Origin of the sequence: Nitrosopumilus sp. b1, from assembly GCF_014078545.1 — an archaeon.
In the GTDB taxonomy this organism is placed as follows: domain Archaea; phylum Thermoproteota; class Nitrososphaeria; order Nitrososphaerales; family Nitrosopumilaceae; genus PXYB01.
On the sequence record NZ_MU078737.1, the window covers coordinates 1 to 57671 of the forward strand.

47 protein-coding genes, 3 tRNA genes, 1 other RNA gene and 1 pseudogene (1 of these 52 running past the window's edge) are annotated in these 57671 nt (G+C 34.9%); 28 read left to right on the forward strand and 24 right to left on the reverse strand.

Going from position 1 to position 57671, the window contains the following annotated elements:
• Nucleotides 1-3920 (forward strand): annotated as a pseudogene (locus C6988_RS09405) (hypothetical protein); the annotation flags it as partial.
• Nucleotides 3921-4155: 235 nt separating this feature from the next.
• Nucleotides 4156-9900 (forward strand): fibro-slime domain-containing protein, encoded by a 5745-nt coding sequence (locus tag C6988_RS09410; protein WP_182134946.1) that lies wholly within the window; start codon nucleotides 4156-4158, stop codon nucleotides 9898-9900.
• A gap of 18 nt (nucleotides 9901-9918) precedes the next feature.
• On the opposite strand, the gene glyS is transcribed toward C6988_RS09410, so the two are convergent.
• Both glyS and C6988_RS09420 read right to left on the reverse strand, forming a co-directional pair.
• Nucleotides 9919-11376, reverse strand: a complete 1458-nt coding sequence (glyS, locus tag C6988_RS09415) for a glycine--tRNA ligase (protein ID WP_182134948.1) — start codon at nucleotides 11374-11376, stop codon at nucleotides 9919-9921.
• A 30-nt stretch (nucleotides 11377-11406) separates the two neighbouring features.
• Nucleotides 11407-12246 (reverse strand): deoxyribonuclease IV, encoded by an 840-nt coding sequence (locus C6988_RS09420; RefSeq protein ID WP_182134950.1) that lies wholly within the window; start codon nucleotides 12244-12246, stop codon nucleotides 11407-11409.
• Between the two features lie 97 nt (nucleotides 12247-12343).
• Between C6988_RS09420 and C6988_RS09425 the strand changes: the two genes are divergently transcribed.
• The 5 genes from C6988_RS09425 (at nucleotide 12344) to C6988_RS09445 (ending at nucleotide 19006) form a co-directional block, all read left to right on the forward strand.
• Nucleotides 12344-13375: a DNA primase gene (locus tag C6988_RS09425; protein ID WP_182134952.1), complete on the forward strand. Its 1032-nt coding sequence runs from the start codon at nucleotides 12344-12346 to the stop codon at nucleotides 13373-13375.
• Entirely contained in the window at nucleotides 13368-14495 is a 1128-nt protein-coding gene (locus C6988_RS09430) for a DNA primase small subunit domain-containing protein (RefSeq protein ID WP_182134954.1), read from the forward strand. Before C6988_RS09425 ends, C6988_RS09430 begins: the two co-directional genes overlap by 8 nt.
• Before the next feature lie 125 nt (nucleotides 14496-14620).
• A complete protein-coding gene (locus C6988_RS09435; protein ID WP_182134956.1) occupies nucleotides 14621-17470 on the forward strand; it encodes a UPF0182 family protein in 2850 nt (949 codons plus the stop codon).
• On the forward strand, nucleotides 17471-18013 hold the full coding sequence (locus C6988_RS09440; RefSeq protein ID WP_182134958.1) for a type 1 glutamine amidotransferase: 543 nt from the start codon (nucleotides 17471-17473) through the stop codon (nucleotides 18011-18013).
• Between the two features lie 33 nt (nucleotides 18014-18046).
• Nucleotides 18047-19006 carry a tetratricopeptide repeat protein gene (locus C6988_RS09445; RefSeq protein WP_182134960.1) on the forward strand — a complete coding sequence of 320 codons (960 nt, stop codon included), beginning with the start codon at nucleotides 18047-18049 and terminating at the stop codon, nucleotides 19004-19006.
• A gap of 2 nt (nucleotides 19007-19008) precedes the next feature.
• On the opposite strand, the gene C6988_RS09450 is transcribed toward C6988_RS09445, so the two are convergent.
• Nucleotides 19009-19082, reverse strand: a tRNA-Gly gene (locus C6988_RS09450).
• 52 nt (nucleotides 19083-19134) lie between these two features.
• Here C6988_RS09450 and C6988_RS09455 point away from each other — a divergent pair.
• From C6988_RS09455 to C6988_RS09480, 6 genes are all read left to right on the forward strand, one after another.
• The gene (locus tag C6988_RS09455) at nucleotides 19135-19308 is read left to right on the forward strand and encodes a zinc ribbon domain-containing protein (protein WP_182134962.1); all 174 of its coding nucleotides are present in this window, start codon (nucleotides 19135-19137) and stop codon (nucleotides 19306-19308) included.
• Nucleotides 19309-19503: 195 nt separating this feature from the next.
• On the forward strand, nucleotides 19504-19908 hold the full coding sequence (locus C6988_RS09460; protein ID WP_182134964.1) for a S6e family ribosomal protein: 405 nt from the start codon (nucleotides 19504-19506) through the stop codon (nucleotides 19906-19908).
• Between the two features lie 31 nt (nucleotides 19909-19939).
• A complete protein-coding gene (locus tag C6988_RS09465) occupies nucleotides 19940-21202 on the forward strand; it encodes a translation initiation factor IF-2 subunit gamma (protein WP_182134966.1) in 1263 nt (420 codons plus the stop codon).
• Nucleotides 21195-21563 carry a PIN domain-containing protein gene (locus C6988_RS09470; RefSeq protein WP_182134968.1) on the forward strand — a complete coding sequence of 123 codons (369 nt, stop codon included), beginning with the start codon at nucleotides 21195-21197 and terminating at the stop codon, nucleotides 21561-21563. Before C6988_RS09465 ends, C6988_RS09470 begins: the two co-directional genes overlap by 8 nt.
• A 35-nt stretch (nucleotides 21564-21598) precedes the next feature.
• The gene (locus tag C6988_RS09475) at nucleotides 21599-22054 is read left to right on the forward strand and encodes a YbhB/YbcL family Raf kinase inhibitor-like protein (RefSeq protein WP_182134970.1); all 456 of its coding nucleotides are present in this window, start codon (nucleotides 21599-21601) and stop codon (nucleotides 22052-22054) included.
• 57 nt (nucleotides 22055-22111) lie between these two features.
• Nucleotides 22112-24772: a peptidylprolyl isomerase gene (locus C6988_RS09480; protein ID WP_255464462.1), complete on the forward strand. Its 2661-nt coding sequence runs from the start codon at nucleotides 22112-22114 to the stop codon at nucleotides 24770-24772.
• Here C6988_RS09480 and C6988_RS09490 read toward each other — a convergent pair whose 3' ends face one another.
• From C6988_RS09490 to cobO, 3 genes are read right to left on the reverse strand one after another with little or no spacing between them, the layout of a single operon-like run.
• Nucleotides 24773-24928 (reverse strand): RNA-protein complex protein Nop10, encoded by a 156-nt coding sequence (locus tag C6988_RS09490; protein ID WP_182134972.1) that lies wholly within the window; start codon nucleotides 24926-24928, stop codon nucleotides 24773-24775. It lies immediately after the preceding gene.
• Nucleotide 24929: 1 nt separating this feature from the next.
• A complete protein-coding gene (locus C6988_RS09495; RefSeq protein ID WP_182134974.1) occupies nucleotides 24930-25733 on the reverse strand; it encodes a translation initiation factor IF-2 subunit alpha in 804 nt (267 codons plus the stop codon).
• Nucleotides 25734-25772: 39 nt separating this feature from the next.
• A complete protein-coding gene (gene cobO, locus C6988_RS09500) occupies nucleotides 25773-26306 on the reverse strand; it encodes a cob(I)yrinic acid a,c-diamide adenosyltransferase (RefSeq protein WP_182134976.1) in 534 nt (177 codons plus the stop codon).
• Between the two features lie 87 nt (nucleotides 26307-26393).
• On the opposite strand from cobO, the gene C6988_RS09505 reads away from it, so the two are divergent.
• Entirely contained in the window at nucleotides 26394-27749 is a 1356-nt protein-coding gene (locus tag C6988_RS09505; RefSeq protein WP_182134978.1) for a cobyrinate a,c-diamide synthase, read from the forward strand.
• Here the strand turns inward: C6988_RS09505 and C6988_RS09510 are convergent.
• From C6988_RS09510 to C6988_RS09525, 4 genes are read right to left on the reverse strand one after another with little or no spacing between them, the layout of a single operon-like run.
• The gene (locus tag C6988_RS09510; RefSeq protein WP_182134980.1) at nucleotides 27738-28376 is read right to left on the reverse strand and encodes a precorrin-8X methylmutase; all 639 of its coding nucleotides are present in this window, start codon (nucleotides 28374-28376) and stop codon (nucleotides 27738-27740) included. The two genes, C6988_RS09505 and C6988_RS09510, sit on opposite strands and share 12 nt — an antisense overlap.
• A complete protein-coding gene (locus C6988_RS09515) occupies nucleotides 28366-29118 on the reverse strand; it encodes a sirohydrochlorin chelatase (RefSeq protein ID WP_182134982.1) in 753 nt (250 codons plus the stop codon). The genes C6988_RS09510 and C6988_RS09515 overlap by 11 nt, the downstream gene beginning before the upstream one ends.
• Nucleotides 29115-30170, reverse strand: coding sequence for a cobalt-precorrin 5A hydrolase (locus C6988_RS09520; RefSeq protein ID WP_182134984.1), 1056 nt, complete (start codon nucleotides 30168-30170; stop codon nucleotides 29115-29117). Before C6988_RS09520 ends, C6988_RS09515 begins: the two co-directional genes overlap by 4 nt.
• A gap of 32 nt (nucleotides 30171-30202) precedes the next feature.
• Nucleotides 30203-31291, reverse strand: coding sequence for a cobalt-precorrin-5B (C(1))-methyltransferase (locus C6988_RS09525; protein ID WP_255464464.1), 1089 nt, complete (start codon nucleotides 31289-31291; stop codon nucleotides 30203-30205).
• A gap of 111 nt (nucleotides 31292-31402) precedes the next feature.
• Here C6988_RS09525 and C6988_RS09530 point away from each other — a divergent pair, with 111 nt between their 5' ends.
• Nucleotides 31403-32257 (forward strand): SDR family oxidoreductase, encoded by an 855-nt coding sequence (locus C6988_RS09530; RefSeq protein ID WP_182134986.1) that lies wholly within the window; start codon nucleotides 31403-31405, stop codon nucleotides 32255-32257.
• On the opposite strand, the gene metK is transcribed toward C6988_RS09530, so the two are convergent.
• Complete coding sequence (metK, locus tag C6988_RS09535; protein ID WP_182134988.1) at nucleotides 32234-33400, reverse strand: methionine adenosyltransferase; 1167 nt, start codon at nucleotides 33398-33400, stop codon at nucleotides 32234-32236. The genes C6988_RS09530 and metK overlap by 24 nt on opposite strands.
• 13 nt (nucleotides 33401-33413) lie before the next feature.
• On the reverse strand, nucleotides 33414-33665 hold the full coding sequence (locus C6988_RS09540) for a U6 snRNA-associated Sm-like protein LSm6 (RefSeq protein ID WP_255464465.1): 252 nt from the start codon (nucleotides 33663-33665) through the stop codon (nucleotides 33414-33416).
• Nucleotides 33666-33764: 99 nt separating this feature from the next.
• Here C6988_RS09540 and C6988_RS09545 point away from each other — a divergent pair, with 99 nt between their 5' ends.
• Nucleotides 33765-34424, forward strand: coding sequence for an ATPase domain-containing protein (locus C6988_RS09545; RefSeq protein ID WP_182134990.1), 660 nt, complete (start codon nucleotides 33765-33767; stop codon nucleotides 34422-34424).
• A gap of 98 nt (nucleotides 34425-34522) precedes the next feature.
• A complete protein-coding gene (locus tag C6988_RS09550; RefSeq protein WP_182134992.1) occupies nucleotides 34523-37276 on the forward strand; it encodes a DEAD/DEAH box helicase in 2754 nt (917 codons plus the stop codon).
• Here C6988_RS09550 and C6988_RS09555 read toward each other — a convergent pair.
• Nucleotides 37273-38670: a single-stranded DNA-binding protein gene (locus tag C6988_RS09555; RefSeq protein WP_182134994.1), complete on the reverse strand. Its 1398-nt coding sequence runs from the start codon at nucleotides 38668-38670 to the stop codon at nucleotides 37273-37275. The genes C6988_RS09550 and C6988_RS09555 overlap by 4 nt on opposite strands.
• 71 nt (nucleotides 38671-38741) lie before the next feature.
• Here C6988_RS09555 and C6988_RS09560 point away from each other — a divergent pair, with 71 nt between their 5' ends.
• On the forward strand, nucleotides 38742-39683 hold the full coding sequence (locus tag C6988_RS09560) for an ABC transporter ATP-binding protein (protein WP_182134996.1): 942 nt from the start codon (nucleotides 38742-38744) through the stop codon (nucleotides 39681-39683).
• The gene (locus C6988_RS09565) at nucleotides 39664-40428 is read left to right on the forward strand and encodes an ABC transporter permease (protein WP_182134998.1); all 765 of its coding nucleotides are present in this window, start codon (nucleotides 39664-39666) and stop codon (nucleotides 40426-40428) included. Before C6988_RS09560 ends, C6988_RS09565 begins: the two co-directional genes overlap by 20 nt.
• A 7-nt stretch (nucleotides 40429-40435) precedes the next feature.
• On the opposite strand, the gene C6988_RS09570 is transcribed toward C6988_RS09565, so the two are convergent.
• Together C6988_RS09570 and C6988_RS09575 are read right to left on the reverse strand one after the other, a co-directional pair.
• Nucleotides 40436-40508, reverse strand: a tRNA-Gln gene (locus tag C6988_RS09570).
• 25 nt (nucleotides 40509-40533) lie between these two features.
• Nucleotides 40534-41607: a DUF354 domain-containing protein gene (locus tag C6988_RS09575; protein WP_182135000.1), complete on the reverse strand. Its 1074-nt coding sequence runs from the start codon at nucleotides 41605-41607 to the stop codon at nucleotides 40534-40536.
• 64 nt (nucleotides 41608-41671) lie between these two features.
• Here C6988_RS09575 and C6988_RS09580 point away from each other — a divergent pair, with 64 nt between their 5' ends.
• Genes C6988_RS09580 through dnaJ form a run of 4 tightly spaced genes read left to right on the forward strand, consistent with a single transcriptional unit; the run spans nucleotide 41672 to nucleotide 46405 of the window.
• On the forward strand, nucleotides 41672-42811 hold the full coding sequence (locus tag C6988_RS09580; RefSeq protein WP_182135002.1) for a hypothetical protein: 1140 nt from the start codon (nucleotides 41672-41674) through the stop codon (nucleotides 42809-42811).
• A 31-nt stretch (nucleotides 42812-42842) separates the two neighbouring features.
• Nucleotides 42843-43412 carry a nucleotide exchange factor GrpE gene (locus tag C6988_RS09585; RefSeq protein WP_182135004.1) on the forward strand — a complete coding sequence of 190 codons (570 nt, stop codon included), beginning with the start codon at nucleotides 42843-42845 and terminating at the stop codon, nucleotides 43410-43412.
• Nucleotides 43413-43425: 13 nt separating this feature from the next.
• Nucleotides 43426-45276, forward strand: a complete 1851-nt coding sequence (gene dnaK / locus C6988_RS09590; RefSeq protein ID WP_182135006.1) for a molecular chaperone DnaK — start codon at nucleotides 43426-43428, stop codon at nucleotides 45274-45276.
• Nucleotides 45277-45310: 34 nt separating this feature from the next.
• On the forward strand, nucleotides 45311-46405 hold the full coding sequence (gene dnaJ / locus C6988_RS09595; RefSeq protein WP_182135008.1) for a molecular chaperone DnaJ: 1095 nt from the start codon (nucleotides 45311-45313) through the stop codon (nucleotides 46403-46405).
• 5 nt (nucleotides 46406-46410) lie between these two features.
• Here the strand turns inward: dnaJ and C6988_RS11105 are convergent, their stop codons facing one another.
• Nucleotides 46411-46572, reverse strand: coding sequence for a hypothetical protein (locus C6988_RS11105; protein ID WP_220463431.1), 162 nt, complete (start codon nucleotides 46570-46572; stop codon nucleotides 46411-46413).
• Between the two features lie 91 nt (nucleotides 46573-46663).
• Here C6988_RS11105 and C6988_RS09600 point away from each other — a divergent pair.
• Both C6988_RS09600 and C6988_RS09605 read left to right on the forward strand, forming a co-directional pair.
• Nucleotides 46664-46751: transfer RNA gene (locus C6988_RS09600), tRNA-Leu, on the forward strand.
• 60 nt (nucleotides 46752-46811) lie between these two features.
• Nucleotides 46812-47066: a hypothetical protein gene (locus C6988_RS09605; RefSeq protein ID WP_182135010.1), complete on the forward strand. Its 255-nt coding sequence runs from the start codon at nucleotides 46812-46814 to the stop codon at nucleotides 47064-47066.
• Between the two features lie 36 nt (nucleotides 47067-47102).
• Here C6988_RS09605 and gatE read toward each other — a convergent pair whose 3' ends face one another.
• The 3 genes from gatE to C6988_RS09620 are packed head-to-tail and all read right to left on the reverse strand — an operon-like array spanning nucleotide 47103 to nucleotide 52535.
• Nucleotides 47103-48995, reverse strand: coding sequence for a Glu-tRNA(Gln) amidotransferase subunit GatE (gene gatE, locus C6988_RS09610; protein ID WP_182135012.1), 1893 nt, complete (start codon nucleotides 48993-48995; stop codon nucleotides 47103-47105).
• 31 nt (nucleotides 48996-49026) lie between these two features.
• Complete coding sequence (gene gatD / locus C6988_RS09615) at nucleotides 49027-50316, reverse strand: Glu-tRNA(Gln) amidotransferase subunit GatD (RefSeq protein ID WP_182135014.1); 1290 nt, start codon at nucleotides 50314-50316, stop codon at nucleotides 49027-49029.
• A 32-nt stretch (nucleotides 50317-50348) separates the two neighbouring features.
• The gene (locus C6988_RS09620) at nucleotides 50349-52535 is read right to left on the reverse strand and encodes a CDC48 family AAA ATPase (RefSeq protein ID WP_182135016.1); all 2187 of its coding nucleotides are present in this window, start codon (nucleotides 52533-52535) and stop codon (nucleotides 50349-50351) included.
• Nucleotides 52536-52641: 106 nt separating this feature from the next.
• Between C6988_RS09620 and C6988_RS09625 the strand changes: the two genes are divergently transcribed.
• Nucleotides 52642-53373 carry a 50S ribosomal protein L2 gene (locus tag C6988_RS09625; protein WP_182135018.1) on the forward strand — a complete coding sequence of 244 codons (732 nt, stop codon included), beginning with the start codon at nucleotides 52642-52644 and terminating at the stop codon, nucleotides 53371-53373.
• A gap of 47 nt (nucleotides 53374-53420) precedes the next feature.
• Nucleotides 53421-53699: an acylphosphatase gene (locus C6988_RS09630; RefSeq protein ID WP_182135020.1), complete on the forward strand. Its 279-nt coding sequence runs from the start codon at nucleotides 53421-53423 to the stop codon at nucleotides 53697-53699.
• Here C6988_RS09630 and C6988_RS09635 read toward each other — a convergent pair.
• The 4 genes from C6988_RS09635 to C6988_RS09650 all read right to left on the reverse strand — a co-directional run bounded on the left by C6988_RS09635 (nucleotide 53696) and on the right by C6988_RS09650 (nucleotide 56555).
• Nucleotides 53696-54028: a DUF5655 domain-containing protein gene (locus tag C6988_RS09635; RefSeq protein WP_182135022.1), complete on the reverse strand. Its 333-nt coding sequence runs from the start codon at nucleotides 54026-54028 to the stop codon at nucleotides 53696-53698. The two genes, C6988_RS09630 and C6988_RS09635, sit on opposite strands and share 4 nt — an antisense overlap.
• A 29-nt stretch (nucleotides 54029-54057) precedes the next feature.
• Nucleotides 54058-54369: signal recognition particle sRNA (gene ffs, locus C6988_RS09640), an RNA gene on the reverse strand.
• A gap of 34 nt (nucleotides 54370-54403) precedes the next feature.
• The gene (locus tag C6988_RS09645; protein WP_182135024.1) at nucleotides 54404-55318 is read right to left on the reverse strand and encodes a TIGR00269 family protein; all 915 of its coding nucleotides are present in this window, start codon (nucleotides 55316-55318) and stop codon (nucleotides 54404-54406) included.
• Between the two features lie 34 nt (nucleotides 55319-55352).
• Nucleotides 55353-56555, reverse strand: coding sequence for a site-2 protease family protein (locus C6988_RS09650; protein ID WP_255464466.1), 1203 nt, complete (start codon nucleotides 56553-56555; stop codon nucleotides 55353-55355).
• 109 nt (nucleotides 56556-56664) lie between these two features.
• Between C6988_RS09650 and cutA the strand changes: the two genes are divergently transcribed.
• A complete protein-coding gene (gene cutA / locus C6988_RS09655; protein WP_255464467.1) occupies nucleotides 56665-56910 on the forward strand; it encodes a divalent-cation tolerance protein CutA in 246 nt (81 codons plus the stop codon).
• Here cutA and C6988_RS09660 read toward each other — a convergent pair.
• Nucleotides 56900-57671, reverse strand: the 3' portion of a protein-coding gene (locus C6988_RS09660) for an mRNA surveillance protein pelota (protein ID WP_182135030.1). 284 nt of this gene lie beyond the right edge of the window; the window shows 772 of its 1056 coding nt (coding positions 285-1056); the start codon falls outside the window, past its right edge; it ends in the stop codon at nucleotides 56900-56902. The two genes, cutA and C6988_RS09660, sit on opposite strands and share 11 nt — an antisense overlap.

A 57671-nucleotide genomic window follows, 5' to 3' on the forward strand; every position in this document is an offset into this window, starting at 1 on the left:
TCTCACTAACAGAGAACTTAGGCTTCAATGACAATGTCAACGCTCAGCTTACCACAATCAAACTATCTGAGAACCTCGGTCTCAATGATGTAGCAAACGCTCAGCTTACCACAATCAAACTATCTGAGAACCTCGGTCTCAATGATGTAGCAAACGCTCAGCTTACCACAATCAAACTATCTGAGAACCTCGGTCTACAAGACAACTTCAGACAAAATGCTATTTCATTATTTGAAAAGCTTGGAATTTCAGATATCACAAATGCAAGAAAGACAGTAGTATCTCTCTCTGAAAAATTAGGTATATCTTCACCAACAAACGGATTTAGAGGTGGTATAATTATTGAGGCCCGAGATGAAAACAACGGATTAATTCCTGGTGCAACATATGTTATTTCGCCCAATCCAGACGGAACATCTTCATTAACTGTGGTCGATAATGGATTAAATGATCTTGATTCAACTACCAGTGGACGAGTAAGGGTAAATAGCGCACCATTTGGTACCTACAACTTTACAATGACAGTGATTCCATCAACATACAATGTGTTAGGAAACTCAACCCAATACGAAGTACATCAAACCCAGTTAAACGGCACAACCATATTCCGAGTCGTTTTACAGAACACTGATCTAACCCAAATTAATCCAGTTGTGATAACAGATGCTCCATCATTGAATTCAACTTCATATGACAAGTGGACACAATCATTCTCTGCTTTAATTGTCAATGAAACAAACGGCGGATTAATTAACGCAGTTGACAAATTACCCCCAATTGTATCTGTTGGAAAATCAAACACCGGTAAACTAAATGAAGCGATAACAAAACAAGCATCAATACAACTTACTACTACATTCCCATCCAAAGTACTTGGCAAGACCGTTATGAACACATTAGGAATGCCAAACTACACAATGCCAAAGACTTCTGATGTTATTGCAGTTATACCTTCAATGGTAACAAAAGACTCTACTGGTTCGCCACAAATTATTGCAACCCCGCCACTTAACAAGATAATAAAAGGTCAAAAAGTGATAATGCCAATAGAAAGCAGTTTAATACCTGCTAAAGGAGGCATCTCTAAACTAACTTTTGGTGCACATGCTACTAATTCAGAAGCAAATCCTGTAGGAAATCCTAAAAACGAATGGTTAGTAATCGAAACTTCAACCACCTTACCGTCTGGAATACCTGCTATACCTCAACCTAATGCCAATATTCTTGAATTATTTATTGACATCAAGTATTCATTAGAAGAAGAAGGATTTGGAACAGACTGGAGTAAACCAGCAGCATTTGAGAGTAAACCCACGTTAACCGTTAGAACACCAAAAGCTTCCTCTGGTGATGTAATTCTCTCTGGAACTACAGCTTGTCCAGATGTGGATGTGTTCTTCCTAGATGAAACAGCAAACACATGGAAAGAGACTGTCGTTACCCATATTTCAACCACAGAACACTCAACATACTGTGAACAAGAGTTACAATTAGATCACTTCTCTTCCTATCATATCTCAAAGAAAAGAACTACCAGTCCAGGTACAAGTACTGGTGGAGGAGTAGGACCTTCCCCAGGAAGCAAAACTGGTGGTGTAGGTGGAGCAGGAGGCGCAGGAGGTGCTGGAGCTGGTGCAGGCCCAGGATTTGGTGGTGTTATAGGTCCACTAACTGGAGGTAAGTCACCAGCTACATTCAATGATGTTAGAGTAAGTCTTGGAGGTGGAGCACCAATTGATGCTGCAAATCCAGGCGGTAGCTGTGCAGACAACTTCCAGACAATGTTTGTCACATCTATAGTTCAAAGTCCTATCAGTATCAAACGAGCAGAATTAAGATTTGTCCAATACGGTCAATCAACTGATGAATATACAGCAATAAAGATGAAGATTACAAACTCTACTGTACCTCAACAGTATGAGATCTCTGCATCAATCCCATGGGAATTCATGTATGGTTCACCTGCTCTCAAGTACTGGATACACGTTCTTGATGACAACCTAGCAACAGCTGACTCTGAAGAATACATCATGAGTACCAAGACTGATTACACAGCACAAGGAAATCTTGAATTTGATGTAGTATCTGTCAAGGCTGAAGGCACAAATGTAAAGCCAATTGCATACTTTACAAATCTAATTACTCAACCAATTGCTGGAGCAATATCTCTACTAGTAGATGGCAAGGTTGTTTATACATCAAAGCCATATGTCTTTGAATCAGGTCAGTCTTCAGTTCCATTATCATGGAATGTACCCAAAGTAAATCACATTGAGGATTACCAATTCCAAGTAATCGGTGAATTCTGTGGCCAGTTGTTTGAAACTGAAGATCTCACATTCAACTCATTCCCAAGGACTGTTATTACTACTGCTTCAGAGGAACTTGATGTAGAAGTTCTAATGGATAACCAAGGAGAACCAATTGCAAGAGCTGCAAGCATCTATGCCTCTAACACTGAAGATGATTCACAGTTTAAGGTGGTATCCCCAGATGGAGTCTGTGTAATTGGTTCTGCAAATGAATGCCTAGTCAAAGAATCAACATTTGGAAAGCCAGGAAATCTACAAAGTGTCACACTTGGTGAGCAAGTAATCCGAGTAAGATACTCTGGACCAGATAATGTACTTGAGAGATTCACCATAACATCAATTGATCCAATTTCAGGAAACTGGAGAGTGTATCTTGAGTCAAATACAGGATTAATTCCTGAGGCTCATGCTACAGATAATGTAAAACTCAAGATCCAATATAGAGCACAACAAAGTATAGTTAGCACAGCATTTGACCAATCCCCAATTCAAAGATCAGAAAACATTGTAGAATTTGGTGGTACATTAGCTCCAAAAGAGGCATCTCCTGGCATCAAAATACTAAACACTACTACCCAGCTACTAAACAATCCATTAGAGGTAGTTAACCAGGTGTATGTCGACATTCGCTCAAAGACAGTAAGCGCATCACAAACTCCGGTGTATTCACTTTCAAACGAATCATTAGATGTCTATGGTCTAGTCTTGAATCCAGTACAATTTGATAGAGCAGAGCTAAGATTTGTAACATCCAATCTTAATCTTGATGAATACTCTGCAGTTAGAATGAATGTTGAGCCACTACCAGGAAACCCAGCTTATTCTGTAATCTCAGCGTCTGTTCCATGGGCAATGATATCTGAAGGCCCCGAAGTCTTTTATTGGATCCATCTAATGGGTGATGAAATCCTAGAATCAAAGAGATTCATGATTAGAGTTTCAGAACAACAAGAACAAGAATCACTGTTACCAAACAATCAAGAGACTTCAACAGATCTAGGTGATGAGACAACTTCAGAAGATGAAGGTATAACTCCTCCATCAACAAGTGATTCTATTTCAGAAAAGAGTCCATCAATCTTAGAATCAGAAACGACTGAATTTGGAGGAAAAATTTCTGAACCTGGCCCCGGAGAAATTCAATTTGATGAACCCATCGAATATACATCAACATCAAATGAATCAATTGATACTCAAACATCATGGATAATTACTATTGTAATCACTGTTGCAATTATTGGAATGATGTATTTCCAATTTAGCAAAATCAAGTCTCCTGTAGTAATAATCAGATACGATCGTCAGTTGATGGTAGAAAAATTTGTTCAGGGAACTACTGTTTCAATAAGTGTAAGAAACTATAGCAATAATACGATTAAAGAATGTCAGATATTATGTAATGGAAAATCTTGTAAATGGAATGATGATTCCATGCAACCAAAAGATATCTTGTCTGGACAAGTAGAACTAGTTAAAATAGAAAACCCTTCTCCAAAAAGTCTTATTGTAATTTCTAGTGAAAACATTCCATACTCAAAATTCTATCTGGAGAACATGAATGGAGTTTCAATAGTGGATTTCTCAAAACCTAGAAACATTTACCACTAGTTTTTGTCCTTCCAATATGGAATCTACTGTGGCAATATAGTACCGTTAAGGTAGATAAATCGATTAAAAACTTCCTTATTTCATAATTATCTCTTTTTTATAGAGTAATCGTGCATAGTCGTGGAATTGATCAATCATTTGAAAGATTAATGAATTCATTTAGATTTCCAATTTTGGAAATGTATTTTTCCAAAAATATAAGTGCCAAGACTATCAAGGCTGAGGTAGAATATAATTGAAAATTTCAATTCTACAAAAAAAATCGTTTACTATTTTTCTCTCAGTAATTCTAATTGCTTTTACTGCATCACTTGCCTTTAATCCAATTACTGCAAAAGCAGATCTAATCTATAATGAAACTCCGATTCCCAACCCAAATACATCTGGTACTGACTTTGGATTTTCAATTACTGATGTAAATGGAAACTTTGCAGTAGGGGCCCCCGGAAACAACGGCGGTGCTGGCCAAGCATATCTCTTTGATGGTTCTGATGGTTCACTGATCTGTACAATATCTCCAACAGGATTATCTCCAGGTGATAGATTTGGAGAAAAAGTTGGAAGAGTTGGAACAAGTGGATTATTTGCAGTAGGAGTTCCAGGTGCTAATGGCGGACTGGGACAAATCAGAATTTATGATAGTAGTTGTAATCCAGCAGGAGTTCAAACAATTTCTAATCCTGATACAACTGGTAAAATTGGCGCAACAAAGATTACATCATTTAGTAATAATGAAATTCTAGTTGGTAATCCAACTACAACAGCACAAGGATTCAGTCAGGCTGGAAAATTATATCGCTTTAATGTTAACACTGGAGCTACAACAACTTATGATGCAGGAACATCAGCTCAAGCGGGAGGGCAATTTGGATTTCACTCTTCTGTACTAGGTCCTATCAGAACTTTAGTTGGTTCCCCTGGAGTTGATAAGGCATTCATAATTAGTCATGCCACTGGAGGAAATATTTTGGCTACAATAAATGATCCAGAGGGCACCACCTCAACTGACAAATTTGGTTGGTCAACTACAAAAATTTCTGGTTCCATTGCAATCTCTGCTCCATTTGGAGGTTTGAATGATGGTGGAGCGTTCTACCTGTATAATGATCAACCCCCTTATACTTTTCAAGCAACAATCAATAGTGAATCACCTGATAGCGGTGATCAATTTGGATTTTGGGTAGCCTCTGATGTTTCTGGTGCAGAAAACTCTGTACTTGTAGGTGCTCCATTTGATGATACAACAGGAACTGACTCTGGAACTTCTTATCTTTACAAAGGAGTGCCTTCAATTGCTATTGAAAATCCTCCAATTGATAATTTTGGAGTATCTCCCGCTGGAGATAATTTTGGCTATGCTGTTGACTTTGTAGAAAATTCCGGCATTCAATATCTTTTGATTGGTGCTCCTAAAGTTGATGCTGGAGTAGTGTATTATATTCTGCCTGAAGACGCATTTGCTGCATCAACAAGCATTACCGCAAATGGTCAGTCCTTTGAACTATTCGTAGATCCAAATGATCCTAATGACATTGATATGCGATACTTTGTTGAAAACACTGGAGTAGCTGATATTTCCATAGACCTCATTTCTGCTGCAGAGTGTAGTCCACTCTTATTTGTTGGTGGAGACACCAATTCTGATACATTAGTAAATTCAGGCGAAATCTGGGAGTATCAATGTGATCTTCCAGTTCCATCATCTAACACACAAGAATCCCTAATCTTAGAGATCTCCGATCCTGGAGCGTTTCCTCCAGTAACTTTGACCTGTTTTGACCAAGATTTGTCCTGTGCTACGATTGATATAACTTTAGGTAACCCATCACTACAAATAATCTCCAGTACTCAGAATCCAAATCCAACCACTCCAGGTACCATTACTGATGTAACATTTACAGTAAAAAACACTGGAAATGTTGATCTTACTGATGTCATAGTAACTAATAATGATCCTAAAATTCTGGCTCCAAACTGTGATGTTACTACTGTAGTAGCCCCAGGTGATGGTGACATTGCACCTGATGAGACTGAAACATTTGCATGTCAAACTAGTTCACTTTTACCGGTAACGTTTACGACAACTGCATCAGGTACAGTTCCATATGGTGGTTCAACTACAACAAATTCCCCATTTACATTGAATGTAGGGTTATTTTCGATGGATATATCCAGTAGTTTCTCACCCGCTAATCCTATATCTCCAAATGACTTAGTCACAGTTACCTTTTCAATAAAAAATGAAGGTACTCTTCCAATTACAAATGTAGCAGTTGCTACTAATGACCCAAATACAGGTTCACCCAACTGTGATAACCCAACTGTTGTAGCTCCTGGTGATGGAATACTTTTACTCGGAGAAACAGAGACTTACCAGTGTACCACTAGTTATGCTACCGCCCAAACAGTGGAGTTAACTGCAACTGTATCATCTACAGAATTATCAGACCAAATACATCAAGTAAATGAAATTATAATTGGAGAATCATCATTATTGCTTACCGGTTCATTTTTGCCACCAAATCCAATTACCGCAAATGATCCTGTTACTGTAACGTTTACTGTAACTAATAATGGTGACTTTGACCTAGCTAATACGATTATTACCACTAATGACCAAAATACCGGTTCACCCAACTGTGATAACCCAACTGTTGTAGCTCCAGGCGATGGAAATCTAATAGTAGGAGAATCAGAAACTTACCAGTGTACAACAAGTTCACCTTCATCAGTATCTCTTATTGGTAGTGTAACTGCAACAGATTCATTTTCAAATCCAGTAGGACCTGAAACTGTACAACTTGACCTTGTAATTGGTGGAGCTTCAATGTCTCTTAATGGCGTTGCTGACAATAACCCCTCACTACCATCAGGAACTAATGTTACATTCACCGTATCAAACAATGGTACTCTTAACTTAGTAAATGTAGTAGTTACTACAGATTATCCAGGAGATTGTTCCGCCCCAACTATAGTTGCTCCAGGCACTGGAAGCATTCCAGCAGGCCAATCCCAGGATTATACCTGCAACACTGGTCCAATAACTGGTGATATCTCAATTATATCAACAGTCAATGCAGAAGATGAATTTTCAAATCCATTAACTCCTGTTAACTCGCAACTAGATATTGAAATTAGTGCACCATCAATCTTAATTGTTGGAAATAACGTTCCCCCATCTCCAGTTTTGCAAGGAACTACTGCAACCTTTGACTGGACTGTGTCTAATGATGGAAATGTACCAATAGCAGATCTTACATTTACCTCTTCTCCAGTTTGTGAAAATGGAGTTCAGGGACCACTTGATGAAGAAGATCCTAACAATAATGGATTATTGGATTTAACAGAAGTTTGGACATTCTTTGATTGTCAAATCACACTAAATGATCCACCTGGAAGTACCTCTCCAGTTACTGCAACATTTACAGGAACCGATGAATCCGGAGAGATCCCAATTAACATTCCACTTACAACTCAAATGCTCATTGCAAATCCAATGGTCGGTCTAACAATCTCCTCAGATCCTACCAGCCCTATAGTGGGTGAAGACACTACGCTAACCTTTACTGTTGAAAACACTGGAAATGTTGATCTGGATCAACCTCTCTTAACCATGTTGACTCCATTCCCCTCAACAAATCCTATCATAACTAGTTGTAACCAAGCAAATCCTGTATTGTTAACGCCAGGCCAAACCTTTGATTTTACATGTGATGTACAGTTTACCGCATCTGGGACCAATAATGTCAATGCCCAAATTGAAATTAGTATTTCACCAACCCACCTACCAGGAAATCCAATCTTCAATACTGATTCATTAGCACTTGAAGTCTCAGAACCAGTATCAGATGTAACTCTAGTCAGCATAATTCGAGACTTTAAGCAATCCCACCCTGACATGGAGCAAGGCTGTAGCGGAGGTATCTGTACAGGAGTAAAGACAGGACTAGTTCAAAATACACTAGGCCTTGATGGAAACCCAGTATTCAATGAAGATATCGATTCAACACATGGGCCTGTAAACTTTAACCAGTGGTACAATCCAGTTACCGGAATTAACGAATGTACAGACTATAACATGGTACTAACATTTGATGAAACCTCCGGAAAATACACATTTACTAATGGAGGCATTTCGGGAGGATTCTTCCCAATTGATAATCAACTATTTGGAAATGAAGGCAAACCTCACAACTATCACTTTACCATGGAATCAAAGGCAACATTTACCTATCAATCAGGATTGTACTTTAAGGTAAACGGCGCAGATGATGACACATTTGTCTTTATCAATGGTAAATTAGCAATTGACCTAGGTGGAACACACCCACAAAACCAAGCAACAGCAACAATCAATCTTGATGATCCAATGCTGAAAACAAAACTTGGTCTAGTTGATGGACAACAAGCAACATTTAGCTTATTCTTTGCAGAAAGACAGCAAACCGGATCATACCTACAAATTGAGACAAACATTCCATTTACTGGTGTAAACCAAGGAGAATGTGATGCACCAGCAAATTCAGCCGAATTATCCATAACAAAGACTGGCGAACTAGTAAGTGCTGGCCCATCCGCTCAGATGTTGGAGAGAACAATAATGCAAGGCTCAGATGATGCAGAGCAAGACAAAAATGACATGGATCTAGATTCTAGTGATTTAGATCTTAACGAAAAGGACTTTGTTGGATTAAGATTCCAAAATATTAACATTCCAAACGGTGCTACCATAACCAATGCATATGTCACATTTACCGTAGAAGATCCTGAAGGTGATACTGGTAAAGCCGAAGTAAAGATCTATGCAGAAGATACTGACAATGCTTCGACCTTTACAAACTCTAAAAAAGATATCTCTAATAGAAAGACAACATCAGCAAAAGTAGATTGGGATATTCCAAATTGGCATAGTGCCGGTCAAAACGGTGCAGCCCAAACAACACCAAACATTTCAGCATTGATTCAAGAGGTTATAGATAGAAACGGATGGCAAGATGGAAATTCTATTGCATTAATCTTTGATTCATACAAAGGAAACAACGATCGAGATGCAAAAGCACATGACAGCTATCCTTCAATGTCTGCAAAACTTGTAGTGGAATTTGAATCAGATTCTGTAGTGGATTCTAATCTCAAATACACAGTAACTATAACAAATAACGGTCCAGATAGTGCCAACAACGTCAGTGTTATTGATGATCTTCCAGAGGAAGTAACTGCAATCAGCGTTTTGCCTTCAGAGTGTGAAATTGTTGATGATCATACCGTATCATGTGACTTTACAACATTGCCTGTTGGACAAGACAAAACTATCACTATACTCACTGAAGTAGAATCAGGATTCACTGGAACTGTTACAAACAATGCATCAGTGGAATCATCAAAACTTGATCCATACTTGGGCAACAACCAAGTTTCACTTGAAACCACTATTGGTGGTACAGCAGAGCTATTCTGTGGACAACCCAAATCCTTCTATGATAATGTGATTTACGGAACCGAGAGTGCAGACAAACTAAAAGGTACTAACGGAAATGATCTAATCTTTGGATATGGTGGACCTGACAAGATTCACGGATACCAAGGAAACGACTGTATCTATGGCGGCTCTGGAAATGACAAGATTTACGGACACAACGGAATGGATACAATCTTTGGTGAAGAAGGAAACGACAGAATTTACGGAAACAATGATGATGATGTGTTATCCGGTGGAGAAGGCCGTGACTATCTAAGAGGTGGTTATGGAGTAGACCAAATCAGTGGAGGTTCTGATAGTGACAACATTAGAGGCGGACAGGGCGATGACTCGCTAAGTGGAGACTCTGGTGATGATAATATTCACGGCGGTTCTGGCGATGACTTTATCGATGGTGGAGCAGACACTGATCTATGTAAGGGTGGTTCTGGCAGCAACACCGTAATTAACTGTGAACAGGACGATAAGAAGAAAGACAAAGATGAAGATGATGACGACTAGTCTAATCTTTTAAAATTTTTACGGAAAAGAAACCCTAACTGATAACTTTGAGCCAAGCTCTGAAATCTTGATTCTCTCCTGACTCATTGAATCCCTTTCTCTAATGGTAACTGAATCATCCTCTAATGTCTGATGATCCACCGTTAATGCAAAGGGAGCTCCAATCTCATCTAGTCTTCTGTATCTTCTACCGATAGCACCAGAGTGATCCAAAAATGCATCATATTTTGTCTTTAGTTTCAAAAATATCTCATCTGTCTTTTCTTTTAGACCGTCTTTTTTGACCAAAGACAAAACCCCTACATGAACAGGTGCCAAGTATGGTTTGATTGATAGCACTATTCTCTCATTTTCCTTATCATCCTTTAGTGAATGCTCCAAAATGGTATACAGGCTGCGGTCAATTCCCATTGATATCTCAAAAACATGGGGCAATACCTTGACATCATCATCCATTACCTCAAATTTCTCCTTGCTCTTTTTTGCATGGCTACCCAAGTCATAGTCTGAACGATAGTTACATGCTACTAGCTCAAGCCAACCAATTGTAGTCTCTACCTCAAAGTCAAAAGCAACTTCTGCATAGAATGCCTTTTCTTTGTCACCCAGTTTTCTAAATCTTGATCTAGATACATCAATTCCAGTCTTTTCATAAAACGACATTAACAACCCAAGATAGTATGCAACAAACTTGTTTGGAATCATTCCGGATTCCACTGCCTCCTTGCATGTCACTGATTTTATCTCAGAATCAATCTGCACATGAATTACCACATCTTGTATCTCTGTAAATTTCTCCAAGCCATCTAGTTTCCCAGGATTGCAAAATACCTCAATCTCTGCCTGGTAAAATTCCCGTAATCTCAATAAACTCTGCCTGGGGGAAATCTCGTTTCTAAAACTCTTTCCAACTTGGGCAATTCCCAAAGGAAGCTTTCCTCTCATTGTCTTGAATAATCTTGGAAAATCAACAAAGATTGATTGGCATGTCTCTGGTCGAAGATATGCATCAACACCATCAGGACCAATGCCTACTCGAAACATCATGTTGAATCGTCGTGTCTTATCAAAACCTCCTTTACACTTTGTACATTTAATGCCATTTTCAGAAATTGCCTTGTCAAAATCCTCCAAATCTGCACTCTCTGGAATCTCAACTTTGGAAACCTCTGCAATTAATCGATCTGCCCTAAATGTAGAACCACACTTTGTACATTTTATTATCGGGTCTGCAAAACTTGCAAGATGCCCTGATGCCTCAAAGACTGACTTTGACATTATCTGCGAGCCATCAATCTCTAGCATCTGATCACGACGAATTAACTCCCTTCTCCATAACTCCAAGAATTTATTCTTCAAGCTGACACCAGATGGTCCATACTCCCAAAATCCTGCATGTGCATCACCATACACCTCACAGCTAGGAAAGTAAAATCCCCGCTCCAATGCTAGCTTCATGACTTCATCGTAGTTCATGTTTAGTCGAAAGTTTAATGAAATAAAATCCTATGCAAGTTTTTTTGCCTTTTTGATATTCTCAAAATCATCTCGTACATCATCAATTGGTGTCTCCAAAATGATTGGTATCTCTTTCTTGTTTGCCATTTTAATCACAGAACTCATACCTTTCTCACCAATCTGTCCCAACCCAATATGATAATGTCTGTCCAGTCTTGAACCGATTTCCCCCTTTGCATCATTTAGATGAAGAATCTTCAAGTGCTCAAATCCAATTGCTTTCTCAAATTTAGAGAATGTGTCATTTACTGCCTTTTCTGTACGTAGATCATATCCTGCGACAAAAGCATGGCATGTATCAATACAGATGCCAAATCTCTTTGCAGGTTTTAGTTCAAAAAATATTTCTGCAAGCTGCTCAAACTCAGAACCTACCGAATTTTTCTGCCCAGCCGTATTCTCTAATAGAATCATAACATCATTGTCTACTTTGGCAACTTCCTTTAGTGAGGCAACTAGTCGCTTTATTCCCTCTTTCTCGCCAGTTCCCAAATGACTACCAAGATGTGTTACTAGATAGGGGACTCCCAATTTACCGCATCGTTTCACCTCATTAATCATTGCATCAACTGATTTTTTGAGTGAGTCCTTCTTTGGAGAGGATAGATTAGGTAGATATGGCATGTGTGCACATGTTGCCAATCTTTCAATATCGCTTGCTTTAAGCTTCTTTTTAAAATCAGAGATCTCCTTTTCAGGAAGCTCCTTTGCATGCCAACCCCTTGGGTTTCGCGTAAAAATTTGAAATGCACTGCAACTTCTCTCTACTGCATTATCGACTGCATTGTTAACACCACCAGCGATAGAAACATGACAGCCAATCTGCATGAAATTTTTTTGCATTACGCATAATTTAAACCCGCTTTTAAAATTATCAAGTTATCCATAAACCAGATTTTTATGTAAAGATGGTAAAGACAAACCAATGATAAATCTAGGACAGGATGAGATGGCAAAGTATCCATTCTTAGCTGATGCAGGTCAGTACCTAAAAGACAAGGGATTCACATTGGAGCAGTTTAGCAAAGATCCAGATCTTAAACTAATTGTAGATAAGGCATTTCATAGAATTGAAGTGGCTGCAAATGGCCAAATTTACAAGTCAGATCTTCAAGGAGAGCAGGTATCAAGTGATTCAGTTTTACCAATGGAGGTATTTTCATTTCTAATTGCGGTTGTTTTGCTAAAACAGAGTGGAATGTACACACTCATCAAAAGATTTGCACTTGCCGAGGCAAGGCGTGCAGAAAAATTTCTGGAAAAGGATCTTGCAAGCATCTCAAACAAATCAAAGGAAGAACTCTCAATTAAGATTCTAAGCGATCTCTTTTCTGTAAATGTAAAAAAGATAAACGATAACTATGTGATTCCAGTATCTGATTACCTTACACATTCTGTGCATTTTCATGAAAGAGAGTGGAAGCTTGTAAACCGTAAGGTAGATGACGGATACGTCTATCTTAGTCCACATGAGACAGTCAGGCTGGTACGAAAGGAGCTAGGAAATTACATCAACTCAAAAATTCTATCAGTAAATACTCCACCAATTGGGGGCGCTTTTGACCAACCAGTACAAAAACTAGTCAGTATGGCAAAAAAGTTCTCAACTACAACTGTAATCACTACAGAATATCCACCATGTATCAAGCATGCCATAGAGGTACTAGAGAAAGGAGAGAATCTTCCACATTCAGGCAGATTCATGCTTGCAACATTTCTTTTATCCAGAGGACAGACTGTGCAGCAGATTGCTCCGCTCTTTAAAAACGCACCAGACTATAATGAAAAGATTACACTCTATCAACTAAATCATCTTGCTGGAGAATCAGGCAGTGCAACAAAGTATTCCTGTCCATCTTGTGAAAAATTAAAGGGACAAAATCTCTGTTATGCCATTCCTCAATGTGATAACATAATTAATCCACTACAGTTTGGAAAAAAGACAGTTAATGCTTGATAATGATAAAAAACTTGTAGAAGAAGTCTTCAAAAAATATTATTTTGAAAATTTCAAAATGATTCGAGTACCAGAAAAGACAGAACAACGAGAGTTTGGTTACCAAAAGTTTGACTCTGGGATGATTAGACATCTGACGGTAAAAAATGACAAGGAGCTGCATCTGCTCTTAATGCAAAATACACCATCGGATGTATATTGCTCCAATGCATACTATTCCTTTCCAAATTTACCAATGAATGAAAAGGATTGGAAAGAGGCTGATCTAATATTTGATATTGATGCAAAGGATCTCAAACTAGAATGCCGAAGCCAACACACATGCACAAAGTGTAATCAATGTCAAAAAATATCTGCACACAATTTAGAATGCCCATCATGCAATTCCACAAAAGTCTCCCAGATACCATTAACATGTAATAATTGTGTAACAATGGCAAAGGCCGAAGTTAAACGACTGGTATCAATTCTTACAAATGATCTTGGCATTCCAAAAGAAAACATCTACATCTATTTTTCTGGAAATGACGGTTTTCATGTTTATGTGTATGATTCCCAATATCAAAAATTAGGATCAAAGGAAAGAGCAGAGCTCTCTGATTATATCATGTTTAGGGGAGCAATTCCCGAAACATTTGGCATGAAAAAATTCAAGCCAGAGCGCTCATCTTTTCCAGAACTAGACGAGTCAGGATGGCGGGGGCGAGTCTCAAAGGAGATCTTTGGCTCAAAGTCAAAAAAGTCAAAAATCATTTCAGAGATTATCAAGGATCCAAACGGCTATTCATCATTTCAAAACCAAATTCAAACACTATCTAACAAAATAGGAGTAAGAATCGATCCAAATGTTACAATGGATATCCACAGAATATTTCGTCTGCCTGGCTCACTGAATAGTAAGAGTGGACTCTCCAAGGCATTCTGCGAGAATCTTGATGACTTTAACCCGTATTCAGATGCCTGTTTTTTGGACGAGTCCAGCATAGAGGTTTTGGCAAAATGCCCAATCCAGTTTAGGCTAAAAAATAAGAAGTTTGGACCATATGATAACCAAAAAGTTTCAGTTCCCAAATTTGCTGCAGTATACATGATCTGTAAAGGTCTAGCTACATTGGCATAGTTCTTGTATAATTCTAGAAAATTCAAAGAAAATTTTGATTAATTTCAAACTTTTTTGTAAAACTGACATCTAGCCTCAAAAAACTGGTAAGACATTAATGTACGACACCTCAACTTAGGTTGATTTTGTATAGCGCATCTACTGATAACACTCCGCCACCAGACGCCGGAAAGTACATCCGATGGGGTATAGTCGGCATCATAGGTCTAGTAATCTTGGTTATCGTTGGAAACCAAGGTGTAGTTCTCTCAATGAACATGAGTGAGTTTGAGACTGACTTTACAAAGCCAGTTTACTACTCAATTGTAGGCGCACTTGTATTATCTGCCATTGCCTTAATTCGCGTTAACATTCTAAAGAGATCTTCCATCTTTTGGTATGCCATTAACACTGCTATTTCATTTCTTAATCGTTCCCCACAAGATCCAGTAGCTAAAAACATCTCAAGTTATAGAGATTACAAGCTTAGCCCAGTACAGTTTGTAGTCTGGCAGATTACGAAAATATTCCTGTTTGGTGCATTCTTTGCAAATGTCCTATTTGGACTAGCAGTAATGTCATTTATCGACGGCAACACAATGGGCGTTGAAACTCTTCCAACGTTATTCTCTCTACCATTTGTCACTCCACCAACTGATGGAAGCTATGCAGTTGAAAATGTAATTCCAATGATGCCTGCATTACTAATTTTGATTCCGCCAATCTTGGCAGCAATTGGTTTACGACTTGTTCTGTATGTAGGATTGCATTCTATCATTAATGTAATTACATCTTACCTTCAAGATACAACTGAAGGAAAACCAAGATATCTTAACTATGTTTCAACTATTGAGGCAATAATCGGTATCGGTGTATTATGGGCAGCCTTTAATCTCTTCTTTACAGAGCAGATAGATTACAACACTCGATACTCCATTGCAGGAACTCTGGTCATTGGCTTTGCACTAATCGCATTCTCAGTGACCGATAGAATTCGAGCCCGAGTTCTAACTCACATGCTAAAAAGAGATGTGTACATTCGTGTATTAACAATTATAGCTATTGCAATCATTGTTGGAGCTCTAGTTTCAGTCAACAATAGCATTGCTGATGCAAGAAAGATCGAATATCTTGGACCATACACTGCTCAGCAGATCAGTGTGAACCGATACCTCGGTGAGCTGGATAAAATTCAAGAGAACAAACACGACGTCAATTTAGAATCTGTATCGCCCAATAATATCAAAAATTATGTTAAAGAAAATAGTGATGTCCTAAACGTAATTCGTATTTGGGACTGGGATGCAGCCTTTGCAAAATTAAAGCCTGAAATTGGTTTGATCCCATATGTAGATTTTGAAGACAATGATATTCTTCGATTTAACAATACGTTATACTGGACTGCTTCAATGAAGCCAAGATTGCCAGACTCTGTGAGTTTAGAGAATAGATGGTATAATGAACATCTCGTTTACACACATGTTCCAAACGGATTTCTAACCTTAGATGCCTCAAATGGACAAATCATAGACAGTGCAAAATTCTTCAAGCAGAGGGCAATCTATTATGGTGAGGGTGGATTACTGGAAGAAACTTGGTCTGCATATCCAACCAGTCGTACTGAAAGCGCCGAACTGGGTGGAGCATTTTATTCTGGTACTGGTGGTTTAGAAGTATCGCCCCCTCTTAGCTGGATATTTGAGCCAAACTTTTTGCTATCCTTCCCAGCCGAATCAGTCCACATTAATCGTTACAAAGATATCAATCAAAGAATGGAGTTGTTATACCCATACTTTGTCTATGACTTTTTTGGTAGAGAGCTAGATGCATATCCAGTTACTGATGGACAGAATTCATACTGGCTAGTACCTTTAATCTTTGGAGTAAAAGCAAACGATGTACCATGGTCATCAGGTAATCATTACATCAGATTGGTTGGATACGGACTAATTGATTCCTACAATGGTGAAATCAGATTGCTCAAGGTAGGTGATGACTTTTTCACACAAATGTTTGAGAGTCAATATGGAAATAAATTCGAAAAGATTCCTGCTTGGCTTGAAAAACAGATCAGATATCCTGTAGAGCTATTCAATTGGAAGACTGGTATGTACAACTTTTACCATGTAACTGATGCAGAAACGTTCATTCAGGCAAATCAGTTCTACGAAATCCCAAGAGGTCTTGATACATACTATATCCAAGCAAAGCCACCTGGTTTTGAAAAACCAGAGTTTATCGGCTTGTTGTCATTAGAGCTTAAAGGCTCTCAAGGTAGAAACCTTGCTGGATTCATGATTGTAGAAAACGATCTTCCAAACTTGGGTAAGATGCAGTTCTATGAAGTTCCTCTAAACTCTACAACAAAACTCATTGGACCCACAGCAGTAAGGGAAGCACTAGATAGGGATCCAGACTTTGCCCAGCTTAAAACATTGTTGAGAACTCCAAGAATAGGTGATAATATCCTATACCATGTTGGTGTCCATGACACCTACTTTATTCCAGTGTATACTGCAGGTGCTGGTGGAGTAGTAGCTCAATTGGGAACTATAGCCGCAGTTGGAGCAGCATTTAATGGTGAATACTATGTAGGATTAGGCGACACACAACAAGCAGCATTTGAGGCTTATCTTCAAAAATTATCTGGAATAAAATCCACACCTTCTTCTCCTAGCGCTCAAGCAATGGAGCTTGGAAAGGATGATCGAATAGAACTGTTAAGAACACTATTTGAAGAAGAAGGATTATCGATTGTTGAACCAACAGCAATAATGATTCCACTCTCTTTCAAGGAAGGTGAGATCTTCTTTTACAGTGATGCAGAACGCGAGGATACTGAAAAGTTAATCTCTCAATTCATTGATGACTTTATCAAACCTAGAAGTGATAGGGTTTTCATGTGGAAAGACAACAAGGTATTCAACTTTGGAACGATTATCGTAAAAGATAACATTCCAGAGATGCACTACATCACAATTGAGGTAGGTAGCTAGTTGCTACTAGTTGTGGATAACGGCTCTGTTTACACAAAAAATCTTTTAGAATTTCTCTCAAATATCAAAAAGTCTTATGATGTTACTACACATGATAAAATATCTCTAGATGATTTACAAAACTATGAAGCGTTCATCCTTTCTGGAAGAAGAAATAATGATTCACAAATGAATGCAAAAAACACAGCAATCATCAAGCACGCAATATTGCATAAAAATTCTTTACTTGGTATATGTTATGGGGCAGAAATTTTAGCATTAACAGCAGGTGGCACAATAAAAAAAATGTCATCTATTCACAAAGGCGATGAAAATGTTTCCATCCTACAGAAAAACCCACTCTGTACTAGAGAAATTTCAGTATTTGAAAGCCATAATTACGAAATATCAAAACTAGGTAACCGCATTATTCCCATTGGAAGATCAGAGCGTTGTAATAATGAAATAATTTGGTACAGAGATTCCAAAATTTTTGGAACCCAATTCCATCCTGAAATGAGTCCAGATGGTCATAAAATTATTGAAAATTTCTGTAATCTCTGAACATTTTTAATGACTGAAATAGTCTTCTAACCGATGGAATCAACTCATGATTTGATACTTCCAATTGTGGATGAAGAAAACATCTGCCTGCCACTTGCAGTAAATGTTGTATCAAAATATTGGAATGTTGACTTGCCCTTATCTGAAGCCATAGAGATTGCCAAAAAATATCCAAACGTTAACGGCAGTATTCTAATTGAAGGAATAGAGCTTGCTGAAAGACACGGTTTATCTACATTAATCCTGCGCTCTAATGTTTCTGAATTAAAAAAAATGATTGACATGGGAATTCCACCGATTGTAATTCTTCCCGGAATCCATGAAACTATACAACACGCATCCGTAATTTCTGGATACGACGATGATGAAAAAACTATCATTCATTATATTCCTCAAACTGACAAAGAAGGCTCTTTTCAAATGGGTGTTATTCCAGAAAAAAAATTCAATGAATTGTGGTCTGAAGATGGAAATTTAATGATAATTATTGCAACATCAGATATTATCTCTGAATTAAAGTCATTTAATGAAAATAACAACAAATCAAACAAATTATGCTTTAATTCAGAGCGGTTAAGTCTATCAAATAAAAAACCTGAGGCAATTGATTCATTAAAAAAAGCAATTGAGTTAGATCCAAAAAATTCTACAGCATATTCACTGTTGGGTTCCATTCTAAATGAATCAAATTCAAGCGAATGTGAAAGTTACTACAAAAAATCAATTGAGATTAACAATAGAAATTTCTTGGCATATCGTGGTTTGGGAAATTATTATCTAAAAACTGAACAATATCAATTAGCAGAAAAATTTTACACAAAAGCAATCGAAATTAATCCCCATCGCAATGGTCCCATTTATAAAAATCGAGGTATAGTTAGATTAGAGCAAGACAAAAAAAGTGATGCAAAAAAGGATTTGGAAAATTATCTAACTCACACACCAAATGCTAAAGATAAAAAATCAATTCAGCAAGCAATTGCAGAATTGTAAAATGCGGAGTGCGGGATTTGAACACGCGACCTCCAGCTTGGGAAGCTGGCGTCATACCGAGCTAGACTAACTCCGCGCAGCATTTTTTTGAAAATTATGATTATATAGTTTGATGTGGCACTAATTTTATGGATGCCAGATGCCCCGAATGTGAAAAGGCTGCAATATTGGATGATGAAATGATCAAAGTAAAGTGCCCACACTGCAACTTTGAGGCAACCTATGATGATTATCTAGAAATTATGAAAGATCAAGCTGTTAATATGGCATCTGACTATATTCCAAAAAGACCTGGTTTTTAGTTCACCAATAATTTCCTTTATCTGAGCAATCTAGGTGTGCCCCACAATTAGGACAAATCATATGACATGCTTGCATGTTAACCATCTTATTCTCACATCTTGGACAGGAAATGTCATCCATAAGAAAGAATGGGGTTTTTACTTTAAAAATTATTTCCAAAGGTTAATTAGTCCAACAAAATTTTTTTTGAATACTTGGTAAATTTCAAGCTTACAGTATCTGATAAAAAAGGAAAATCCATCTCAAAGGAGCTCAAAGATAGCGATGCTCATCCTCTTGTAGGATTGCCTATTGGAAAAGATACTGATGCTGCGATAGTTGGACTATCTGGAAAGATGAAGATTACTGGAGGAAGTGACAAGTCAGGTGTTCCAATGCGTCAGGATGTTCATGGCAGCGCAAGAAAATATGTAATGTTATCAAAAGGAGTTGGATTACAACAAGCTGAAAAGGGACAAAGAATCAGAAAACTTGTACGTGGAAATACATTATCTGAAGAAATTTACCAGATTAATTGTAAATTTGATGGAGAGTTACCTGTAGAGCAGGCAGCACCAGAAGAAACTCCTGCTGATGCTAAAGAAGAAAAAAAGGAATAGATTAACATATACCGCTATTAGATTCTGATCGTTGCATTGGAAAGAAACTCTTCCTGAATGGTATATCAAAAAATATGGCTATCAACCATGTGTAAACATTGGAACTGCGGGTCATGTTGATCATGGTAAAACAACATTAATTCAAGCTCTAACTGGTTCATGGACTAGCGTTCATAGTCAAGAGTTAAAGAGAGGAATCACAATTCGTGTTGGATATTCTGATGCTGCTTTTTACAAATGTAAAAACTGCGAGGAACCACTTGGATACTCTACCACACCAAAATGTCCTAACTGTGGTAAAGAAAGTGAGCTTACACGTGTTGTAAGTTTTGTAGATAGCCCTGGACACGAAAGCCTTATGGCAAATATGTTATCTGGCTCTGCATTAATGGATGGAGCATTACTTGTGGTCTCTGCAAATGAAAAAGTACCAAGACCTCAAACAAAAGAACATCTTTTAGCACTGGAAACATTAGGAATTAAGCAAATTGTTGTTGTACAAAATAAAGTAGACCTTGTCTCCTACAAAGATGCACTATCAAATTATTCAGATATAACTAATTTTGTCAAAGGAACAAAAGCAGCAAAATCTCCCATCATTCCAATATCTGCCCAGTCAGGACTCAACATTGATGCATTAATTGGAGCCATTGAATCAACTATAGAGACACCAAAACGTGATGAATCAAAAAATGCAGTAATGCATGTTCTAAGATCTTTTGATGTAAACAAACCTGGTTCTAAAATTAAAGATCTTAAAGGCGGTGTAATTGGTGGCAGCCTCACTGAAGGAACATTCAAGGTTGGTGATGAAATTGAAATAAAACCTGGCATATTAAATGAAAAAAAGAAATTGTATGAACCAATTCAAACTGAAATTGTTTCATTAGGGACATCAGCAGGAATAGTTGAATCCGTTAAGCCAGGTGGTCTAGTAGCTATTGGAACAAAACTAGATCCGTCATTAACTAGGAGTGATTCTTTTATTGGTTCAGTAATAGGAAAACCTGGAACGTTACCTGAAAATTCAACTACTGCAAGTTTCCAAGTGAGTCTCTTTGATTCTGCAGTAGGAACAACTGATGATACAAAGGTTTTACCAATACAGAATGGCGAGGCCCTTCGTCTCAATGTAGGTACTGCACCTGTATTGTCTAAAGTAACCAAAGTAAACTCTGAACAAATTCAAGTGGAATTTAGAAGACCTGTTTGTCTCTTTGAAGGTGGAAACATCGCAATCAGTAGAAGAATTGCAGATAGATGGAGATTAATTGGTGCAGGCGTCATTGGTTGACGTTATCTGTGACACTAGTTTTCTAATTCATTTAGCTACAAAAAGAATTAAGAATTTATCTCAACTTGATACAGAAATTGGACAGATACAATTTGTAGTCCCAACTGTAGTGATAAATGAATTAAATAAATTACTGTCTAATGAAGCAAAAAAAAATAACGCATCCATTACCCTTCAATATATAAAAAAATTCAAGATAATTCCTTTAGATGGAAAATTTGCAGATAAAGAAATGATTCTTTATGTGAAAAATAATGGGGGAATTATAGCCACAATGGATAAGGACCTTAAGAACAAAATCAAAGAAAATAAAGGTTCAGTAATTTCGTTTTCAAACGACAGAATAGTGTTAGAAAATTAGAAAAATTTAACTTGTCCAAGTTGATTTAATCTGTATTGGGAAATCTTAAACTTGAAAGTAATTCGTTTTCTAATGGACAAAAAATTCCAAAAAAATTTGGATACAAACATGGAAATGCTAGTCCACATCTAAAAATAAGTGGAGTATCATCTGATGCAAAATCTTTGGCTCTAATCATGGATGATCCGGATGCTATGGGGGCAGTTGGAAAAATTTGGGTTCATTGGGTTTTATGGAACATAGAACCTTCTACAAAAGAAATTCCGGAATCTACCACTCCTCCAAATTCCGTTGATGGGAAAAATGATTTTGGCGAATATGGATATGGCGGCCCTGCTCCCCCTGATAAAGAACATACCTACATATTCAAATTGTATTCTTTAAACAAAAAATTATCAATTCCAAAAGGTGCGACTAAAACTGAGCTTGAGAGTGCCATGAAAAACTGTATTTTGGATGAAGCTGTACTCAAAGGAACTTTTTCACCATAATTATTCATGCCCAAAAACGCAAAAGAGTAATAAGCCAATCTTTTTCAGTCATCATAATTGCTATCAAACGCTAAACTATTCTCAGTTGGAAAATTTGATTTTCGTTTACAACATCTATTAATTATTGGAATTCTTTCTCTTTCGTTTACAATTTCAATTCTAATTCGTTCTCAAGCAGCCGATTATGGCTTTGAATTAAATGAATTTGATCCATTCTTTAATTTTCGTGCTACAGAGTTCATTGTAGAAAATGGATATGATGCGTACTTCAAATGGCACGATGATATGAGTTGGCATCCGCATGGAAGAAATGTTTCAGAAACTTCTCAAGTAATGTTACATCTTACAGCCGCATCCCTATACCCAATTTTTAACTTCGGGCATTCACTTTATGATTTTACAATAATCTTTCCGGTAGTTTTTGGTGCATTTACAGCTATAGTTGTTTTTGCACTCGTTCGTGTAATTGGAGGAACTACTGCTGGTCTCTTTGCTTCATTGTTGTTTTCCTTATCAGTGCCGGTAATTATCAGAGGAACTATTGGATGGTTCAAATCAGAACCCCTAGGCCTATTTTTTGGACTATTAGGAGTCTACCTTTTTCTAAGCGGAATAATGTCACATAACCACAAAATTGCGTTTCTAAAACTAGTATCTGCTGGAATATTTTTGGTATTTGGCTTAGCATCTTGGGGCGGTATTCAGTTCTTTGTTATACCATTAGGGATTTTCTTTATGGCATTACCATTTGTCAGAAAAGATCACAAATTCATTATATGGGCCATACCTGTCTTTGTAGGTTCGTTACTACTTGCAGCAGCTGCATTTGATAGGCCTGGAATACCTTTTGTTACTGGAATAGGAGGCTTTGCTCTGATTGGACCTACAATTTTCTTGATTGCATGTATTGCTTTGATGAGAATCAGTAAGGATGGTCAAAAGATTCGTAACGGCTTGGGACTTTTGGGAGGAATTACAATTTTAGGAATAGTAATGTTAGTAGTAAATCAAACTACAAAACTAATTGGTTTACCAACATATAGGTATCTTAATGCTATCAATCCATTTCTGACAACAAAAGATCCTCTTATTGACTCGGTAGCCGAGCATGCAACTACCACATTAGATCAATCCTTTTACTTTTTATCTATTCTGATGATATTTGCTGGAATTGGTATATGGATAATTTTCAGAGCAAAAGATAGTTCAAAATCAATAAAAATTCCTAATGACATGATAGCATTTGCATTAATTATTGGATTAATTGGGGTTTACATTAGCTCCGCTTTTATTAGATTAGAAATCTTTGCATCAGTTGCAGTTGTGATTCTTGCATCAATTGGTTTGGCAGTATTATCATCAGAGATATTTTCGTTTAAAAGAGAAGGAAAAAAATTCCTTACAACATCAAAGAGTATTACAAAGATTAGTTTTGTAATTATAGTAATCGGATTTCTAATCTCACCTGTAATACTGCCAGTTAATGCAACCTGGATAAACGCAGTAAAAGCTCCTCCAACAATACTTAATGGGGGAACTCAATTTAACATCTCTACTACTGATTGGCCACATGCAATGGATTGGATTAAAAATAATACTCCTGAAGATGCAGTAATAGCATCTTGGTGGGATTATGGCTATTGGATTACTACCCTTGGTGAAAGAACATCACTAGCTGATAATGCAACGTTAATTGACTGGCAAATTAAAAAAATTGCCCAAACGTTTCTAAGCTCACCTGATGAAGCTTGGAATCTTTTACAAGAACTTGATGCAGATTATGTTTTAGTGTATGTAGCTGCCCAAAAGATCCAAACCGAACCTAGTGAAATATATCTACTTACTGGCGGTGCAGATGAGAGCAAAAAGCAGTGGTTTATTCGAATAGCTGGTGAACCCTTGTCAAAATACGTATTTGCTGATGGTATGAGTGGAACTAATCTTTTCTGGAATGATACCATCCTAGGAAAAATGTTTCCGTTTACTCCAGTAGCATATGTTAACTTTGCAAATAACTTGCAAATTGAATCTTATTCACCCGGATACACACCAATTTACATAAAAGATGTGAAATATCCTTCCGATAGTGATGGACCATTAAGACTAGCGTACCAATCACCTTCTCTTAATCGTGAATCACCAGGTCCAATTAGCGGCGTGTTGATTTATGAAATTAATAAAAACTATAATCCGACTTTAATTGAAAATATTCCAACTGCACAATCTAAAACCGAATTAGCAGTTTTACAAACAACACTAGGTGATATTACTATTGAATTCAAAGATGACATTGCACCAAAAACAGTGGATAATTTTATTCAATTAGCAAAATCTGGATTTTATGATGGAACAATTTTCCACAGAATTATTCCTAACTTTGTAATTCAAGGTGGAGATCCAAATACAATTTCAGGTTCTTCTGATACCTGGGGAACTGGAGGACCAGGCTATTCAATTTCTCCAGAATTTAGTAACTTACAGCACAAAAAATACATCGTTTCTATGGCTAGAGGTGCTGACGTAAACAGTGCAGGCTCTCAATTCTTTATAATGTTAGGAGATTCTCCGTGGTTAGACGGACAGTATACTATATTTGGTGAAGTAATTTCTGGACAAGAAGTAGTTGATCAAATTGGATCTTTAGAAACAAATGAGTTTGATCATCCAATAAATATTGAGTCGGCAAAAATTGAAAAAATTACTATAATTGAGAAATAACTATTCGTATCTTTCAGCTAGTCTATATCTCATGTATTTATCATCTGGCGAAAATTTTGCAGGATGAACTGAATAAGTATCTGTTTCGCACTTGGGACATTTCATCTTTAGTGTATAGATATTACACTTTTGACATTTACGAAGTTGAAAATGCATGTTATGTCTCTCTTGTCTTTTTTGATTCTTCTCTACTGAATTTGAAAGAGCCTTTCTTCTTTTCTATGGATTTTTGTATCTCTTCAATTATTGGTTTTAATGATCTCTCAGCTGATTTGAAATCTTGAGCAGATACAGATATTCTATATTTTGGTGCACCTAAATATGTAATTTGTACGTTAGATTCTTTTTCTTTTTTTATCACATCAAGTAGTATTTTTTTGATAACCTCTACACCATCCGGTTGATTATTTGTTAATTCCAATATACCTCTAATCTCTACTGATGGGAGTCTAATTTTTTCACAAACATCTTTAATTGCTGTGGCAATTTTTTTAGAAATTTTTAATTCATTTAAAACTGATTCGCCTTTTCTAGCAATATCTAAAAATGCATCGTAAATAGAATCATATTTTGCATAAATCGCCTCTTCTATTTTTTCTACATCATTATCTGAAAGTTTTGCACTTTCTTTAACGCTGTTGATAAGAGTTTTTCCTTTTTCATATCTTTTTGCTTCTAATAGTTTTCGCTTTTTTTGATCAGTAGAAACCTGCTTTAATGATAAATCAATATCTCCGCGTTCAGAATTTACTCTCTTTACTAGTAGAACCTTCTTTTCTCCTTGTTTTACAAATTTTCCAACAGATCTAATCCATCCTGGAGCAATTTCTGAGACATGTAAAAAACCCTGAATTCCATTATACTCATCTAGGGTAACATATGCCCCATGATCCATTACTTTGGTAATTGTTGCTAGAATTATCTCTCCTTGCTCTGGTAATTCTTGAATTTCAGTAGACATTGGCAGTAAAATTTTTTGTTGGTAATTTAATGTTGCTAGTTAGAAATCAATACCCTTCTTTGCTTTTATTCCTAATTGAAAGGGATGTTTTACTTCTTTCATCTCAGTGACTAAATCAGCTACTTCAATTATCTCAGGTTTTGCATAGTTTCCAGTCAAAACTAGATTGACATTATTTGGTTTTGATTTAATTAAATCTAAAATATCGCCAATTTTTACTAAATCTAAATTCACTGCATAATTAATTTCATCAAGAATCACTAAATCATACTTTTTTGATAGAATTTTTTCTTTCGATATTCTAACCGCTTCATTTGCAATTTTTTGATGATCTTCCTTTGGACTTTTATCATCAATTATACCAACAAAACCCTTTCCTATTGCAGTCATCTCAAATTCTGGTTCGAGTCTTTTTGATGAACTCATCTCCCCATAATGCCATGAACCCTTGATAAACTGAATCATGCAAACTTTATGATTATAACCTATTGCACGTAGTGCCATACCTAATGCTGCAGTAGTTTTTCCTTTTCCTTTACCTGTATAGACTATAACTAAACCTTTACTAGTCATATTTTCTAAATCATCACAGCTAACTAATAAGATTGGCAAAAATCAAGATTATTATTAATTTAAATTCAAACGATTCTATTAAACAAAATGAAAATACCTAGACTGATAGTATCTGGTGCAACAAGTGGAGTTGGAAAAACATCTATCACTTGTGGAATTATTTTTGGATTAAAAAAACAAGGATATTCAATTCAGCCATTTAAGGTAGGACCTGATTATATCGATCCAAGTTATTTATCATCAGTTGCAAAAAACAACACTCGAAATCTCGATGTATGGATAATGGGTAAGGAGGAACTTGTAAAAAGCTTTGTAAGTCATTCAAAATCTGACATTTCAATCATAGAGGGAGTAATGGGATATTATGATGGATTCTCAGGAGCCTCTAATTATTCTAGCACTCATCATGTAGCAACCATACTTGATACACCAGTCATCTTAGTTTTAGATGCTAGCAAAACTGCACGATCGCTAGGAGCAATTGCATTAGGATACAAAAAATTTCATAAAAATTCTCATATCGTTGGAATAATTCTCAATAAAATTGCTAGCAAAAAGCATGAAAATCTATGCAGGCAATCACTTGAGTCACTAAAGATCCCAATTATTGGAATTATCCCAAAAGATGAAAAACTATCTTTACCATCAAGACATTTAGGCTTAATTCCTACAAAGGAAGATAAAACTATACGATCTAAGATAATCACAATTGCTAAGGAGATTTCTTCCTATATTGACATTCAAAAATTAATTAATATCTCTAAAAATACTTCTCATATTCCAGTCACAAGAACTCCCAAAAACAAAAAAGAAAAAATCAGCATCGCAGTAGCCCTTGATGATTCCTTTAATTTCTACTATCAAGATAATCTTGATGCATTACGTCGTGAAGGTGTTCGACTAAAATTTTTCAGTCCAACTTCCGATACAAAATTACCTAAGTGTGATGGAATATACATTGGTGGTGGATTTCCTGAAGTTTTAGGAGATAAATTATCAAAAAACTACCAAATTAAAAAACTAATTAAAAAAGCCGCAGTTGATGAAATCCCAATTTATGCAGAATGTGGAGGATTGATGTATCTTACAAATTCAATTTCCTATGGCAATAAAAAATTCAAAATGATAGGAGTTTTTGATGCAGAAACCATTATGACAAAAAAAATGAAATTAAATTATACAAAGGGCAAAATCACCTCAAATTGCTTGATTGGCCCAAAAAACTCTATCTTTCAAGGACACGAATTTCATTATTCTGAGATTGATTCGTTATCTTCTGATAGCAAATTTGCTTATTCCCTATCAATAGGTGATGGAATAAAGAACAAAAAAGATGGCCTAGTAAATTATAACACATTAGCATCTTATGGCCATTTGTTTTTTGATAGTTCATCCTTTGCACAAAATTTTGTAAATATCAGTTTAGCTTATTCAAAGCGATGAACTTTCTCTAATCAATTTGTATAATGCATTAATTATTGCTGATGCAGACGGACTTCCACCTTTTCTACCTATATTAGAAATAAACGGAACGTCAAGTTTTTGTAATTCTTCTTTTGATTCTGCTGCCGAAATAAAGCCCACTGGCATGCCAATAATTAATGCTGGACTGATGATCCTTTCTTTTAGCATTTTTATGACTTCTAATAGCGCAGTTGGAGCATTTCCTACAACTATTACCCCTCCTTGCATGCTATCCTTGGATAACCTCATGGATAGTTGTGATCTCGTCAAATTTTCCTCCTTGGCTTTTTTAACTACCTCTTGATCTGAAATTTTACATACAATATTATTTCCAAAATCTTTTAGATTTTGTTTATTGAATAATCCTGAAACCCCATTTACATCGACAACAATGTCACAACCATTTTCAAGTGCATTCATACCACTTTTAATTGCATTTTTATGAAACACAATTGCATTTTTTTTAGCAAAATCAAAATCTGCAGTTGAATGAATTACTCTTCTCACTATAGGCCATTCCATTTTATCATAATCATGTTTTCCTATCTCTGATTCGATCATTTCCATACTTGCATCTTCTATGGATTGACCTTTTCTAGTCTGCATCTTCGACCTCTTTGGCTCTTTCTATTATCAAGTCTATCATTTTTTGATCTGTTCCTATATGCTTTGTTACAAACACTTTTTTGAGTTTTGAATTTTTTAGTGCAGGATTTAGATCCTCGTAAATATCTCTTTTAACATGAGCGCCTTCATGCAGAAAATAAAAAACTATAATCAAAATTTTTGGATTATTTTCTTCAGCATTCTTTATTCCGTGAGGAATATCAGGCTGCTCTATCTCTAAGAAACAATGATTTACGTTTCTATATGTTGATTTAAGACCATCTATGACATATTTTATAGAAATCTGTGCATTTGGATCTTTACTTCCATGACCAATAATCAAAACATCAACATCACTTTTTGGTAGTGAAACTGAATTTTCTTTCATAGTGGTGGATATTCTATTATCAACCAAATCAATCATGGTCTTGTGCATTGTCATTGGTTTAGTTACAAGAAATTTTACCTCTGTGTTTGCCTGAAATTTCATGGCATCAGTTACAGCCGCTTTAACTTTTTTACCTGGGTACAAGAAATATGGGACTAGAGTTAATGTATCCATTTCATTTTTTAATGATTTTTCTATTCCTTCTTTGATAAATGGTGGTAAAACCTCTAAAAAGCAATAGTCTACATGGCTGTAACTTCCCTTTTCTTTAACTTTTTTACAAATAACTTCTAGTTCTTCTTTTGCTTCTTTCTCTCTACTTCCTCTATCAATTAGCAATAAACCACGTTTCATTTTTCAATTCTCGCAATTGCAATTGTAAGATTAGGTGGGAATTTTTGCTTTTCTACAACTAATTTTCCCTGTGAAACTTTGATTGCTGATGCTTCTGATACACTTGGCGTTCCTTCAAATGTATTAACTATCGAAGATGGATTTGGTATGGTGATATCGGCAAGCTCCTCTTTTGGAACATATACCAGTGGAACATTCATTTCATTTGATATGTCTATCAAACCTTGAACATCTTCTTTCTTTTTTATTGAAGTGAATTTTGTAATGCTCTTTTTACTCAAATTAAATTTCTCAAGACAGAACTCCAATCCTTCTTTAATGGTTTCTTTTGAAGTATCCCAATGAAGACCCACTCCTACTACCAAAGTTTTTGGTCTATACACAACTGATTTATCGAGCAGCTCTTTTTTGATTTTTTTATCAGAAATTATTAAATACGCTTTTGCATTAGATTTTTCTAATTCCTCTAAGGATGAACATATTACTATGTTCTTTGGAAATTCTTTTTTCCACCAATCTCTTTCTCCCGCATCTTGATACAGGCCAATTTTTTCCTCATTTACCATGAATGCACTAATCTTTGTTACATTAGAGTCATCATCAATAATCCATCCAAATTCTTTTCCTACTAGATCTACTGCGATGGTTTTGTTAACATCTGCAGCAGTTGTTATAACTGGCATTGCGCCAATCTTTCTTGCTATGTCCTCTGTAAGCTTGTTTGCGCCGCCAATATGACCAGAAAGAGTGCTGATTACGAAATTAGATTGATCATCTATTACAATTACCGCAGGATCAGTTTTTTTATCTTTCAGATGTGGGGCTATTAACCTAATTACTGCGCCTAAAGAAAATAAGCAAATAATGGCTTCATTGTTTTTGAATAATTGTTCTATCTTCTCTGTTGTCGATTCTTGAAACCAATTTATTTTTGGATTACTGTCTGAGAATTTAGAAGGAGCATATGCCTCCCAATCAGGGAAGACTTCTTTTAATTTTAATGAAGTTTCAATTCCATTTTTTGTAATAGCAATAATTGAAATTTTTTCCACAATCAGGATCGTTTTGTATTGAATAAAATACCTTACTGCCCAGAATATCTTTCTAGAACTATTCCATCAAAATCAAACAAAATTATCTCAATGGGAACTTTGTTTTCAGAATGTTTTCTCATTTGTAAGTAAACCTCTTTGCATAGCAACTTGAAAAAATCTGAATTTTTAGATTCTTTCACTATCTCAAGTACATGTCTTGCAGTGTTTGCTTCTTTTACTCTCTCTACAATTGTATTATCAGATCCTGCTTTTTTTACCAAATCAGCTAAAAACTGCATATCTACTTTAGAGCCTTTAACATGTGTTTGTTTTACACCCATTGCCATTTTTGCTAATTTTCCAATAAATCCTACGACAAATGCTTTTTCAATATTTTTTTTTGCACACTGTTGAATAGTATATCCAGAAAAATCTCCCATTTGAACAAAACAATGTTCTGGCAGATCTACAATATTTTTTGCAAAGGTTTCACTACGTCCTCCTGTGGTGAGCACCACAATCTTATCTCCCATTGCAAGAGAGACATCAAGATTTTGTCTTATTGATGCAGCATATGATGCTGTAGAAAATGGAATCACTATGCCACTAGTTCCCAGAATAGATATTCCGCCCACTATACCAAGACGCGGGTTATCTGTTTTTACAGCAAGCTCTTTTCCTTTAGGAACTGAAATAGTTACAATGACTCCTTTTTCTTCCAACAATTCTTTTCCTACACGCATTAAATTATCAATAATCATTTTTTTTGGAACTGGATTAATTGCCGGTTTGTTAATCTCTAATCCTAAACCTGGTTTAGTTACTATCCCAACTCCATTTCCGCCATTGATTTTAATTTGCCCAATTTGATCTGTAAGTTTTACTTCAACAACAATTTCAGCACCATGTGTGACATCGGGATCATCCCCGCCATCTTTAATCACTGAACATTTAGCCGAGTTTACCTCAAATTTACAGGAATGGATCTTAATTCTTATTGAATTACCTTTTGGTAATTCTACTTCAACAAGCTCTATCTCCTTTTGATTAATAATTGATAACACTGAAGCCATGGCTGCTGCCGTGGAACATGTCCCAGTAGTAAAACCCGTACGTAATTTTTTATTTTCTTCTGTCACATTTTTGTTATGAATATTTAGTATTAATTCTTCCCGGTAGTAATTTTGTAACTAGAACAATTTTGGAATAATTCCAAAAATTTAACAAACAGGCATTAATGATACGATATAATGAAAATTGCAATTACTGGTGCTACAGGATTTGTTGCCAAAAATTTAAGAAAATTTCTCTCCAAGCAAAATATTCCGGTAGTGGCCATAGGAAGAAAAAACTTCCCAACTTACAAAAACGAAATTAAAATAGTCACAAAAAACTACTCAGAGGATCTTTCTTCAAAACTAATCAACTGCTCATGTATGATTCATCTAGTAGGTGTTGGGAAGCAAACCTTTGATAATAATTTTTATGAGATAAACTATCTTCTTACTAAAAAAATCTTACAAATATCTAAAAAATCAAAAATTAAAAAAATTATTTTTAATAGTGGATTAGGAGCATCAAAAAACTCAACCACAGATTATTTTATCTCAAAATATCTTGCAGAAAAAGAAATTATCAAGTCGGGTTTAGACTATACCATTTTTCGACCCTCATACATTATTGGAACCAGCGATCATTTATCACAAAATCTCAAAAAACAAATTCATCGTGGAACGATAATAATCCCAGGATCTGGAAATTTTCCTTTACAGCCTATTTCAATTAATGATGTAATCAAAATATTATTCCATGCAGCAGCCTCCAAAAAATATTCTAATAAGATTTTAGATTTAGTTGGAACTGAAATTATATCTTATGAAAAATTTGTTAAATTATTTACAGCCTCAAAAAAACCTATTATTAAAAAAACTAACATTGAAATTGCTTATCGTGATGCAATAAGAAATCCCACTAGTCAATATGGTGTAGATGATCTTCACATTCTGGTGGGAAATTTCATTGGTAGTTCAAAAAAATTAAAACAGATATCCAATTTAGAATTTGAAAATTTTAGGAATATTTTAAAGTCCAGCAGCCTTTCTTAGTACATCTGCTTTATCTGCTTTCTCCCATGCAAACTCAGGTTCATTCCTGCCAAAATGACCATAAGCAGCTGATTTTTTGTAAATGGGTCTTTTTAGATTTAGCTGAGTGATAATGGCAGATGGTCTCATATCAAAATGCTTTCTTGAAATACTTTCAATGTCTTCCTCTGGAATTTTATTTGTTCCAAATGTATTTACCATTAACGAAACCGGATCAGCCACCCCTATTGCATAGGCAACCTGAACTTCGCATCTATCAGCAAGACCTGCAGCTACAATATTTTTTGCAATATATCTACACATGTAACATGCGGATCTATCTACTTTTGATGGATCTTTTCCTGAAAAAGCACCACCACCATGTCTTCCATATCCACCATATGTATCGACAATAATTTTTCTACCCGTAAGACCGGCATCACCATGAGGACCACCTATTTCGAATTTCCCAGTAGGATTTACATGAATTTTAATCTGATCATTCCACCATTCATTACAAACTGGTTTTATTACTTTGTTAATTATTGATTTAGTTATTTCATCGTTTGAAATGTTTGGAGCATGTTGAGTAGAAACTACAATTGTTTCAATTCTTTTTGGTTTATCATCTTCATACCTTACAGAAACTTGAGACTTGCCGTCTGGCCTTACCCATGGAAGTTCTTTTGACTTTCTTACTTCTGATAATTTTTTTGTTAATTTATGAGCTATAAGTATAGGTAAAGGCATTAGTTCTTCTGTTTCATTTGATGCATAACCAAACATCAAGCCTTGATCTCCTGCACCTTGATCTTTGTCTGCGGTAGCTGTAACTCCTTGACTAATGTCAGGACTTTGTGAATGTAATCGAAGCATTACTTCACAGGAATCTGCATCAAAAAGTAAATCTGGATCATCATATCCAATTTCTTTTATTGTATTTCTTACGAGTTTTTCTTGCTCAATTTTATCAAAATTTGCTTTTGATGTCACCTCACCTGCAACTGCAACAAACCCTGTAGTTGTCATGGTTTCAACTGCTACTCGTGAATCAGGATCCTGTCTTAGGTATTCATCGAGAATGGCATCTGAAATTTGGTCACAAATTTTGTCGGGATGACCCTCAGTCACCGATTCAGAAGTAAACAGAAAATTTTTAGTCATAATAAACTCCTAACTAGAGTTCATTTTCTAATTTGATAAATAAGACATTGTTACCTCTAACGATAACTCTACCGTAATTAGCAATCACTTTGTCTTCGTGGAGCTCTTCTGCATCAGTCATAATCAAATTCATGTATGAATCAACATTATCCATTTTTCCTTTATACTCTACTTCATTTTTCAGTCTAACCGTGACTTTCTTTTTAGTACTTTTTTGTAGCGTTGTTAGTGGTCTTTTTGCACTTGTTTGAGACAGATTATTCACTTGTTTTGCATACGATGTTATCCAGAATAAAAGCCTTGCCTCTTATGATATTGAAATGAGATTCCTTTAATTTTCATCAAATCATCAAATAATAAGACAATGATTAGTACAGGATTGAAAAAATTGGATGAGATTTTAGGTGGAGGTATCAAAAATGGTAACATCATCGATATTTATGGTGAAAGCAGTACTGGCAAGACTCAGCTAGCACTTCAGATAATAATTAATTTTCTGAGTAGTAATGAAAAAATTTTATTTTTAGATACAACTGGTGAATTTAGACCAGAGAGATTATTAGAAATTATGAATTTACAAAAAATAAATGTTAAACTCCTAGACAATATCATGGTATCTAGAATTACAAACACCAGCGAGCAAGTAAATTATTTTAAGAATATACCAACATCAAATTTTGGTTTAATCGTCATTGATAACATCAGTGAATTATTCTCATTTGAATACTCAAAGGATGAACAATCTCTTCAAAAAACGATCTTTTTTATGAATTTCATGCATGAACTATCTATTCTAGCATTAGAAAAAAAAATTCCTATAATTGTAATAAATACAGTGCGGCATAACATAGACAAAAATATTGAAAATCTTTCAAGAGCAATAAGCTTCTTTACTCATGTAAAAATTCGCCTCTCAAAATCAAACTCTAAACACATTGGATATGTAGAAGGCATCTCAAATTCTGATAGTTTTTCATTTTCAATTTCAGCAAATGGATTAGAAGAAACACATCAATCTATTTAACCCTGTAAATTATCATAAATTTATGGCAGGAATTTTTGATTCTATTCCTATAGTTACAGTGATATTGTTTGCCCTTGGCCTAGTTGGCGTGATGGTATATGAAAGAGCTAGAACAAGACAAACAGAAGAATCAACTACCTGATAACGAAATTCTTTCTACATTCAAAGAATTAGGGTTTACTGAGCTCACAGAAATCCAAAAAAAAGCAACACCAATAATTTTTCAAAAAAAAGATTCATTAGTTATTGCACCCACAGGTTCTGGTAAAACTGAGTGTTCTGTAATACCAATTTTTCAACATGTAAAAAATACTAAGACGTTAGGGAAAATTAAAGCTCTATATGTTACACCATTACGAGCATTAAACCGTGATGTATTTAGAAGAATTACTAGATATGCAGAGTTTAATCAATTAAGTCTAGAAATACGTCATGGGGATACAACACAAACTGCTCGAAGAAAAATAACTAATAATCCACCTGATGTTTTAATTACAACTCCGGAAACCTTGGTAATTCTGTTAACTCAGAAAAAAATGTTAGACGCTTTATCAGCATTAGAATGGATAGTTATTGATGAGGTACATGAATTACTTTCTAGTGAAAGAGGAACTCAACTTTCTCTTAGCTTAGAGCGTTTACAATTTAATTCATCTAAAGAGATTACTAGAATAGGACTTTCTGCTACGGTTGGTAATATAGAAGATGCAGCCAAATTTGTTGTTGGAACAAAAAGAAAATATAAAATAATTCAAGACTCATCTGTTCGAAAATATGATGTAGAAGTAAACTATATTGAAGGCACTATATCTGATGTTGCAACTTTTATCATCGACTATGTTACTAAATTAGATCTAAAATCTCCAGTTCTCTTATTTACAAACACTAGAGGTGAGGCAGAGTTTCTTGCTTCTATTCTAAAAGAAAAATCTTCTATAAACATTGAGCTTCATCACGGCTCCTTATCAAAAAATGTGCGTGAAGAAACTGAATTATCACTAAGGGATGGAAAGTCCGGAATTGTTGTATGTACATCATCATTGGAATTAGGACTAGATATTGGTTCAATAGAATTGGTAATTCATTATGGATCTCCAAGACAAGTTTCCAAATTAGTCCAAAGAATAGGACGCAGTAAACATAACAGGAGTTCTTCAGCAAAAGGTATGATAATTACGAATAATCCTGATGATGAGTTTGAGGCAACTGCAATTCTTGATAGAATAAAAGATCAATCCATAGAGGAGCAAAAAATTCATGATGGTTCATTGGATGTTTTAGCTCATCATCTTGTGGGATTAAGCATGCAAATTGGAGAGGTGAGTATTGAAGATGCATTTAGTTTACTTACAAATGCATACCCATACAGAAATCTGACTCTCGAGGATTTAACTAATGTCATTGAACTTTTAGATTCTAATTTTTTGTTATTTTTTAATAGAGAAAAAATGACTTTTATTAAAAAAGGAAAATCATTCAGATATTACTTTGAAAATTTGTCCACCATTCCAGATATACTAAAATTCAAAGTTTTTGATTCAATAGGTAAAAAAATTATTGGAACCCTAGATCAAAGATTTGTAGGGGATTTTGGCGAATCAGGAAATGTATTTGTTTTACGTGGTTCTCAGTGGAGAATTCTTAACGTTGATGAAAAAGGATTATCTGTAAATGTTGAACCTTTTCGTTCAGGTGGTGTGACTGTACCATATTGGGAAGGTGAAAACATTCCAATTGATTATAGTACGGCAAAAAAGGTTGGGAATTTTAGAACTAAAGTAAAACACGGTACCTTGTCTTTACTAAATAATGAAATCTCAAAACTAAATTATGATTTAGTTCCTAATGAAGAAAACATTGTTGTTGAATCTGTTAAAACCCAAGGTGCAATTGTAATACATGCATGTTTTGGAACAAAAATTAATTCCACATTAGCTACATTACTTTCTTCAATGTTGTCATCACTGTTAGGCTATGTTGTAGAATCAAGATCCGATGCATATAGAATAGCTTTAACATCTCGTTCAAGAATAAATGAAGAAATGTTTAGAAATGTTATCACTGATCACTATGATCTTCATTCAATTGTTACTGCTTCATTATCTGGTACTCACAATGTAAATTGGAGAACATGGTGTGTAGCTAAGAAATTCGGTGTTGTGGGTAGAGAGGCCATTTATGATAGAAAGTCTGCTAGGTTCTTATATGAAAGATATTCCAAAACCCCATTAGTAAAAGAGGCATTACGAGAATTATATCATGACAAGTACGATTTACCAGGTACAGAAAAAATACTTCAAAAAATAGTAGACAAAGAAATTCAACTACATTGGTATGAATTAGATAAATTTTCTAAACTATCTGAGCCAATTTTAGATCATACTTCAAAATATTATTCATCCCCTGCAAATATCGATAAAGGTGTTATTGACCTAGTGAAAAAACGTCTTTTTAAGACAAAACATAGGCTAGTATGCGCACGATGTGGGAAATGGGAAAGAATTGTAGAAACAAATGAAGTTGAAACTATTCGTTCATGTCCATATTGTAAAGGTAAACAAATTTCTGCAACATTTTACTCAGATTACGATCTACCAAAAATTATTCGAAAAAAAGCAACTGGAAAAAAACTCACCAAAGATGAATTACATAAATACACTCGCGCATGGAAAACTTCTTCGTTATTGGCAAATTTTGGAAAAACAGCTTTGATTGTACTTTCTGGATATGGAATTGGTGTTGATACTGCAGCCAGAATCTTACGTAATATGGTTGATGATGAAATTCTCTATAAACAAATCTATGAAGCTGAAAGACAATATGTAATGAATAGAGGATTTTGGGACTCTTAATTTTTTTTGTTAATTGTTGAAAATGCTGAAAGTGTAAGTTCGATTCTTCCTTCTAACCCGGCTTTTGCATTAACTCCGGTAATTGAAATTATTTCACCGATACTACATTTGTCAATAAGTCTTGCTTGATTTCTCCATCCTTTTACCCAAATTTGTCCACTGTCATCTTCAACAAACATTTCTCCTAGTAGAACCATTTCTCCTGTTTTTGTCTGAATCTCACGTCTTTCGGGAATTTTTAAAACAATTGCCTCTATGCAGTATGATTCTCCAACTTTAACATCTGAAATTTTTGTCCTCGTCTTTTCTCTGGTTGGAATTGAAGGATCATCATCCACTCTTCTAACAAATGAATCGTTATCAACTGTTATTGCATTACCAAATAACTTTGAAGGCATACATTCAATCATATCTCCTTCAGAGAATTGGTTTAGATTTTCTGAAAAATCAGTAATGTTGAATAGATTTTTTCCTTTATCCACACCAATTACCATCTTATTTCCTGATTCGTTGGTTGTTATTGAAATAATTCTAGCAACAATTGGCTTTATCTCAGAAGTTCCTTCAATATCCATGATTGTGGATTCGTTTCCATGAATTTCTAATCCCTGAGTTCCAGTTTTTACCTTTGTACCCAATAATCGTACTTTAGTATTGGGAGCAACAACTTTTGGAATATCCTCATCATTCTTGCCCCAAAGAACAATTCTTGTCGAATTACCATCTTTTCCTTTCAATCTCAATCTAAGCGCACTCCCAGGTTGCCCTCTTGAATTTGTAAACTGCATTGAAGTAATAGGGCCATCCAACAAACCAGAAACTACTAGATCCTTTTGTCCCTCTTGAATTTCACTGACATCTTTTGTTATTGATTCAATAGATGGAATGGAACTATCTTCGTTTGTTGATTCTATACTAGAACCTGAGCCTACATTAATTGTGGGTAATCCATTAAAATCTGACTTTACATACGCTTTGATTATCTTGATCAGATCTCCTGGCTTTAATTGATTAATTACAGGAAGCTTTGCCTTTTCATCCCATAACTTTACACTTGCAGTTGAATCTCCATCATAAACCGTCATAGTTCGTAGAAAGAATGGAGAACCATCTTTTCTTGAATATTGTTTTGCTGGTGACATGCTTAACACTCTTGTTTGTAACGAAATTTCTTTCGCTCCTACGTAAAGATCTTTTAAATTCATTTCCGTTTTTGCTGGTTCTGATAACGTAATCCCATAATCCGAGGCAATTAAAAACAAGGCACCTTGGTCTGTCAAATAACCTGCGCCGATCTTTTCTTTTTTCTGTTTAATCATTTCTTCAACATCTGTTTTGGAAAGATCAGGTTTTTGCTCCAATAACTTTTCAATTAAACTTTCAAATTCTGACAATCATCAGGTGATATTTTCTCGTACTATAAAAATTTCATTAACTACATTAGTAAGAAGATCGCAGTTTGAGCATGTTCAGTATTGAAGCAAAATCACTTTCTAAATCTTATAATTCTGTATCTGCTGTTGATGGTATTGACATTAATGTTGATTCGGGACAAATTTTTGGTTTTTTGGGTCCAAATGGTGCAGGAAAATCTACTACAATAAAGTTACTTACCACTTTAATTCCTCCGACTGAAGGAAGCTTACAAATCCTTGGCATAGATGCCATAAAGAATCCATTGGAAGTCCGACAAAAAATTGGTGTTGTTTTACAGGAACCAAGCTATGAGCCTAATTTGACCGTAGAAAAATCCATTGAAAAGTATGGAATGATGTGGAATGTTCCTAAAGAAATTAGAAAAATTCGAACAAATGAACTAATCTCTTATTTTGAACTAGAAGAAATCAGGCATAAAAAAAATGAAGATCTGTCCATAGGACAAAGACGTAGAGTTCAGTTAGCAAGAGAATTCATCCATGATATGGAGTTGTTGTTTTTGGATGAACCTACAGTTGGGTTAGATCCATATGCACGAAGAAATCTATTAAATTTCTTGAAAAAAAAGGCATCTGAAGGGCTAACTATATTTTACACCACCCATGTTTTAACCGAAGCTGAATACCTTTGTGATAATATCGCAATAATAAACAAAGGAAAAATTATGACAATTGATTCTCCTGATGATTTAAAGAAAAAATTTGGTAATCAAAAAACAATTAAAATACAAATTTCGTCAATTAAAAAAGAATTACCTTCACTATTTTCAAATATACAAGAATGTAAAATTGAATTTAATTCTGGCTCAACCATCACTATCCATTCTGACAAACCTGAACTACTCTTGATGAAAACTCTTCAAATTCTTAATGAAAATAATATAGACATTGAGAATTTATCTGCAATACCTACTAGCTTGGAAGACATATTCTTGAAAATGGTAAATAATCATGACTCATCCAATAATTAGACTAGTTAATAGAAATCTCACGATTTCTATAAACCCTGGATTCCTAATCTGGCAAGTAGTTTTCCCATTGATCTATATTTTCATTGCAGGTTTTGCGTACACATCATTAATTGATACAGTACCTTTTGAAAACAAAAATCTTGATTATCCGTCATTTCTTGCTACGGGAATGATTGGTTTTAACATTATGAATAGCACACTAGTTTCTGGAATAATTATCTGGAATGATCGACGTCATGGTATGTTTGAACAAATCATGTCAGGACCTTTTACTAGAGTTCACTATATTTTGAGCAATGTTATAACAATTGGAATTGTTGGCATGATAAGTGCCACATTAATAGCTCTTGTTGGTTTTCCAATTTTTTTTCAATCCATTGATTTTAATTTTATTACAATTCCAATTCTAATCTTTGCTGCAATAACTGGTTCTGTTTTGTTTGGTTCTATAGCATCAATTATTTCTACTAGGCTTCGCTCAAGTGAGGGATTTAATGTAATAATTAATACTGTGTTTTTATTTTTTGCATTTGTAAGTACCGCATTTTATCCTGCTTCAGGTGCCCCGCCAATTCTAGCCGCAGCATTTTACATTAATCCATTAACTTATCTTGTTGATATTATAAGGGCTGGAATATTTGGTTCAATCACAAGTTTTGTACTTGTTGAAATGGGAATATTGGTAACTCTAGCAAGTATATTATTTGTCATTGCAACACGACAACTAACAAAATTAGATTTTTGAAGAAAAATAGCCCGAGGCAGATTCGAACTGCCGTCAAGGGCTCCAAAGGCCCCTATGCTTGACCTCTACACTATCGGGCTAATGAAGAACTGAATTTTTTATCCCTTAATGATATTTTCTATTTTGAATGATTTTTACCAACTTTCTTCGACTATTTTTTCTTAATTCAATTATTTGTTCAAGTTTGTCAAATGGGTCTTCCATATTCTTTAGTTCATTTTTTGCCCGTTTCTTACTTATTTGATTTAAAAGTAGTTTTTCTGATTTTCTAGCAATAATATTTGGATTCCTTTCCCTAATCACTAGCTTCTTTCTAACCAAGTATTCTTCAATTAAATTTGGTACTGCATTAAATGAAATTGTGGGAACACCTAATAATGCAGCTTCTGCAGTCATTGTCCCTCCTGACCCAATAAACACATTTGTATTTTCTAATAATTGCTTACCATCATATGACATTGTTAAAATCTTAATATCATCTCCAAAATTTTTTCTCAAATTTTTTGCCTGTGACTGATATCTACATGAAATTACTATGTTCAAATCTCCAAATTTCTTTAGAAGAGCTTTTACAAGAGGAATTATCATGTTATTTTTTTTTGAATATGATGCATATTCTTCTTCAATTCTAACAAGAATTGTTTTTTTTGATGTATTATACGGCAATTTTATTTTATTATCTATTATTCGCTTTGAAATTGATGCTGCATCGATTGCTCGATATTGAATTATGTCTTTTTCTTTTATACCAAATTTTGTAAATTCATTTTTTGGAATAATCCATGGAATAAGTAATTTCTGAATTAAAGGTAATGATAACTTCATCACTGCATCCGCATGAGGAGAATCAGAAAAAACAATATGATAAATCCCTAAACCAAATGATACTCTACTTGCCTCGGGCGAACAAAAACTAACGACACAATTTGGAGAATAATCCTCAATAATTTTAGACAATTCTGCCATTCTCTTAATACTAGCTCTTAGCTTTTCAGATTTTTCGCCACCTCCATGTTTCCCTACAACTTTTAGAGGAAAATGTCTGATTTGTGCAAGAGAAGTAACTTCATTATAATTGCGTGTTGTACATAGAATGTCATGATTTTTGCGTAATTTCTTTATCATTGGTTCAAAAAAGAGTAATTGTTTAGGAGTTAGAATATCAAACCAGATTTTCAAGCATTTTGGGTAGATTTTGATACTTCAATAAGTTTTTCTTGGTCTAATTACCCACCTCATAGGTATGGGGGGAGCCAAAGTAGTTGTATATGGTTTGAGTACCGAAGGATATTCCCTGGCCTGTCAAATGGCAATAAAAGGAGCAGATGTCCATATCATTGATGAATCTACCCCATCTGCAATATCACTAAAATCAGAAATTGCAAAAACATATCCAAATGTTTCAGCACTAAAAGAAGATGAACCACTACTGGCAATGGAGCCAATCGATGTAGCAATTTCTAAAGCTCAATATCTCTTCTTTACCCCAAGAATTCGAAAAACTGGGCAAGATACGAAAACTGAAATTCATTCTAAATTCAAAGATGCAGCAGCCTCTTTAAAAAAAAGTAGTTCAATCATTTACACTTTACCAACAGGTTTTGGAGGAAACAATGAAAACATATCTTTGCTGGAGCATGTTACTGGATTTGAAGTTGGTAAATCAATCTTCTATTATTACCTCCCTGTAGTTGATGCTAATAAATTACCTTCAGTTATTGGCTCATTTAATGGAAATGAAGATTCTAAACTATTAGAGCTTCTAATAACCGGTAAAAAATCTAAAAGATTTGTTGCATTATCATCAGCAGAGCATTTTCATGCAATTGATATTTTATCCCAGTTTTCAAGTTTGTGCAGCATACTAGAAGTCTGTAAATTTGCTCAAGATGAAATAACAAAAACAGATCTATCATCAGATCAATTCCAAAACATCTTTTTGGATGACATGATTAATGGGTTATATGATTTACGATCCTTAGGAACTTCTTTTGAAGGTGCAAACACCTTGATGTATCTAATTAATGGTGGAATTAAAGGAATTGACGGATACATTAAACGGTTAATTGACGAGATTCGAGCTACTCTTAAGAAAAATGATTTGAAAGCTAGTAGGACAAAAATTGCTATTTCGTGGACTTTAGATCAGCACGAAATGCGTGGAGATAAAATAGAAATGCTCCAAAATTTGACTGCAAGACTACGTGATTATATTGGTGACGTTGAGGCATACGAAGATCCTAATTTTGATCTATTTCATAGCGATAAAACAACAATTGTAGTGGCATGCTCAGTTGAAGATTTTGAAAATATTGAGAAAAAGAAAAAGGACAGTGATTTAATTATTATTAAAGCTAATCCAATATGCGAAATAATCCAATAGAAATAATATCGGATGAGGCGATTGAATTTAAATGTCTGAAGATGATAAAAATGAAGTAAAATTAGATTTTTCAGAAGATGATGAAACTACTACCACTGAAAAGGAAAGTCGTGAAGAGGAATCTAATACTTCGGAAATTATAGTACAACTAACAGAATCATTAAACATAGAAAAACAAAAATCCCTTGATCTAGAAAATAAGTTAAAAAGAGTCTTTGCCGATTTTCAAAATTTAGAAAAAAAATCCCAAACTGAGATAAAAAATTCAGTCAATAATCTTATTGATAAATTTTTTCTAGATTTTTTGCAAATATATGATGATTTTATTAGAGCAAAGAATGCATATTCAGAAAATAAAATTGATACCACCGGTTTAGATTCAATTCTAAAAAATATGGATGCTCTCTTAAGTAAAAATGGTATAGTGCCAATTGATGCATTAGGCGAAATATTTGATCCTAATCTTCACGAAGCTATATCGATCAAGGAGGATCCCTCATTGGATGATGATACAATTACAAAAGAAATCAGGAAAGGATATATTTCTCATAATAGAGTTATTAGGCCAACATTAGTAGAAATATCAAAAAAACAAAAATGAGAAGGTGAAAAAAATGGCAAAAATTATTGGTATAGATTTGGGAACAAGCAATTCGGCTGCGGCTGTAATTATGGGTGGAAAACCAACCATTGTACCAGCTGCAGAGGGTACAACCGTTGGTGGCAAAGCCTTCCCTTCAGTGGTTGCATTTTCTAAGGATGGGGATCTTCTCGTAGGTGAACCTGCACGTAGACAGGCAGTTACAAATCCTGCCAACACAATTGTTGCAGCAAAAAGAAAAATGGGTACGGACCATATTTTTAAAATTCGTGATAAAGAGTACAAACCTCAGCAAATTTCTGCATTCATATTACAAAAAATAAAAAAAGATGCAGAAGCATTTACAGGAGATAAAGTAGAGAAAGCAGTAATCACAGTTCCTGCATATTTTGATGATAATCAACGTCAGGCTACAAAAGATGCTGGTACTATAGCAGGTTTGGATGTTGTTCGAATTATCAATGAACCAACTGCAGCATCATTAGCATTTGGTCTTGATAAAGCCAAAGAAGACATGAAAATTCTGGTCTTTGACTTTGGTGGAGGAACTCTTGATGTAACTATAATGGAAATGGGTGGAGGCGTCTTTGAAGTCATGAGTACTTCTGGAGACACTCAATTAGGCGGTACCGATATGGATAAAACTCTAATTGATTATGTGGTTGATCAATTCAAGAAAAAAGAAGGAATTGATTTATCTGCTGATAACACAGCAATGACAAGAATACGAGAAGCAGCAGAAAAAGCAAAGATCGAACTTTCCACTGTTATGGAGACTGACATTAATTTACCATTTATTGCTCATGATCCATCATCTGGATCAAAAAATCTTGAATTAAGATTAACTAGAGCCAAACTAGAAGAATTGATTAACCCAATTGTGGAAAAATGTAAGCCTTCAATAGAAAAAGCACTAGAGGATGCAAAATTAACAAAATCTGATATCTCAAAAATAGTAATGGTTGGCGGACCAACTAGAATTCCACTTGTGAAAAAATTTGTTGGTTCAGTATTAGGTAAAGAGCCTGAATCTGGAGTTGATCCAATGGAAGCAGTTGCTATGGGTGCTGCAATTCAAGCAGGAATTATTGGTGGAGATGTAACAAGTGATATAGTTTTACTAGATGTCACTCCACTAACTTTGGGAATAGAAACATTAGGAGGAGTTAGAGAGCCATTAATTGAAAGAAACACAACTATTCCAACTTCTAAAAGCAAGGTGTTTACTACTGCAGCTGATAATCAAACAGCAGTTACAATTCACGTAGTTCAAGGTGAAAGACCTATGGCTGCTGATAATGTATCTCTTGGAAGCTTTAATCTTACTGATTTGCCGCCTGCACCACGTGGTGTTCCTCAGATAGAAGTCAAATTTGATATTGATGCTAACGGAATTATCAATGTAACTGCAAAAGACTTAGGTACCCAGAAAGAAGCAAAAATTACAATTGAATCTTCATCAAAATTATCTGAAGATGAAATTGAAAAATTACGTCAAGATGCGGAAAAATTTGCTGACGAAGACAAAAAGAAAAAAGAAAAAATTGATCTGCGAAACGAAGCTGAAAGTTATATCTATACTACTGAAAAACTTGTAAATCATGATCTTAAAGATAAAATCTCCCAAGAACAAGGAATCAAAGTTACTGATGCAATCAAAGAAGTACGGGAAGTACTTGATAAAGATACCACAGAATTAAAATCTAAATTGGATGCCCTCAAAACAATTGTGAATGAAATTACTACGGAATTGTACAAAAATGTCTCTCCTCCTCCAGGTGAGCAATCACAAAATAATGAACAACAATCGAATCAAAATACATCTGAAACTAAAGAAAACTCTGATTCAAAAACATCAAATTAGTTAATTTATACTTCATAGATACAAGGTATTGGCAATGAGCAGTAAACGTGATTATTATGCAGTTTTAGGAGTTTCAAAATCTGCCTCAGCTAGCGAAATTAAATCACAATATCGAAAATTAGCATTAAAATTCCATCCTGATAGAAACAAGTCTGCAGAGGCATCAGAACATTTCAAAGAAATTTCAGAAGCTTATGCAGTATTGTCAGATTCTGAAAAAAGAAAAACATATGATCAGTATGGGCATGCCGGTGTTGATGGAAAATACAGTACAGATGATATCTTTAGAGGTGCAAGTGGAAACTTTAATGATGTTTTCAATGATCTCTTTGGAGGATCAGGCGGTGGTTTTGATTCTATCTTTGACACGTTATTTGGAAATAGACGTGGATTTAATCAATATAGGCAGCAGAAAGGTGCTGATTTGCTATATGAAACCTCAATTACTTTAGAAGACGTTTTACATGGAAAAAAAATTGACATTGATCTGAAAAAAGATATTGAGTGCGATGTTTGTGGTGCATCAGGTTGTGCTCCAAGTTCAAATAAAAAATCATGTAGTTCATGTAATGGTCAAGGACAATTACGGAAAACCAGAAAAATGGGATTTGCATCGTTTGTAACAGTTGAACCATGTAATTCTTGTAAAGGTCAGGGAACAATTATAGAAAAACCATGTAATGCATGCAATGGTAAGGGAACAAAAAAAGGCTCAAAGCATCTTAGTTTTGATTTACCTCCAGGAATAGATAATGGTGATTACACAATTCAGGGTGAAGGAGAATATGTTCCAGATGGGATTAGTGGGGATCTTATAGTTCGGGTGAGAGTTCAATCACATCAAAAATTCAAACGTGATGGTAGAGATATTTTCTTTGATCAAGAAATTTCTATGATTGATGCGGCTCTAGGTAGGGAGATGGTTGTACCAACATTAGACGGTGAAGAAAAAATAAAGATTGAAAATGGAAGTCAACCAAATACTATACTAAAATTGAAAGGTAAAGGTGTTCCTTTTCATAATTCATCAAGAGGAGATCAGTATGTACGATTAGTGATAAACATTCCTAAAAAACTGAATAACCATCAAAAAAATTTACTAAAAGAATTTGAGGAATCCTTTAACTAATTTCATTATTCTTTGATTCTTCTTAACTCTATTTCATGACCTTCTCTTACATGTATGGCATGACTGGTTTTGATTACTTCTCCAATTTTATCGTCCGAATAATACTTCATGTTATATCTTCCAAGAACTTTTTTACAATTGTTACAGTAAATTTCTCTAAATTCCATATAAGCAAATTACAAAATGTTGATTTGTATTTGTATCTGTATCTAATTTGAACAATAAAGAAACTTATTCTAGATTCCTAAATTCTACGATGCGGGAGTCGCCCAGCCTGGTCAAAGGCGTAAGGTTCAGATCCTTATCTCCTAGGAGTTCGTGGGTTCAAATCCCACTTCCCGCACCATATCCCTAAAATTCGTATAATAATGAACAACTTTAAACCATAGTAAATTCATCATGATTTATGGGCAAAGTAATTCGAGTTGGCGGCAGAGGAACTTCTAGACGAGTTTCTGACAAATCCGAAGACAATTGGTCTGGCGAAGACTTCAAAGAGTATCAACGCAAACGAAAAGAAGCTTTGGGAGATGCTTATGTTACTGTAGGACGAGGAACTACAAAGATTAAACTAAGCGATCTTAAAGAATCAAAATCAACATCAACAAAGGGACGATACGTCTCCATGGGCCGTGGAACAGGTAGACGAAAATTAGATTAGAAATATCTATTCTAATTTCTATAATGTTTTCGATTTTTAAATTAACTTTTTAATTTTTTCTTGCAAGATTTGATTTATTTTCTCTCCTGGAGCTTTTCCTCTTAGCGATTTCATAGCTACTCCCATTAGCGGTGCAACTGATCTTTGACCTTGCTTTTTCACCAAACTTAAATTTTCTTGAACGATTTTTTCTAATGTTTTTTCCAATTCTTCATCTGATAAATTGGTTATAGATGATTTTTCAATTGCCTCTTCTACTGATTTTACTTTTCCTGACATAATCTCTGAAAATATTATTTCTAATGACTCCTTGGAAATTTTTTGAGCATCTAACAACTCAAACGATTTCATTATTTGATATTCATCCAACTCAATAACAGAAAATTCTTGTCTTTGAAGATTTGTTATGGTGGAACATAATGTAGAAGCAACAAAGTTTGGTAATATATTAAATCTAGACAAGATCTTTTCAAATAATGATAGATAGTCTGAGTCAAAAATTTGTTCTGCTAATTGTTGATTCAAATTATATTTTTCTTGTAGCTCTTTTAATGATTCGTCCCATGTTTTTGGGATATTCTTCTTTGCAAATTCAATTTCGTCTTTATTTATTATGATTGGCGGTATATCTGTCTCAGGATACATTCTTGATGCTCCTGGTTTTGGTCTAAGATACACAGTTTCTCCTGTTTGAGTAGCTAGTCTTGTTTCAGAAGGAACTCCATCTTTTGCACTTTCGATGCGTTGAATAATCGATTCTATGGCAAATCTAATTTTTGCATTATCTGCCGCAATCATTAAGAAAGCATCTTTTTCATTAGCACCAATTATTTTTCTAATTTCTTTAACTTCACTCAACTCTATTCCATAATTGGGAAGCTCATCTGAATGAAATACTCCTCCAATTCCAAAGAACCTAACTAATTGGCCTAATTCTTTTCCAAGTCTAATACCATCATAAGGTGAAAAACTAAACATTCCTGAAAAATTTTTTATTTTCACTACTTTGATAATCGCATTCGTTTTTAATGCATTTTTTATTATCTTTGAGTTTGATTTTTTCATAAATTCTGTTATATCATAGATATCATCCTGAGATATTTTTTCTAAATTTTTTTCATGTAGTTTTTTTGCAATAATTTGTAATCCATGTTGTCTTTTTTCTTCATATTCAACAACCTTTTCTAATTGATCTAATTGTTGTACTCCTTTAACTTCGACAATTCCACCGCCTGTTATAGAGACATTTACATCCTGTCTGATTGAACCTAATCCTCTAGTGACTTTTTTTGTTGTTCGTAGTAATCTTCCTAAAGTTAACGCAATTTTTTTCATCTCTTTGGAGTCAGCACTAACTGGCTCTAATGCAATTTCAATTAGTGGAACTCCAAGTCTGTCCAAACTATATTCTCTAGTATTATCTTTATCTGCTAGAAGCTTAGCTGCATCTTCTTCAAGACAGATTGATTGAACACCTATTTGCTTCCCATCTACATCCAAATTCCCTCCCTGAGAAACCAACATTGTTCGTTGGAACCCCGAAGTATTGGAACCATCTAACACCATTTTTCTCATGGGATAAATCTCGCTGAAGATATTGGATTTTAAAGCTGAGGCTATGATTAGCACAATTTCTTTTGCATCATTATCTAAATCATGAGGTGGCTCTTCATCTTTTTCTACCAGGCAACTACTTTTTTCATTTGCACAATAAACAATAGTTTTTGATTTTATATTTTCAAATAGTGCGGCAGGATCATATTCACCCATTTCACTTTTTGATGCTCGTAGTTTTCGGGAAAATTTTGAATCATATTCATCTAGTTCTAAGGGAGGACAGTCACAGAATAGCTTTTTGTTGGTAGCCAATTGCTGATGTATTTCCAATCCCACTTTGAGTCCAATACTTTTCGAATCTAATTCCGCCATTTTCTTGATGACTCTTAAACCTCTTTAATACTTAATTAGAATATTCAGAGGAAATTTCTTGTAGCATAACTTCTTTAATTTTTGATACATCTTCAGTATTTCCTAATGCCCACATAGCTTTTACAAGTGCTACTTCGGGAATTAAATTTCCTAATGGAATAATTCCCATACCCATCAAATCTCGGCCACTTTCGTACACTGTCATTCTAACTTTACCATCAATGCATTGTGATGTCATCCCCAAAAATAATCCTGATTGATTTGCGCTTTTGACAACTTCATACATGTTCTTCCCAATATGTCCTAGACCGGTTCCTTCAAAAATTATCGCCTTATGACCCAAATCAATCAAATTTTCTACAATTCTAGGATCAAATCCTGGATAATATTTCAATAAAGCAACTCGTGAATCTACATTGATTCTAGGAATATATTTTTCTGTCTGAAAGAATTTCTTTGTAATGTTTTTTTGAATTGAATTCTCAACAATAAGAAATCCTGGATTCCCACCAACTGTTTGAAATGCACCACGTTTACTAGTGTGATTTTTCCTTACTCTTGTTCCTAGATGACAAGCAATTGTTTTGTCGCTTTCATCATTGTGCATAATGACATAAACTCCTTTTTCATCAGATTCTTTCAAAAATTTTACTGCAGCGATTAAATTCAATGCAGCATCAGATGAAGGTCTGTCTGATGAACGCTGTGAGCCTACTAAAGCTATAGGAATAGGATATCCTGATAACGCAAAGCTAAGAAATGCAGATGTGTAATGCATGGTATCTGTTCCATGTGCCACAATAATCCCTTTGTAATCTGAATTAGAATACTCATCTAGTTTTTGAGCAATTCTCTTCCAATCTTTTGGTTGTAAATTTTCTGAATACTCTGATAAGATTAATTCTGTATCAATATTTGCCATTTCTGCTAACTCTGGGATTGATGAATTGAGTTCTTCTGGACTTAGGGCAGGTGTTACGGCTCCTGTTCTATAATCTATTTTGCTAGCAATAGTGCCACCGGTTGAAATTAAAAGGATTTTTTCTAAATTCGGCTTTTTTTCTATCTGTCTTTTTTGCTCAGTTTTAATTTCTAGAGATTCTAATTTCTCGATTTTTTCAATCTTATCAATTTCAAGACCAATGTTGTAACCGCTTTTTAATTTCAGTGTGATGTGATTTGAATCTGATTTTTCATATCTGGGCATTATGATGCCTTCATAAACAATATCTGAAAAAATTTTCACCTTGTTGCCTATCTTGATATTGTTTTTCTGTAAAAATTCTAGAGATCTACCTTGGTAGCCTCTGTATTCGGACATTTGTCTGAGTTAAAGTAACTATTTTATTAAAACTACCTATAATATGAGGCAACAACTTTTTGACCAATCTTTAGGTCTTTTTGTTCTCTTACTTTCTTGACTGCTTCTTCGAAATGTCTCATGGTAACTCTGGCCTCGTCTGAACTCTTTTCTACCTGAATTGCATCTGGATGACTATCCAAGTATTCATGAATTACTAATGATACTGCAGTATTTGCAATTGATGCTACATCTGCTCCACTCATTCCATCAGTTAATTCAGAAATCTTATCTAAATCAACATGTTCCGGATCACTAACTTCGGTAACTGCTGGAATTTTTGCAGTATTTATTTCAAGAATTCTCTTTCTACTCTCTTTATCTGGAAGTGGAATTTGAATGATTTTGTCAAATCTTCCTGGTCGTAATAATGCTGGGTCAATCATGTCTGCACGATTTGTTGCTGCTAATACTACAACTCCATGCATATTTTCCATACCATCTAATTCTGTCAGTAATTGACTAACTACTCTCTCAGTAACTGCGGTTTCGCCTCCTGCACCCCTTATCGGAGCAATGGAGTCTATTTCATCAAAGAATATTACACATGGAGAAGCTTGACGTGCTCTTCTGAAAATTTCTCTAATACCTCTTTCTGATTCGCCAACCCATTTTGATAATAATTCAGGTCCTCTTACTGAGACAAAGTTGGCTTCACTTTGAGTTGCAACTGCTTTTGCAAGTAAAGTCTTTCCAGTTCCACTTGGACCGTGTAATAGAATTCCTCTGGGCATCCTATGACCAAGTTTATCATATAATGATGGATATTTCATTGGCCATTCAACTGCTTCTTGTAATTCTCTTTTTACTTCTTCTAATCCTCCTACTTCTTCCCATTTTACATCTGGATTTTCAATAAACACCTCCCTCATACCAGAAGGTGTAACTTCAATCAAGGCTTTTTGGAAATCCTCTGAATTAACAATTAATTTATCCAAAGTTTCGGGGGGAATTTTTTCATCTTCAAGGTTTAGCTCAGGTAATAATCTTCTGAGACATTTCATCGCTGCTTCTTTACAGAGATATTCCAAATCTGCTCCGACATACCCATGACTAACTGCTGCAACCTTGTCAGCATCAACGTCATCGGATAATGGCATGTTCCTTGTATGAATTGCAAGAATGTCTTTTCGTCCTTTCTTATCTGGAACTTTGATTTCTATTTCTCTATCAAATCTACCCGGTCTTCTTAATGCTGGATCAATTGCATTGGGTCTATTAGTAGCGGAGATGACAATAACTTTTCCTCTAGCTTCTAAACCATCCATTAATGATAACATCTGTGAAACAACTCGTCGCTCAACTTCTCCTGTAACTTCTTCTCGTTTTGGTGCTATAGAATCAATCTCATCTACAAAAATTATTGATGGAGCTTTTTCTCTTGCTTCTTTGAAAATTTCTCTTAGTCTAGCTTCACTCTCTCCATAGAACTTACTCATGATTTCTGGACCTGAGATACTTATGAAATGTGCATTACTTTCATTTGCAACTGCTTTTGCAAGTAAAGTCTTTCCAGTTCCTGGTGGACCATAAAGTAATACGCCTTTTGGAGCTTCGATACCAAGTTTTTCAAAAATTTCTGGATGTCGTAATGGTAACTCGATCATTTCCCTAACTTTCTTTATTTCATCTGTTAATCCACCAATGTCTTCATATGTTACCTGAGGTACACCACGAAGAGTCTCTCCTTTTTCTGCAATATGGAAAACTGTTTTTTGTGTAACTAAAACTGCATCTGCAGCAGGTGTAACACCAATAACCTGAAAGGTTAACCTTCCACCAAAATACGGAACCATTACATTATCTCCTTTGATTAATGGAACACTTTCTAATGCATCTGCAAGATATCTTTCATCAATAGGGGGTATAGCTTCAAGGGGAGCCACTACGACTTTTTCTGCTGCTACCGCTTTGATTTTTCTAACAGTAATGGTATCTCCAATGGCAATGCCAGAATTATTTCGACCTAATCCGTCAATTCTGATTATTCCTTTTCCTTCATCAGATGGATATAATGGAAGACATTTTGCTACAGTTCTTCTTTTTCCTTTGATCTCAATTACATCTCCAGTAGAGGCATTTAGTGTATCCATTGAATCATAATCAATTCTGGCTACTCCTCTTCCAACGTCTCTAGTATATGCCTCTAAAACTTTTAACGAAAGAGAATTCTGGCTCATAGGAAAACTCTCTCTGCCTATTTTTTATATCTTTGGCGTTTTATTCTTGACAATTACCACCAACAATCACAAACTTAAAATCCGTAGTGAAAAGTAGTCGATCTACTTGGGAAAACGACCATTAGTTAGAAGACGTGGCCGCGGAGGCATGCAGTTTAGGGCTACAGTAACTGGTAAAGTAGCTCGCTCAAAATATCCAAGTTTTACATTATCTGAGCAACATGAGGGAAAAGTCATTGATCTCGTACATGAGCGAGGAAGAGATGCCCCTTTAGCAAAAATTCGATTTGAAGACGGATCTGTCTCTTTTGTACCTGCGGTTCTTGGTACAAAAGTAGGTGATACTCTAGAATTTGGTTTAAAATCAAAAATTCAAGACGGTAATGTCATTAGTATTCAAAACATTCCTGATGGAACCATTGTATGTAATTTAGAAAAACAATTTGGTGATGGTGGAAGTATTGTCAAATCAGCTGGAACTAACGCAACAATTTTCTCACATAATGAGGAAGGAGTTACTGTAAAACTCCCATCTGGAAAATTTGCAACATTTAACCCGAAAAATAGAGCCATGATTGGAACTCTATCTGGTGGAGGTACAGGCGAACGACCATTTATGAGCGCAGGTAGAAAATGGAGAAATTTCAGATCTAGAGGAAGAAAATATCCTATTGTCAGGGGTGTTGCTCAAGCAGCATATGTTCATCCTCACGGTGGTGGAAGACATCAACATGTTGGACAAAGCTCTACTGTATCTCGTGATGCCCCACCAGGAGCCAAAGTTGGTAGCATTGCTGCTAGAAAAACTGGGCGAGCAAGAATTAAGGAACGAAAGTAACTTAAAATTCCTAAAATTGATTAATAGCTCTTTTTCCACAATTTTGCATGTCTAAACAACGTGTTCGTATCTTTGTAACTGGTAAAGTACAAGGAGTATTTTTTAGACAAGCACTAAAAGTAATGTCTAAAAAAAATAATGTATTTGGTTGGGTTCGAAATCTAAAGGATGGACGGGTTGAGGCAGTACTAGAAGGAGAAGATGTTGACGTTAGTCATGTAGTTGAATGGTGTCATGCTGGACCTGCAAACGCAAGAGTTGAAGACATAGATATAAAAAATGAAAAATTCTCTGGTGAATTCAAAAAATTTGAAGTTTTGTATTAATGAATTGATTTATACGCATTTTGAATAGTTTTTTTTATATTTGCAATATTACTCTCTAATGAAATCTCATTAACAATAACAGGTTCTTTTCGATTCTTTTGAATTTTAATGATGATATGATCTTTTTGTGGTTCCATATCTACAAACCACCTAAAAGTAAATGACTTGCAAAAAACAACTCTATGCATTCTTACATCTTCAATGGTTTTTTCACCAAGTGATAAGCAGAACTCTCTTAGAGTATCAAATAATGGTATTACATTCGTTGGAATCTGTTTTTTAAAATCATCATATGTTCTCTTATTTCCTGAGGGAATTAATCCATCCATACACAAAATTAATTTTGAGTATTATAAGGTAGTAGTTCTGTTGGTTCCAGTCTAGACGGATAGCCCCATTTCAAGGCATACAAGATCCGCCACGTTGACGAGGAAGCGTGGATGCTCCAACTTAGGATTGCTCCCTCCCGGACCTCATCCCTTTCGCTGGTTCGCTCTTGGAAGTTATCCCTTCGGATATTTCCAGAACTGCAACCACCCGCCTCGGCGTGATTTCATTTCCGCACACCAAGCGGGAATTACCTATCTAGAGATTTACCCAACAGTTACTGATCTCTGCGTATAGCCGGTTTCAGAAAAGGGCACGGCTGGCACCCTGATCCTACCTACTACCAATATTTTATAGAATTGAATGTTATATTTGCATTAGGTTTGATTATCTTTCAATCTAAATACCATTTGACATACAGAACAAACTTTTCCAGTACACTCTTGCCCGCATTTTGAGCAAATTGTTTTCTCTTTATAGTTTGCATCTTTCACTGTTTGAGAAATTTTTAGAATTGAATTAAATAAATTATTTTTTATTCCACTCCGTTGTCCTTCTAAGGAATTTAGAAATTCTCTTATTTCTGTTCTAATTCCTTCATTCATATGTGGACATGGTTCTGATTGGAAAGGCAAATCATTGGTAAATGCATAAAATACAATCTCAGATTCGTATATCTCACAAAATGGTTTGATTTTTCTTAATGTATTATTTGATGTATCTGGATCCATCCAACCTATTTTGTTAGTATCGCCTGAGATCATATTGATAAGAAATGTTTGTAATGTGTCATCCAAATTATGCCCTGTTGCAATTACATCTGCATTGTTCTGTTTTGTAGCATAATCAAGTGCTCTCCTACGTAGTATGCCACAAATTGAACATGATGATATTTTCTCATTATCTCTTTGTAATAAAGCATCATCCAGTGTTAAGTCAAAAAGATTTTCATACGAATAAACTACATGATCAACTTCAAGTTTTTTACAGAATTTTTCAACAATTTCTAAAGCTTCGTTTCTATACCCTGGAATTCCCTCATCAATCGTGACCGCTCTAATTCTAAAGTTATGTGTTTTTGACATTTGATTCAAAATGTGTAATAATGCCAGGGAATCTTTTCCTCCTGATACACCTACGCATACTAATTCATTATTTTTTATCATTTTATATTTAGAAATGGTTTTTGCAGTTTTACGTAAAATAGCGTTTGAAAAACAATCCGAACAAAAATTTTCTCCAGAATATTTTCTTGAATAAACTGCTTTATTGTCACATCTATCGCATTTCATGATTTTCAAGAATTTTTTTGTACTTTATGTTTTTTTATATTGTAAACCAACCTGATTTGAAATATGACAAGCCAATGTTTAGTCCAAATAGAATAAATGTAAATCCATAGATTGACCACATCATGATGTTCACTGATTTATCAGAAATTTTTTTATCAATAATACTGTGAATGAATTTACCTCCATCTAAAATTGGTAGAGGCAGCATATTGATAATACCAATAAAAAATGAGATCATCCAAAGCCATAGTAGAAACATGGAAAGTTGGGGATTATTCCATTCAATAAAATTGTAGACTGGTTTATACGCAAAAGAATTATCTCTCATTATTCCGATTAATCCTCTTTCAGGATCTTCAGGTGATGGCATTATTTCTACTGGAATCTGTAATTCATTTCCATCCCTTAGAACACTTACAGAAACTGTTTCACCTGACTTTAATTCAATATTCTGAAAATCTATCGGTGTCAAAATTCTCTGGTCATTTATGGCAGTTATGATGTCATTGGGTTGTATTCCTGCCTTTTCTGCTCCAAGTCCATCGATTAAAGATAGTACCATAACTCCTTCAGGAGCATCATAAAATGCACCAAGAATTGGTTCTGGAAGTACAATTGCAAAGAGAGGATTCGTTAGTAAAATGGCTCCTAAAACAAGTGCAAAAATAACATTAGAAGTAGCACCTGCTCCAATTACTCGTAGTTTTGAAATCTTTTTTGCTTTATCAAATTCTTCTTCGTCTGGTTCTACAAATCCAGCAAACATTGCAATGAATATTGCAAAGCCACCTGTTTTGATCTTAATCTTTTCAAGCGTAGCTACAATTCCATGAGCTCCTTCATGAATTACAAGAACTATTGGAATTGATAACAAAAAGTAAGTAATAGAAGCTGAAGAAGTTAATGTAATTCCTGGAATTAAAACCGTAACTTCAGCAAATTCTGTTGGAGCAACAAAAAATTTTGAAATATTTGATAATAAAAACCAGAATGCAAAGCCCATCATGATAAAACCTGAAATGACACTCACATCTGCAAACACACGAATACCTCTCCTAGTTCGTGAGAGCATTTTTGTAAGTACTGATTGGACACCTTTGTTCTTATACACTAGGCTGTAAGCCTTTATCTCAAACCCATGATTTTCGAGTTTTAGTCCTTTTGCTATGAGTACAATTACTACCCAAGCCAAAAGAACGTAAATAATTGAATTTTCCGTTATAAAATCAAGTTCCAAATTAATTGGTACTTTTTTTAATTACGTACATTTATCGGTTACTGTGAATCCAGTCATAATAATTTCAACCTATCCCAATAAAAGAATAATCACCAAAATCGCAAATCAATTGGTAAAAGAAAAAATTACAGCATGTGTAAACATTTCTAAAATTTCATCGATTTATTCTTGGAATAATAAAATAGAAAATTCTTCTGAATACCTTGCATTATTCAAAACCACACAAAAAAATAAGAAAAAACTCAAAGAAAAAATCCAAAAAACACACCCATATGATGTACCTGAAATAGCTGAGATTAATTTGAGTTCAATTAACAAATCATATCTAAAATGGGTAGTAGGTTCTACCCTTTAGAAACTGAATAACGTAATGTTGCAATTATTCCACCAAGTCCATCAACACGTAATCCTACATCTGTTGATGAATCCACGCTGAAAACTTTTGAACCTTTACTCTCAATATCATTTAGAAATTGAATGATTTTATCCTCATTTTCTGTCTGAATGATTTTATCAGAAAAAACTAATGATTCAATTGCTCCAATATCTCCAGCCTCTTTTGTTTCACTAAAACCCATCGTAAATTTTTGACTTTTTTTATTTGCCATGAACATTATCTCATCAATTATTGTAGAAACAATTGCTAGCTTACTATTTGAGAGAATTTCTTTCATTACCGATGACTTTGTAAAGATGTAGATACCATCTTCACCTCCCGAATCAATTCCATCAACAATTTTAATCTGAAATTTCTTCTTTGAGGATTTCTTTTCTAAATAATTTGCAAATTTCTTCCTCGTTTCACCAGGCCCAAAAATAATTATTGTATCATTGTCTTTAATTGATGATAATAATGCACTATATACTTCTTCAAAAAATTTTTCTATATTGAAATTTGTTTTGTATCTTTTCCCACCTGCACCTGAGTAAATATTTGGCATTATCTGTAAATGAGTTCCTTTTAATTTTCCTATTCCACAATCTGCTGTATCAATTGCAATTAGTAAAAATCCAACATTCTGATCTTTTGATTCTAAAAGTTTTTTTTCCATTTGACTCCATTTTTTCTTAAAAATAGTAATACCATCATCCGGTTTTATCGATATGGAATGATGT

Coding starts and splice junctions, on each gene's coding strand:
- glyS (WP_182134948.1), bottom strand. CDS start 11,376: ATGAACTACGATGAAGTCATGAAGCTAGCATTGGAGCGGGGATTTTAC.
- C6988_RS09420 (WP_182134950.1), bottom strand. CDS start 12,246: ATGCAGATTGGCTGTCATGTTTCTATCGCTGGTGGTGTTAACAATGCA.
- C6988_RS09425 (WP_182134952.1), top strand. CDS start 12,344: ATGATAAATCTAGGACAGGATGAGATGGCAAAGTATCCATTCTTAGCT.
- C6988_RS09430 (WP_182134954.1), top strand. CDS start 13,368: ATGCTTGATAATGATAAAAAACTTGTAGAAGAAGTCTTCAAAAAATAT.
- C6988_RS09445 (WP_182134960.1), top strand. CDS start 18,047: ATGGAATCAACTCATGATTTGATACTTCCAATTGTGGATGAAGAAAAC.
- C6988_RS09455 (WP_182134962.1), top strand. CDS start 19,135: ATGGATGCCAGATGCCCCGAATGTGAAAAGGCTGCAATATTGGATGAT.
- C6988_RS09490 (WP_182134972.1), bottom strand. CDS start 24,928: ATGCATTTTCAACTTCGTAAATGTCAAAAGTGTAATATCTATACACTA.
- C6988_RS09495 (WP_182134974.1), bottom strand. CDS start 25,733: ATGTCTACTGAAATTCAAGAATTACCAGAGCAAGGAGAGATAATTCTA.
- cobO (WP_182134976.1), bottom strand. CDS start 26,306: ATGACTAGTAAAGGTTTAGTTATAGTCTATACAGGTAAAGGAAAAGGA.
- C6988_RS09505 (WP_182134978.1), top strand. CDS start 26,394: ATGAAAATACCTAGACTGATAGTATCTGGTGCAACAAGTGGAGTTGGA.
- C6988_RS09510 (WP_182134980.1), bottom strand. CDS start 28,376: ATGCAGACTAGAAAAGGTCAATCCATAGAAGATGCAAGTATGGAAATG.
- C6988_RS09515 (WP_182134982.1), bottom strand. CDS start 29,118: ATGAAACGTGGTTTATTGCTAATTGATAGAGGAAGTAGAGAGAAAGAA.
- C6988_RS09530 (WP_182134986.1), top strand. CDS start 31,403: ATGAAAATTGCAATTACTGGTGCTACAGGATTTGTTGCCAAAAATTTA.
- metK (WP_182134988.1), bottom strand. CDS start 33,400: ATGACTAAAAATTTTCTGTTTACTTCTGAATCGGTGACTGAGGGTCAT.
- C6988_RS09545 (WP_182134990.1), top strand. CDS start 33,765: ATGATTAGTACAGGATTGAAAAAATTGGATGAGATTTTAGGTGGAGGT.
- C6988_RS09550 (WP_182134992.1), top strand. CDS start 34,523: ATGAAAGAGCTAGAACAAGACAAACAGAAGAATCAACTACCTGATAAC.
- C6988_RS09560 (WP_182134996.1), top strand. CDS start 38,742: ATGTTCAGTATTGAAGCAAAATCACTTTCTAAATCTTATAATTCTGTA.
- C6988_RS09565 (WP_182134998.1), top strand. CDS start 39,664: ATGACTCATCCAATAATTAGACTAGTTAATAGAAATCTCACGATTTCT.
- C6988_RS09580 (WP_182135002.1), top strand. CDS start 41,672: ATGGGGGGAGCCAAAGTAGTTGTATATGGTTTGAGTACCGAAGGATAT.
- C6988_RS09585 (WP_182135004.1), top strand. CDS start 42,843: ATGTCTGAAGATGATAAAAATGAAGTAAAATTAGATTTTTCAGAAGAT.
- dnaK (WP_182135006.1), top strand. CDS start 43,426: ATGGCAAAAATTATTGGTATAGATTTGGGAACAAGCAATTCGGCTGCG.
- dnaJ (WP_182135008.1), top strand. CDS start 45,311: ATGAGCAGTAAACGTGATTATTATGCAGTTTTAGGAGTTTCAAAATCT.
- C6988_RS11105 (WP_220463431.1), bottom strand. CDS start 46,572: ATGGAATTTAGAGAAATTTACTGTAACAATTGTAAAAAAGTTCTTGGA.
- C6988_RS09605 (WP_182135010.1), top strand. CDS start 46,812: ATGGGCAAAGTAATTCGAGTTGGCGGCAGAGGAACTTCTAGACGAGTT.
- gatE (WP_182135012.1), bottom strand. CDS start 48,995: ATGGCGGAATTAGATTCGAAAAGTATTGGACTCAAAGTGGGATTGGAA.
- gatD (WP_182135014.1), bottom strand. CDS start 50,316: ATGTCCGAATACAGAGGCTACCAAGGTAGATCTCTAGAATTTTTACAG.
- C6988_RS09620 (WP_182135016.1), bottom strand. CDS start 52,535: ATGAGCCAGAATTCTCTTTCGTTAAAAGTTTTAGAGGCATATACTAGA.
- C6988_RS09630 (WP_182135020.1), top strand. CDS start 53,421: ATGTCTAAACAACGTGTTCGTATCTTTGTAACTGGTAAAGTACAAGGA.
- C6988_RS09635 (WP_182135022.1), bottom strand. CDS start 54,028: ATGGATGGATTAATTCCCTCAGGAAATAAGAGAACATATGATGATTTT.
- C6988_RS09645 (WP_182135024.1), bottom strand. CDS start 55,318: ATGAAATGCGATAGATGTGACAATAAAGCAGTTTATTCAAGAAAATAT.